A 55486-nucleotide genomic window follows, 5' to 3' on the forward strand; every position below is an offset into this window, starting at 1 on the left:
GGCGCGGCGGCGCTGCCGGCCCCCTCCGGAGCGGGCGCCCCCATGCAGGACCGCGCGAGCAGCCGCTCCGCCTCGGCCGTCTCGCCGAACGAGGCGAGGTCGAGGGCGGCGTCGATCCGCGCGAACGGATCGGCGGGGTCGCGTCCGTCGAGGGTCCGGGCGAGCTGGTCGAGCGGATCGAGCGCGAGGGTCCCGCGGAGCAGCGGCGCCGCCTCCTCCGCATGCCCGAGGGCGCGGAGGCAGACGACGGTGAGCGCGCGGGCGCGGAGGTCGTCGGTGTCCAGGCGCAGCGCGGTCCGCACGTCGTCGAGGGCCGCGGAGTGGTCGCCGTCGGCCGCGAGGAGGCAGGCGCTCTCGACGAGCGCGGCGTGCGCCCACTTGCCGTCCCAGGCGCCTTGCCGAACGCGGCGGCGGCCTCGCGCCGGCGTCCCAGGCGCACGAGGACCAGCCCGCGCAGGTGCAGCGCCTCGGTATCAGCGGGGTTGCCGTTGTGCGCGGTCAGGCGGCGGAGCGACGCGTCGCAGTGCTCGAGCGCTTCCGCGTACTCGCCGCGGCCGTACGCGTGCCCGGCGAGGGCGAGGTGGACGCGCGCGTCTCCCGCATTTCGCCGCAGCGCCTCGTGCCAGTAGGGCAGCGGCGAGCGGGTCGGGTGGCGGTACTGCGCGAGGTGCACGCCGGTGAAGTACAGCTCGTCGACGGAGGCGGTCTCCCGCGGTGACGGCGGCTCGGCGGCCGTCTCCGGCTCCTCCTGCTGCACCCTCGCGGGCACCTCGTAGGCGAGCAGGGTCGCTCCGCCGGCGCGGACGACGACCGCCAGCCCCGCCGGTTCGGTCCGGGAGGTGGGGAGGTCCGCGACCAGCGGAGCGCCCGGGCCGAGGTCGACGGTCCACTCGCGCAGGACCGCGCCGTCGTCCAGGAGTCGGACGGTCGCGGCCGAGTGCCGTCGCGTCGTCGCGACTCCGATCCGGATGCGGTCGCCCTCGACGTCGAGGTGCACCGCCGTCTCGCGGGTCGCCTGGTGCGCGACGCCGATGCCGCTGATCGGGTACCAGTACTGCGTGAAGGTCTTCGTCTCGCCCGGCATCAGCCACGAGAAGTCGGGCTGGTTGTCGGTGAAGACGCCGGCCATCAACTCCACGTAGGGGCCGTCGGAGTCGGTCAGCTGCGCGTCCCAGGCGTGCCCGAACGGCGCGTCCCCCCAGGTCCACTGCTTCTTGCCGGGCGCGAAGCGGCGGTCGGCCCAGTGCACGAAGCCCGCGCCGGCGCGGTGGTCGTAGCCGCCGAAGAAGGAGTCCTCGGTGCGGACGACCATGTAGGAGGTGGGGACCGGGATGGTGCGGTAGAAGTCGAGGCGGTCCGCGCCCGGTTCCTGCGCGGCCCGGGCGGGGTAGTCGACTCCGTAGTACGGGCGGTCGGCCGCGGGGAACGCGGTGATCGCGCGCCGCGCGTGGTCGGCGACGTGCTGCACGTCGCGGGGGAAGAAGGACTGGTAGTCGTCGTGGACCCGCGCGGCGACGTTCGCCCACCAGAGGAACGTGCGGCGCTCGCGGGTGCGGTTGTGCAGCCGCACGTCGAGCTCGACGAGGCTGGAGCCCGGCCGCAGGCGCACTCCGTGCACGCCCTTCATCCGGCTGAGCGGATCGTGGTCGCCGCACCAGACGACGACGGAGCCGTCCTCGTCGCGCGCGATCTCGTGGTCGGTGGGCAGGAACGTGCCGGGGCGGTGGTGCTGCGGCCAGTTGAACTCGACGCCGCCGCTGACCCAGGGGCCGGCGAGGCCCACGAGGGCCGGCTTGATGACGGAGTTGCGGTAGAAGAAGTCGTAGCCGGTGGTCTTGTCGTGCCCCGAGTGGATGCGTCCGCCGAGATCCGGGAGGACCACGACCTGCACGAACTCGTTCTCGAGCACGACGGCCCGCCACTCGCGGTCGATCGGCTCGGCCGCGATGCGGTCGATGAACGGGAGCGGGTACACCCTGCCGCTGGAGCCCTGGTAGACGCGGCGGTCGAGGAACATCGGCAGGCTGCTGGGCTCCTCCGGTGCGTAGGTGGGCAGGATCAGCGCGGTCTCCCACGCGGCGGCACCGCCCTCGGCGAGCACGGCGGCGGCCTCGGCCGGCGCGGCGAGGAGGGGGGAGGAGGCGGCGGTGGATCCCATGCCCCGAGGCTAGGCAGCAGCGGCGCACGGGGGAATGGCGCGGTGACCTGGACGATCCTCCGGTGGCGGACTCTCCTCCCCGGGGCGCCGTCCGGCGAGTTCTCCACAGTGCGCCGCGCCTGCCCGCCGCCCGCATCCGGAGGCTCCCTACTCTCCTCGCACGGGGCTGAAGCGGACCGTCGCCGGCGCGGATGCGCACGTGCGGCTGAGGAGAGGACTACGGATGAGTCGAACGGAACGATCGGGGCCGGCTGATCGTCGGAGGGGTGGCCTCCGGGCGGCGGTCACGGCGGCGACGGGCTGCGCGCTCGTCGGCGGACTGCTCGGCGGGGGAGCCCTGGCGCTGCCTGCGGCGGCGGCCGGCGAGGCTCCGCGGACGACCCTCGACAACACCCTGCTGCACGGCGGAGCGACCAACGGCGGCGTCACGACCGTGTCGGCCTGGCTGCGCGCGGGCGAGGTGCTGCAGGTCGACCTGCATCCGCTGAAGGGCGGCTCCGGGTCGGGCGAGGGGGAGAGCGGAGGAGGAACCGCGGCGGTCACCGGGCCCGACGGCACGGTGCTGGACGCGCAGGTGTTCCCGCGGGGCGCACCGCCGAGCACGACCGCGGGCGGATCCTTCGTCGCGGACGCGACCGGCGTCTTCCGGGTGAGCGTGACCGACGACGACGTGGCCGCGCCGGTCAACCTCGTCTGGAGCATCGGCGTCTCCTCCGCCGCGGGGGAGGCGATCGCGGGCCGGGTCTGGTCGACGTCCTACGGGATCCAGTCGGGAGCGCGCGAGAGCTACCCCCGTGCCGAGGATCGGCGCTCCACCTTCACGCTGCACGCCGTCACCGAGACGGGCGCGCGCTACGACATGACGCTGCGCGACTACGACGGAGTCGCGTCCACGCTCCAGGCGACGAACAAGGGCAACGTGCGGGTCGGCTCCTCCGATCCCTCCTACCTCTCGGTGCCGATGCCGCAGTCCATCGAGGCGGGAGGCGTCGGAGCGCAGTACCTCCAGCCGTCGGGCCGCACGGGAGTCGAGGGACTGCAGACGTACAAGCTGTTCCTCGATCCTCCTGCCGCCGACCTGCCCGCCTCGATCGCACCCGCCTACGCCGCGCCCACCATCGCCGACCTCGCCTACCGGCGCTCCGGCTCCGGATCGAACGCCGGCTCGCTGACCGGGGTGCTCGGCACCCAGCCGGGCACGGTCGGGGTCGACATCGACGCCGACGGCGACGGCCGCTGGGACGGCGAGCGCGACGTCCACCTGAGCGAGATCGTCGCCGCACCCGGGCCCTTCGCCGTCGCGTGGGACGGCCTGGACGGCCGCGGCGACGCCGTCGACACGGCCGGCACCGACGTCCGGTTCCGCGCGGCGATCGGCCGCACCAACGAGTTCCACTTCACCCGGGTCGACGCCGAGTCCTCGGTCGGCGGCGTCTCGATCGTGCGGTCCACCGGCGGCGGCGGCGACCCCGCCGCGATCCACTGGGACGACTCGCTGCTCGAGGACTCGAACTCCGAGCGCTACTCCGTCACCTCGCGCGTCTCGTCCGGCGCCGAGGGAGTCGACTCGGGCGGAGGGGTGCACCGCTGGCGCAGCGACGACACCGATCAGGACCGCGCGCCCAACGCGAACGACTCCGTGCACGGTCCTACGGCGACCTGCGCGCCATCGACGACTGGGCCTACGGAGCGGACGGGGCGTCGGCCGAGGCCGCCCTCGGTGCCCTGACTCCGCACGTCACGATCGGCAAGACCTCGTCGGTCGCCTCGGACGTGCCGCTGACGCCCGGCGCTCGGGTGCCGTACCGCGTGACTTTGACCTCCGACGGCACCGGCGACGCCGTGGACGCCTCGGCCGTGGACTTCCTCGACGAGGGCGTGCTCGACGACGCCGACCTCGACGAGGCCTCGATCCGCACCTCGCACGGCTCGGCAGCGGTCGATCCCGCGACCGGACGGATCGCGTGGGCGGCGGGAACTCTGCCGGTGGGCACGGTCGCGGAGCTCCTCTTCGACGTCGTCCTGCACGTCGGCGGCGACGGGGATCGCTCGCTGGTGAACACGGCCTGCCTCGCGTCGGCCCCCTTCCGGCCGTCGGAGTCGACCGTCGGCACCGACGCGAACCCGTGCGCCACCGTGCCGCAGACCGTCGGCGAAGCCCGGCTGTGGCTCCGCAAGACGGCTTCGCAGCCGTCGGCCGAGCACGGCGGCGCGGCGGGCTTCGACGTCGTCGTGGGCAACTCCGGCACCGTCGACGCCTCCGGAGTGACGGTCACGGACGTGCCGGCCCTCGACCACCTCCTCGACGCGACGATCGAGGACGGCGCCGGAGGCGTGCAGCCCGCGACGGAGCCGGTCACCGGGCTGAGCATCCCCGCCGGCGGGCAGATCGCCCTGCACGTCAGCGGCCGGGTGGCCGACGGCTACGACGCGCTCACCGTGCGCAATCGCGCGACGATCACCGAGCAGCCGACCGGCTTCGAGCCTCCGGTCGTCGAGAACGCCTGCGTCGACGAGCCCACCGCCTCCTGCGCCGAGATCCCGGTGCCGCCCGTCGAGGGTCGGCTCGAGATCGTCAAGACCGCCCTGACCGGGACCGTCGCGCACGGCGGTCGGGCCGGCTTCGAGATCGCGGTCCGCAACACGGGGGCTCGACCGGCCGACGGGTTCACCCTCGTCGATCTGCCGACGCTCGCGCACCTCTCGGGCGTGACGATCTCGCGCGACGGCGGTGCGGAGTCGGAGGACCTGTCGGTCGAGGGCCTGAGCCTCGCCGCCGGAGCGTCGACCGTGTTCCACGTCAGCGGCACCGTGGCGGACGGCGTCGACGCGTGGACGATCCCGAACCGCGCGTCGATCGGCGATCTGCCGGACGGCTTCGCGCCGACCGTCGTGGGCAACCCCTGCACCGACGACGCCGCGGCGTCCTGCGCCGAGGTGGTCGTGCCGCCGATCGGAGTGGTCCCGACGGTGCTCGCCTCGGCCGCGACCCTCGCATCGACCGGGTTCGCAGGCGGAGCGGGTGTGCTCGGCGCGGGGATGCTGCTGGCGGCCGGCGGCGGCCTCCTGCTCGTGCGACGCCTCCGCTCGGCGTCCGGCCGGGTCTGACTCCGCCGCGGGTCCCCGCTGCCGCACGGCTCCGGGGACCCGCCGCTCCCTCCCAGAGACCCCCGGATCCCGGGGGCCCGACTCAGAAGGCGCTGTCCATGACGCTCCCGTCCGAACTCCCGCTCCACGTCACGGAGCGCTTCGCCCTGCCCGGCGGACTGACCGGTGTCAGCACCTGGTCGGCTCCGGATCCGGAGCGGCTCGAGCAGCTGCTGCGCACCCGCGCGGGTCACCCGCACCTCGACCGCGAGCCGCCCCGGCGCCTGCACCTCGTGCCCGCGTCCCTGGTCCTGATCGAGGAGTCGCGCGGCGGCGTGCTGCACCGCCTCGACCCGAGGCAGGAGGCGCGCACCGACGTCCGCTGGGCGCGCGCATTGCGCCGCTCCCGCCGACCGCTCTGGCTCCGGCGTCTCGTCGGACCGCCCGACCTGCCGGACCCGGGATCCCCCCGGTCCCTCGGCCGGCGGACGGAACGGGGAGAGGGGAGCGGATCGTGACGGTCCGCATCCTCGCCGCGGTCGCGGAGCGCGACGGGCGGACGTGGCTGGTGCGCATCCCCTCGCTCGGCACCGCGGTGCGGGCGCGCACCGTCAGCGAGGTGGACGCCGTGGCGCGCGAGGCGGCCGCCCTGCTCCTCGACGTCCCGGAGTCGGAGATCGAGCTGGTGACGACCGTGCGCGTGACTCCGGGAGCCGGCCGGGGCGGGCCGGGCTCCCGGAGCGGGGCGGAGCGCTCGTGACGGGGCGCTCAGGAGTGCGCGGCCGTCCTCGGGATCAGCCCTTCACGGCTCCGGAGGTCATGCCGGCCACGATCTGGCGGTTGAAGAAGATGTACATCACCAGCGGCGGGATCGTGATGAGCAGCACGTCCATGAAGAGCAGGTTCCACGAGGACACCGACTGCGACGAGAAGTTGTACAGCGTCAGCTGCACGGTGGCGTTCTCGTCTCCCGGCAGGAAGTACAGGGCGTAGGTGAAGTCGTTGAACACGGTCACCGCCTGCACCACGATCACCGTCACGATCACGGGCTTCAGCAGCGGCAGCACCACCGTGAAGAACAGGCGGAACGGTCCGGCTCCGTCGATCGTCGCGGCCTCGTCGAGCTCGCGCGGGATCGTCGAGACGAAGGCGCGGAACAGGAGGATGCAGAACGAGAGGCCGAAGGCGACGTGCACGGCGATCAGGCCGGGCAGGGTCTTGAAGAGCTCGAGACCCTGCAGCACCCAGATCGTCGGCACGACCGCCGGAGGGATGATCAGGCCGGCGAGCACGAACCCGTTGACGAGCGGGTTCCACCTCGACCGGCGGCGCTGGAGGACGTAGCCCACCATCGCGGCCAGGACCACCATGATCGCGACCGACACGATCGTCAGGACCGCGCTGTTGACGAACGCCCGCAGCAGCACGAAGTTCCGCGCCGAGACGACCTCCTGCAGGTTCTCGACGAAGTTCCACTGCGTCGGAAGCGTGAAGCCGAGCAGCGACGCCTCCTGCTGCGTCTTGGACGCCGTCAGCACGATGAAGAGGAAGGGCACGATGAAGACGATCACGGCCAGGACGATCGCGGTGATGCCGCCGCCCCAGCGCCAGAGGCGCGAGCCGCGGCCGACGCCGCGCTGCCGCACCTTCGCGGACGGAGGATCGAGAGGGGTCGTCGAGAGCGGAGTGGGGGTGATCGGAGTGGCGGTCACAGCTCCTTGTCCTTCCGGTTGAGCCAGGCCGAGAGCGGGAAGATCAGCGCCGCCACGACGAGGAAGAGGATCACGTTGCCGGCGGTCGAGAGACCGTAGAAGCCCGCCTGGTACTGCTTGTAGATGACCGAGGCGACCACGTCGCTCGTGAAGCCCGGCCCGCCCTTCGTCATCGCCCAGATGAGGTCGAACGAGCGCAGCCCGCCGATGAGCGAGAGGAGGATCACGGTGACCGTGGCGGGACGCAGCAGCGGCAGGGTGATGTGGCGGAAGTTGTGCCAGGCGCCGGCGCCGTCGACGCGGGCCGCCTCGAAGTAGTCCTGCGGGATCGCGACGATGCCCGCGATGTAGATGAGCGTCGCGAGTCCGACGCCCTTCCAGACGTCGACCAGCGCGACCGAGAACAGGGCCCACTGCGGGTCGGTCAGCCAGCCGGGGCCGGCGACTCCGATCGCTGCCAGGCCCTGGTTCACGACGCCGTCGAAGGGATCCAGGAGCACCTTGAAGGTGATGCCGATGCCGATGGTCGACACCAGCACCGGGAAGAACACGACGCTGCGGAGGAATCCGCGGCCGATGATCTGCGAGCTCAGCAGCAGGCCCAGCAGCATCCCGAGGACGATCTTGAGCCCCGAGGTGATGGCCGCGTAGACGAACGTGTTGACGAACCCGGTCGTGAGCGCCGGGTCCTGGAAGAACGCGACGAAGTTGTCGAAGCCGATGAAGGTCGAGTCGAACAGCGTCCAGCGCGTGAGCGAGAAGTAGAGGGAGGCCGCGGTCGGCACGAGGAACAGCACCACGTAGAACACGCCGGCGGGCAGGTAGAACCAGGTCGGGTACGGGCTCTTCATCGCCCGGCGCCGCGCGGGCCTCTCGGGGGCGGGGGCGCTCGCCGGAGTGGGGCGCTCCTGCGTCAGTGCGGTCATCGGATCTCCGTCGATCGGGCGGGAAGGGGAGGGAGGGGCGGCGCGAGACGCGCCGCCCCGGGGGTGCGGGGCGGATGCCCCGCGGGTCACCAGCCCTCGAGGCCGAGCTGCTGGGCCTGCTTGGTCACGTCGTCGTCGTACTGCTGGGCGCCCTCGGCGGCCGAGGTGATCCCGGAGCCGACGGCCACCGTGATCTGCTCGAGCGCAGGTCCCTTGATGGGGGAGAGGAACTCGAGCGCGGGCGCCGTGTCACCGCTGTCGAAGTAGGGCTGCATGTCCGAGATCATCGCGGGGACGTCCTCGGGCAGCTCGCAGCAGTCGATGACGTACGGGCCCTGCACGACGGTCTGCTCGCTCTGGATGTCGCAGCTCTCGGGCGAGACGAGGAACGCGAGGAAGTCCTTCGCGGCCTCGAGCTTCTCGCCCTCGACGGTCTTCGAGACGTAGACCGCTCCGGGCTGCCAGACGGTCAGCGGGTTCGAGTCGGCCGACTCGCCGGGGAGCGGGAACGTGCCGACCGTCTGCGCCGCGTCGGGGTAGTTGGCCACGAGGGGCTGCGACGCGAAGGTCAGCATCGGGTACTGCGCCCCCTCGCCGGTGGCGACCATCCGCACGCCGTCGTCGTAGGTCGCCGAGGCGAAGTCCTCGTTGAACAGCCCGGCCTCGCCGGCCTCCTGGAGGTGCTCGAAGCCGGCCAGCGCCGGCTGGTCGACGTACTTCGCGTCGCCCGCGGTGTACTCGTCGGCCCAGTCCGGTTTCTCGGCGAGGACGTTGGCGAAGTCGCCGAGCACCATGAGCTGCGAGGTCCAGGTGTCGCCGTAGGTCTGCACGATCGGGGCGACGTCGCCGGCGGCCTTGATCGCCTCGCTGTTCGCGAGGAACTCGTCCCACGTCTTCGGGACCGAGAGGCCGAGCTCGGCGAACACGTCCTTGTTGTAGAGCACCGCGCCGCCGAAGGACTGGCCCAGCGGAGCGCCGTAGAAGCCGGCCTCGGTCGAGACGACGCGCTGGAAGTCCTCGGTCAGCGAGTCCTTCCACTCGACGTCCGACAGGTCGGCGAGGTTCTGGTCCGGGTTCAGCGCCTGGAACAGCGATCCGGAGTTGTAGCCGAACAGGTCGGCCATCTCACCCGTGGCCAGGCGGGTCTTGACGACGTTGTCGCCCTCGCTGCCGGCGGGGCGGGTCTCGACCTCGATCGTGACGTCGGGGTTCACCTCCTTGTAGGCGGTGACCAGGGCGTCCATCTGGGCGCCGGCGAGCTCCGTGTTGTCGATGAGGATCGACAGCGTCGATCCGTCGGCGGACTCGCCGCCGCCGGTGCTGCAGCCGGTGAGCGCGAGAGCGAGCGCCGCTCCTCCTGCGCCGAGGGCGAGCACTGCTCGCCGGTTCTGTCGGGTCGACATCCTTTACCTCCATGTAAAGACAACTTCGTTGTTGCGGGGTGCCCGGGGGCGGTCGGCCACCGGGGCCCGAGGGCCGTCCGGCGGGCCGCGCAGGGAGAACATACGTCGGTGCCGTGAAACGTGTCAATCGATCTACACGAATTCGTGGACCGATCTACAGAATCGTGCTCCAGGCGTTACAGTGGCGTTCGCGGCGTCGCTCCAGGGGCCGTCCGGCGAGGACCGCCGAGCATCACGACGAGGGGACCGCGATGAGCGAGACCGAGCGCCGACCCCGTGGACCTGCCACGATCCAGGACGTCGCCCTGCGCGCCGGAGTGTCTCGCGCCGCGGTCTCGAAGGTCATCCGCAACGCGTACGGCGTTTCTCCGTCGATGCGCGAGCGCGTCGCCGCGGCGATCGACGAGCTCGGCTACCGGCCCAGCGTCGCCGCCCGGGCCATGCGCGGCGCCAGCTACACGATCGGCGTCGAGGTCCCCCAGCTCGACAACTCCTTCTTCAACCGCATCGTCACGGGTGCCGCGGCCGCGCTCGACGGCAGCCGCTACCAGCTGATCGTCGCCCCCGCCCAGAGCGACTCCCGCGAGCTTCCGGGCGATCGAGGCGCTCGTCGACCGCCAGGTCGACGGCCTGATCGCCGTCTCGCCGATGGTCGAGCCGTCGTGGCTCGAGAAGCTCGCCCTGCACACCCCCATCGTCATGCTCGGCCGGCACGACGACTCCGTCGGCTACGACACCGTCACCAACGACGACGTCGCCGGCACCGATCAGCTCATGGACCACCTGCTCGGACTCGGCCACCGGCGCATCGCGCACCTGACCGTGAACGAGGACATCGTCCGGCGCGTCCTCGGCGCCCCGCACGCCGTCCGCCTCGCCCGGTACGAGGAGCGGATGAACGCCGCCGGACTCGACTCCGAGGTCCTCCACCTGGGGCCCGGCCAGGACGACGCCTACGCCCGCTCGCTCGAGCTGTTCCGCTCTCCCGATCGTCCGACCGCGCTGTTCGCGGGCAACGACGCTCTCGCGCTCGACGCACTCTGGGCCCGCGCCGACGCGGGCCTGTCGGCCGAGCAGCTCTCGATCGTCGGCTACGACGACATCGAGGTCGCCGCCCACCCGGGCATCTCGCTGACCACGATCGACCAGTCCGGCGAGGACCTCGGCGAGAGGGCCGTCCGGCTGCTCCTCGAGCGTCTGGCCGGTCGGACGGAGCCGACGCACTTCGAGGTCGAGCCGGTGCTGCGCGCCCGCTCCTCCTCGGCCCCCCTCGCCGGCGCCGCCCCGGCTCCCACCGCTCCCGCCCACCACCCCTCAGAAGGACGACGATGACCGACTGGACCGCCCGCTTCGCAGCCCCCGACGACGCCCTCGACGGCGCGCCCCTCCTCCGTCGCGAGACACTGCTCGAGACCGGCCACGGCGCCGTCGTCTCGGCGGTCCTCCGGCTGTCGGCGCTCGGGATCGTCGAGGCCTGGATCGACGGCGTCCCCGTCTCGGACGAGCTCTTCACGCCCGGCTGGACCAGCTACGAGTGGCGCCTGCGCTACTCCGAGCACGACGTCACCGGCCTGATCGGCACCGACTCCGTGACCCTCGGCCTCGCCCTGGGCGACGGCTGGTACCGGGGCCGCCTGACCTGGGGCGAGGGAGCCGCGCCCTACGGCGACGAGATCGCGGGATTCGCCGAGCTGCGCGTCCGCTTCGCCGACGGGTTCGAGCAGGTCGTCGCCACGGGGGAGGGCTGGAGGGCCGGCGCAGGAGCGACCACCGCCGACAGCATCTACGACGGCCAGGACATCGACGCCCGCCGCGAGCCGCACGGCTGGAACCGCCCGGGCTTCGACGACTCCGGCTGGTCGGGCGTGCACGAGCTCGACGTCGACCTCGGCCTCCTCGAGCCGTACCTCGCCCCGCCGGTCCGGCGCCTGCGCGAGGTCGCGCCGCAGCGGATCTGGACCAGCCCGTCCGGCCGCACCCTCGTCGACTTCGGCGAGAACCTCGTCGGCTGGCTGCGCGCCCGGCTGCAGGGCCCGGAGGGGACCGTCGTCACGGTGCGCCACGCGGAGGTCCTCGAGGACGACGAGCTGGGCGTGCGTCCGCTGCGCGAGGCGAAGGCGACCGACCGCTTCACGCTCTCGGGCGGCGAGGACGTGTTCGAGCCGACGCTGACCTTCCACGGCTTCCGCTACGCCGAGATCGACGGCTGGCCCGACGCCCTCGAGCCCGGCGCCCTCGCCGCGGTCGTCGTGAGCAGCGACCTGCGCCGCATCGGCACCTTCCGCAGCTCCGACGAGCTCGTGAACCAGCTGCACGACAACGTCTACCGCGGCATGGTCGGCAACTTCCTCGACGTGCCCACCGACTGCCCGCAGCGCGACGAGCGCCTGGCTGGACCGGCGACATCGCCGCGTTCGCGCCGACCGCCGTGTACCTCGCCGACGCGCAGGACTTCCTCCGCGACTGGCTGCGCGACCTCGCCCTCGAGCAGACCCATCACGACGCGCCGTGCCGTTCGTCGTCCCCGACGTGCTCAAGCGCCGCGCCGCCGGCACCGACTTCCCGCCGATGGACTCCACCGCGCTCTGGAGCGACGCCGCCGCCTGGGTGCCGTGGGCCGTCTGGGAGCCTACGGCGACCCGACGGTGCTCGAGGAGTCGTTCCCGTCGATGGCCTCGCACGCCCGCCGCGTCCGCTCGAAGCTCTCCGGCACCGACGTCTGGGACACCGGCTTCCAGTTCGGCGACTGGCTCGACCCCGACGCCGCGCCCGACGACCCCGCCGACGCGAAGGCCGACACCGGAGTCGTCGCCACGGCCTGCGCGTACCGCACCGCCCGGATCGTCGCCGACAGCGCCGCGGTGCTGGGACTGGAGGAGGAGCTGGCCGAGTTCGCCGAGCTGGCCGAGCGCCTGCGCGCGGGTTTCCGCTCGCAGTACGTCGCCGACCGCCGGATCCTCAGCGACTGCACGACCGTCTACTCCCTCGCGATCGTCTTCGGCCTGCTCGACGACGACGAGCTCGGCTGGGCCGGCGACCGCCTCGCCGAGCTCGTGGCCGAGAGCGGCTACACGATCTCGACCGGCTTCGCGGGCACCCCGTTCATCACCGACGCCCTGTCGTCGACCGGTCACGTCGACGCCGCCTACCGACTCCTCCTGCAGCGCGAGTGCCCGTCGTGGCTCTACCCCGTGACCATGGGCGCGACCACGATCTGGGAACGCTGGGACTCGATGCTCCCCGACGGCACCATCAACCCCGGCGAGATGACGAGCTTCAACCACTACGCCCTGGGCGCCGTCGCCGACTGGCTGCACCGCGTCGTCGGCGGCCTCGCCCCGCTCGAGCCCGGCTACTCCCGCATCCTCGTCGCCCCCCAGCCGGGCGACGCGCTGCAGTGGGCGGAGTCGACCCTCGAGACCCCGCACGGCCTCGCCCGCGTGCGCTGGGACCGCACCGCGGAGGGCGTCCAGCTCGCCGTCACGATCCCGGAGGGGGCGACCGCGATCGTCCGCTCGGCCGGCACCGAGGACCGCGAGCTGACGGCGGGGGAGCACGCGCTGACGCTGTAGCCCGAGGGGCACCTGTCCGCGCCGAACCCTGCAGACGAGGTCTAAAACCTTGAGAACCGAATCGTTGAAGCGGTTTTAGACGCGCCGGGCGCTGTCCCCGCGCCTCGTTCGCCCCTCATTGCTGTGAACTGTGCATCTCGTGCAAGAATGCACTTCATGACCGAGAGTGCAACGAGCACGCGCGCCCACCAGGTCGCCGAGCGCCGCGCCCAGCTCGCCCGCCGCGCGCGCGAGCTCGCGGTCGAGCGCGGGCTGAACGGCTTCACCGTCGACGAGCTCTGCGACGACGTCGGGCTCTCGCGGCGCACCTTCTTCAATCACTTCCCCTCGAAGGAGCAGGCCGTCCTCGGCCGCCCCGAGGACGGCCTCGAGGGCGACGCCGCCCAGCGCTTCCTCGCCGGCGGCGGCGAGCCCGGGCGCCTGTCCGACGACCTGCTCGACGCGCTGGCCGATCTCGCGATCGAGCACTTCGAGGCCATCGGACTCACACCCGGGCGCGCGCACGAGCTGTTCGCGCTGCTCGAGCGCGAGCCCAAGCTGCTCGCCGCACTCCTGCAGGTCGGCAGCGAGCGCGACCGCCTGCTCGAGCGCCTGTCGGTCGAGCGCGAGGGCCTCGAGCCGGGCGATCCGCGACTCCGCCTGGCCGTGCAGCTCGTCGGCACCGTCGCACGCCTGGCCGTGGAGGAGGCGCTCACGTCCGAGCCCCCGGCCCCGTTCCCCGAGATCCTCCGCGCCCGCCTCGCCGAGGCCCGCGCCCTGTTCGCTCCCGCCGCACCCACCACCCCCGAAGAGGACCGATGACCACCGCCCCCGCCAAGCCGCTCCTGCTCACGCAGCGCAGGATCTGGATCATCTTCTCGGCGCTCATCGCCGGCATGCTGCTCTCGAGCCTCGACCAGACCATCGTCTCGACCGCGATGCCCACCATCGTGGGGCAGCTCGGCGGCGTCGAGCACCAGGCCTGGATCACCACGGCCTACCTCCTCGCCACCACGATCGTCATGCCCATCTACGGCAAGTTCGGCGACGTGCTCGGCCGGCGGAACCTGTTCCTGATCGCGATCGCGCTCTTCACGATCGCCTCCGTCGGCTGCGCGTTCGCGGGCGACTTCTGGAGCTTCGTGGTCTTCCGCGCCCTGCAGGGCCTCGGCGGCGGCGGGCTGATGATCCTGTCGCAGGCGATCATCGCCGACATCGTGCCGGCCAACGAGCGCGGCAAGTACCTCGGCCCGATCGGCGCCGTGTTCGGCCTCTCGGCCATCGCCGGACCCCTGCTCGGCGGCCTGTTCGTCGACCACCTCACCTGGCAGTGGGCGTTCTACATCAACATCCCGGTCGGCATCGCCGCCTTCGCGATCGCCTGGTTCGCGCTGACCCTGCCCAGCAGGAAGGCGCAGAAGCGGATCGACATCCCCGGAGTCGTGCTGCTCTCGGCCGCGACCACGTTCCTCATCTTCTTCAGCGACTTCGGCGCGACGCGCAGCACGGCTGGGGCGCCCCCGAGACCTGGCTCTTCGGCGCCGGCCTCGTGCTCTCGGTCGCCGGCTTCGTCTGGGTCGAGTCCCGCGCCGAGGACCCGATCATCCCGCTGAGCCTCTTCCGCAACCCGATCTTCCTCAACGCCACCGCCATCGGCCTGACCCTGGGCCTGGGCATGTTCGCGGCGATCGGATTCATCCCCACGTTCCTGCAGATGGCGTCCGGCACCTCCGCGGCCGCGTCGGGCCTGCTGATGCTGCCGATGATGGCGGGCCTGATGGGCACGTCGATCCTGTCCGGCATCGCGATCACGAAGACCGGCAGGTACAAGGTGTTCCCGATCGTCGGCACGATCCTCACCGCGATCGCGATGACCGCCATGACCACGCTCGCCGCCGAGACCCCGATCTGGCTGATCTGCGTCTACCTCTTCGTCTTCGGCGCCGGGCTCGGCCTGATCATGCAGGTCGTGGTCCTGGTCGTTCAGAACGCCGTCCCGGCCGAGCAGATCGGCACCGCGACCAGCACGAACAACTACTTCCGCGAGGTCGGCGCCGCACTGGGTGTCGCGATCTTCGGCACGATCTTCACGAACTCGCTCACCGAGAAGCTCACCGCGGTCTTCGCGGGAGCCGGCGACTCCGCAGCGGGCGCCTCGGCCGCCACCCTCGACCCGCAGACGCTGAGCACCCTTCCCGACGAGGTCCGCGACGGAGTCGTGACCGCCTACGCCGACTCGCTCGCCCCGGTCTTCTGGTACCTCATCCCGTTCATCCTGCTGGCCCTCGTGCTCGCGATCTTCCTCAAGCAGATCCCGCTGTCGGACCAGGCAGGCATGGTCGCGCGCGGCGAGGCCGTGGGCGGCGAGGAGGCGGAGCGCCTGTTCCGCGAGGAGAGCGGAGCGGGTGCGGCCGGATCGGGCTCGACTCCGACCGGCTCCGTGCCGACGCGGTAGCTCCCTCCGACGGCGGTCGCGCTCGGGGCGGTCCAGTCCGGGAAGTCCTGCGCGGAACGCCCCGCGGTGCAGTGCGACCGGGGGGTGATCCTGTCGGGAGGCGATGATCAGCCGCAGGTGAGAGGGGCTTCTCTTGCGATGAGCTCGGCGTTCCGCACGCCGCCCGTGGACGAGGCCGGCCGGTCTCCGAGGCGGAGAACCGCGGTGTCACCCTGCCAGTGCAGCGAGTACCCGCCAGCGCTGAAGGGCAGGTAGCCGTCATCACTGGAGTAGGACGCCCTCCAGTCGACCGAGAATCGTCCCGGCTCCACTACCCCTATGTCTCCGCCGGCGGAGGTCAGGAACGCGTGCTCTCTCACCGCGACCCGGCACCCGTTCTCGCTCGAGCCCGGGAGCACGCTGTAGGCCGAACCGTTGAAGAGCAGCGAGGAGACGAGGGCGACAAGCAGGACGAGGGTCAGTGCCACGCTGCTGAGCAGGATCGTCAAGGAGCTCAGCACTCCGCGGGGTCGCGCCGGCGGCGGCGCATCGGCGGCGAGCGCGGCGCTCGCGACGAGGGCGCCTGTCCCGCAGGCCAGGAGGATCCACTCGAGCTGGAAGAACGTCGGTATCCAGCTCCCGAGCACGACGGTGCCCCAGCCGAGCGCTTCACCCCACCGCATCCCCAGGCCGAAGCTGCCCGCGAACGGTCCGAAGAGGGCGAGGACGATCACCGCGAGGAGCAGAGCGAGAGACGACCGACCGAGCGACCGCGCCCTCCGGGCGCGCGCCGGATCGGTCAGGGCAGGTGCACTGCCCACGCCTTCGTCGCCCGCCTCGTCCGTTGCGTGCGAAGGGGCTGTCGAGCGCTCAGTGCGCGTCATCGTTGCCCGTCTCGTGCACGATCCGGCCGTGGCACCCGGCCTGGGTCCAGTCGTAGGGTCCGGAGGAGGTGAGGTTCGTGCCATAGAGAGCCGCCATGCGTCGCTGTCCTCCGCCAGGGGTTCGCCACCCCGGTCCTCGGGCGAGCGTTCCCACCACACCTTGAACGTGTAGTCGTGTCCCTGCTCCCGCATGCACGCGGCGATGCGCAGCTGCATGTCGACCCAGGAGACGGCGTTCGCGAGCTCGCCCTCGATGAGGGTCGCGGGATAGGCGACGTCGTCGGGCGAGTCGGAGTCGTCGTAGAGGCGGACGCCCCACTGGTCGTACCGGTGCCCGTCGGGCGCCGCGGTGGGAGTCGTCTGCTCGAACGGCGTTCCCGGTTCGCGCGCGGCGGGAAGGGGTGACGAGGTCACGTCTTCTGTGCCGGCAGGCGGGTTCGCCGCCCGTGCGGCGGCGTAGTCGTCGTCGTAGTCCTGAACGGCCGACGTCGCGGTGGTGACGAGCACAGCGGCGGTGCCTGCTGCGAGGAGCAGTCCTGCCGCTGCCAGGGCGATCGTGGCGCGAAGGCGTGTGCTGCCTCGTGGGCGGGGATCCGTCATGCGGTCACGTCGCTTCCGGTCGGGCGCCGGGCGATCGACCAGCAGAGGACGGCGGCGAGCAGGACGAGTCCCTGCGTGTTCCCCAGCAGCAGGAGAACGAGATCGAGGGAGGGCAGGGAGGACACGAGGACGGACGCCGTGGCGCTGATGTACCAGAGTGCGTCGATGGAGACCGTGGGGAGGATCGAGACGGCGGCTGTTCCCAGCACCGCGCCGACGCTCTGTGTCTTCCGGCGCAGGAGCAGCAGGAGAGCGAGCGCGGCAGCGGCGGTCGCTGCGTAGACCGGTCCCACAGTCGCGAGCGGCAGGGAGATCCCGGTGGCCAGGCGGATGCTCGCCCACCCGCCGAAGACGACGGAGGCCAGAACGAGCACGAAGACGATCGCCCAGAGCGCAGCCGAGAGGGACCCGACGCGCGCAGCGAACAGGACGTCCGCACTGCCCTCGTGCAGTCGTGCGCGCCGCCACAGCAGATCCGAGCCGGCACCCCGGAGGGTGCGCGACCTGATCTGACGAGCCGTGCGGGCGGGATCCTGTCCGGCTTCCTGCGCCCAGCGGGTGTGCTCGAAGAGGTCCGAGGCGACCTCGTCCGCCCGCTCGACGGCGAAGTGCGGATCCAGTCCGCGCGTGTAGAAGCGGCACCAGCGCAGCGCGGCACTGCTGGAGCGGCGCACCGCCGCCGAGGACCGGGCGCTCATGCGGTCCCGCCCAGGACGAAGGCAGTGCGGCCCGTGGCGCTCGAGCGGGCGGCGGCGGCCGCGTGGGCGACGGCGCGTCCCTCGCCCGTCACTTCGTAGCAGCGGCGCGGAGGTCGGCCCTGCGCGTTCGCCTCCGCCTTGTCCTCCCACGACGACGAGACGAGACCGCGCTCCTGCATCCTCCCCAGCGCCTTGTAGAGCGTGCCGTGCGCGGTGAGCGGTCGCCCGTCGCCCGTGGCCAGTGAGGCTGCGAGAGCGAAGCCGTGCGTCGGCTCGCCGGCGTCGATGAGCGCATCCAGGAGGTCGAGCTCGAGGGGGAGGACCGCTCCCTGCTTCCGTCTGGGCATGCTCGAAGAATAGGAAGATAGGGGCGCCCGGTCAAGAGAGCATCGTGTGGATCCCTTCGAGCCTGAGCCCGGATCCGCTCAGGCGGCGATCCCGTCCTCGTCGGGCGGTGTCGCCGCGTCCTCGAGGATCTCGCGCACGCTCACCGGAGCGACGGGCCCGGCGAGCTCCGCCTCCCGAGCGAGCCGCGCGCGCTCGACGCCCGCGAGCAGCACGGCGAACGCCTCCTCGAGCGACTCGGTGTCGCGCAGCAGCACGCGCTCGCCGCTCGGATCGAGCCGGACGGTCCGGTGGACCGGGCGACCCGGGTCGCGTCGAGCGTGATGACGCCGACCACGGTGCCCGTGCGGCGGGCGCGCGCGATCCAGCGGTTGGAGTGGGTGCGGAGCAGGATCATGGCCGGTGCCGTCCTCGGGTGACAGTGGTGCGCGGCAGGGGGAGTGGGTGGATCCTCTCCGAGCATCCTGCACGTCGCCCCGCCGTGTCCTGTACTTGACATCAGAGCGTCACCCCACGACCCGCCCGCGCGCTCCCGCCGCGACCCGCAGCGCCCGCACGAACTCGGGCACCACCGGGTTGCCGGTGTCCGCCACCAGCACCCCGATCTCGCGCATCGCCCGAGGGTCGTCGATCGGGATCTCGCGCACCCCGTCGTCGATGGACGACGGACTCGCGGGCAGGATCGTCATCCCCAGCCCCGCCGCGGCGAGCCCTCGCGCGGCCCGGTAGTCGCCCACCTCGAAGACCGGCTCCGGGTCGCGGCCGTCGTGGCGCAGGAGCCGCCGCGCCGACTCGTGCAGTCCGTAGCCGGCCGACAGCATGATCAGGTCGAGCCCGCGCAGGTCCTCCACCGTCACCGAGCGGCGCGAGGCGAGCGGATGGCGGTGGTGCACCACCGCCAGCAGCGGCTCGGTGTAGAGCGTGGTCGTGGTGGTGCCGGGGAGGGTCGGCGGATCGGCGACGATCGCGAGCTCGGCCTCGCCGTCGGCCACCGCGCGAAGGCACAGCGCCCGCGACCCGTGGCGGAGGCCGAAGCCCACTCGCGGCCAGCGCCGGCGGAAGCGGCGGATCACGTCCGGCACGTAGCTCTCGCCGAGCAGCGTCTGGAAGGCGATCGAGATCCGCCCGTCCTCGAGCTCGCCGGCCTGGCGCACCTCGGCGAGCCCCGTGCGGATGACCGCCATGCCGTCCTGCGCCGCCTCGGCGAGCCGGCGTCCCGCCTCCGTCAGCACCACTCCCCGGCCCTCGCGCCGGACCAGCGGTGTGCGCACGAGCTCGGTGAGCCGCGCCAGCGAGCGGCTCGCCGTCGGCTGCGGCACCCCCAGCTCCTCGGCGGCGGCGGTGACGCTGCCGGTCTGGGCGACGGCCACGAGCACGGGCAGCAGCTTCAGGATCGCGGGCCAGTCGGCGTCATCGCTCATGTCTGAATCGTATACATCATGCCCGAATAGCCATTGGTCATCCGTTCCCAGCCGATCTAGCCTCGCAGTCATGAGCACCGTCGAGCGTCCGCGAGCAGTGGTGCGCACCGACCGCCGCATGACCCTCGCGCTCCTGGCCGCCGGAGTCGCCACCTTCGCCGAGCTCTACGCCGTGCAGAGCGTGCTCCCGCAGCTCGCCCGCGAGTTCGCGCTCACCCCCGCCGAAGCCGCGCTCACCGTCTCGGCCGCCACGCTCGGCCTCGCGCTGATGGTGCTGCCGTGGGCGTCGATCGCCGAGCGGATCGGCCGGCTCGAGTCGATGCGGATCGCCGTGCTCTCGTCGGTGGTCCTCGCGCTGCTCGCCTGCGTCGCGCCGTCGTTCGAGGTGCTGCTCGTGCTCCGCTTCCTCGGCGGAGCGGTCCTCGGGGCGGTGCCGGCCCTCGCCGTCGCCGCGATCCACGACCGGGTCGGCGGAGCCGTCGCCACGGCCGCCGCCGCGGCCTACGTCTCGGGGACCACGATCGGGGGAGCCGCGGGCCGCCTGATCGCCGGGCCCCTCGCTCCGCTGCTCGGCTGGCGCCCCGCGTTGCTCGTCGTGACGCTGGTCTGCGCCGCCGCCGCGCTCGCGTTCGCGCTCCTCGCCCCCCGTGGTCCCTCGGCCCGTGCCGTCGCTCCGGAGCGGGGGAGCGGCTGGTCCAAGACCGCGCGCGTCCTGCGCGATCCGGTGCTGCTGGCGCTCGCCGTGCAGACCGTGCTCGTCGTCGGCGTGTTCGTCGCGGTCTACAACTACCTCGCGTTCCGCCTCGAGGCGCCGCCGTTCGCGCTCCCGCCCGCGCTGGTCTCGCTGCTCTTCGCGACGTACCTCGCGGGCACGGTCTCCTCGCGCCTCGCCGGCCGCTGGGCTCCGCGCCTCGGACCGCGCACGCTCATGCGCGTCGGCATCGCCGCGATGGTCGTCGGCCTCGCCGTGATGCTCTCGGACGTCGTCGCCGTCGTGATCGCCGGCCTCGTCGTGCTCACCGCCGGCTTCTTCGCCGTGCACGCGACCGGAGCGGCGTGGACCGGCGCGCGGGCGGCTCCGGCCCTCCGCGGCCACGCCGGCGCGGTCTACACGATCGCCTTCTACGTCGGCTCCGGAGTGGGCGGCTGGCTCCTCGGCCTCGTCGTCGAGGCGGGCGGGTGGCCGCTCTTCACCGCGGTCACGATCGCGCTGCTCCTCGTCGGCGCGGCCGTCGCGAGCCTCCCGTCGCGCGAGGCGGTCTCCCGCTGACGCTCGCTCCTCCGCCGCCCGTGGGGAAGGATGGGCGCGAACGCACGAGCCCGGGGGACATGTGACCGACGCACGCCAGACGCACGACACCGACGCGGGGACCGACCCGCGCTACCACGCCGCCTTCCAGCGCGGCTACGACGGTCCTGCTCCCGAGCGGGGCGCGAAGGCGGAGGAGCGGTTCCGCCGTCCGAGGCGCCGCGACGCCGCAACGACCCGGCTGCGCACGACGGCGCTCCCGACGTCGGAGCCGGTGCTCGACCCGGTCCGCGCGCTCGGCTTCGAGCCGCAGGCGGAGCGCACGGCCACCCTCCCGACCGAGGTCGACGAGGCGGCCGCGGAGGAGTCGGGCACCGAGCCCGAGGTGTCGGTCCGGTCCGCCCTCGACGTGCGGGTGCCCCTCGGCCTCGCGGTCATGGGCGCGGTGCTGCTGGCCGTGGGAGTGGTGCTCCTCTGGTCGAGCTCCTCCGCCTACTACTTCGACAACGGAACCACCACGGAGCAGTTCCTCCGGGGCCTCGGCAACGTCCTGCCGGGACCGATGATCACCGTCGGCCTCGTCTCGGTCGGCGGGGCTCTGGCAGTGAAGGCCGCACGCTCGTGACGAGCCGCTGGTCGGGCGCCCTCCTCGCGTACACGATCGTCCTCTGGCTCGCCGTCCTCGGCTCTCTCGTCGTCATGGTGTCGCTCCCCGACAGCTGGAGCTACGACCCGGAGAACGTTCCTCCGCTCGCGATCCTGCAGACCGCGCTCTGGACTCTGAGCCCGTCCCTCGTCACCGCCGCTCTGACCCTCACCGTGACCACGATCGCCCTCGCGATCGCCCGCACGCGGCCCTCGGTCCCGCCGCCCGCCGACCCCGTCGACCCTTGGTCCGAGGACGCCGTCCTGCTCACCCGCTGACACCGCGCGACCGAGGGAACCCCGACCCGTCGAGGGAGCCCGCAGCAGCGGGACGTCTCGACGGTCCGGGGTTCCCTCGGTGGCAGCGCGCCCCTACTTCCCCAGCGCCGAGAACCGGAACAGGTACGTCGCGTCGAGCGTGTCCTCCAGACCCGTCACTCCCGACGCCGCCACGACCGTCTCGCGGCCCTGCAGCAGCGGGACGATCGGCGCGTCGGCGGCCGTCACGCGCTGCAGCTCCTGGATCGCGGCCGTGCGCGCCCCGAGGTCCGTGGCCGTCGCCTCCGTGTCGATCAGTGCGTCGACCTCGGCGCTCGCGTAGCCGTTCGCGACCGAGGAGCCGGTCGACGAGTACGCCGCGCGGAGGAAGTTGTCGGGGTCCGGGTAGTCCGGGAAGAAGCCGAGCTGGTACGCGGGGTAGCCCGACTCGGGCACCAGCTCGGTGACGTAGCTGGTCCACTCCGTCGACTGCAGGTCGACCGTGAACAGCCCCGACTCCTCGAGCTGCGACTTCACCAGCGCGTACTCCTGGGCCGAGTCGGGCCCGTAGTGGTCGCTCGTGTACTGGATCGGCAGTGCGACGGGCACCGGCACCCCGGCGGCGGCGAGCAGAGCGGCGGCCGCGTCCGGGTCGGGAGCCGCTCCGTAGGCGTCGGCGAACGCCTCCGTCGCGCCGGTCTGCCCGTCGAGCACGACCGAGTAGGCGGGAGCGTACGTGCCGCGGTGGACCTGCTCCGCTAGCTCCTCGCGGTCGACGAGCGACGCGACGGCCTGCCGGATCGCGAGCTTCTGCTCCGGGGTGCCGCCCGGCTGCGTGTTCACGTTGAAGGTGAGGAAGCGCACCGAGCCGCCCGGGCCGTCGACGACTTGAAGAGCGGAGTCGTCGCGCAGGTCCTCGACATCGGTCGCAGTGAGCGAGCGGTAGGCCACGTCGACCCCGCCGTTCTCGACGTCCAGGCGCAGGTTCGTCGACGAGGTGTACGACTTCAGCACGACCTGCGCGGTCACGGGAGCGTCACCCGAGTAGGCGTCGTTCGCCGCGAGCAGCAGCAGTCCGCCGTCCTCGTAGCTCTCGACCGCGTAGGGGCCCGAGCCGATCACGTCGGCGTCCTCCAGCAACTCGTCGGCCGGGTACACCTCCTCGTCCACGATCGGACCGGCCATGCTCGAGAGCACGTACGGCCAGGTCTGGTCGTCCGGCACCGCGAGCGTGAAGACCACGTCCTCGCCGTCCTGCGCCACCGACTCCATGTTCGCGAGCAGTGGCGACGGGCCGTTGTCGGCCGCGATGTCGACCACGCGCTGGAACGAGAAGACGACGTCCGACGCGGTCAGCTCGTCGCCGTTCGAGAACGTCAGCCCGGGAGCGATCGAGCAGCGGTACGTCGTCGGGTCGTCGAACCCGCACTCCTCCGCAGCCTCGGGCACGGGCGTGGTGTCGCCGTCCTCGTAGCTCAGCAGGTGCTGGTAGATCTGGTTCTGCGGAGTGAAACTGCCGCGGTCCCAGGCGCCGGCCGGGTCGAGCGAGACGATCGAGTCGGTCGTGCCGATCACGAGACGGTCGGAGGAGCCGCCGCCGTCGCTCGCGCCGGTGCAGGCGGCGAGGAGGGCGGTCGCGCCGAGCAGGGCGAGTGCGCCGAGTGCGCGGGAGGAGTGCATGCTGCTGCTTTCGTCGGAGGGAAGGGGAGGGGCGGACTCAGCCGAGCCGGAAGCGGGCCAGCGGCTCGCCCCCGTCGACCAGTTCGGCGAGCAGGTCGCCGAGGACCGGCCCGAACTTGAAGCCGTGGCCCGAGAAGCCGGTGGCGAGCGCCACCCGCCCGACCCGGTCGATCACGAAGTCCTCGGTGGGGGTGGTGTCGTAGAGGCAGCTGATCGCCTCGGCGCTCGCCGCGTCGACGCCGGGCAGCCACTCCTCGAGGTAGGCGACGAGGCGCGCGTGCCGCTCGGGCTCGGGGCGGAAGTCGCGGTGGTTGGGGTCGACGACGCGTCCGGTGCCGTGCTCGCCGACCTTCACGCCGACTCCGGGGGTCGCGAGTCCGTAGATCACGGGCCGGTCGCCGCGGTGGTGCACGAAGCTCGGCCACGCGTCCAGCGGTAGCTCCGTCGTGACGTGCACGGGCTGCTCCTGGGTCACGCGCAGCGGAGGAAGGTGCCGGCCCGCCGCCTCGACCAGTCCGCCCACGAGTGCCGGGGTCCACGATCCGCCGGCCACGACGACGGCGTCGGCGGTGAGCGGGCCCTCGTCGGTGACGACCCGCACGCCTCCGTCGCGCTCCTCGATGCTCTGCACGCCCGCGCGCTCGCGGACGATCGCTCCGTGCGCCTCGGCCGATGCCAGCAGCGCCTCGATCGCGGCGGCCGCGTCGAGCCGCCCGCCCTCGGGGTGCAGCAGCACGTCGGTCTCGAAGCGGAGCCCCGGCCAGCGGAGCGAGGCCTCGGCGGCGTCGAGGCGCTCCACGGCGATGTCGTCGCGCGCGAAGGCGTCCTCGATCCCGCGCAGGGCGTCGGCGTCGCCGTGGTCGATCGCTCCCGTCGCGGTGAAGAGGCTCCGCCCGCTCTCTCGCTCGAGGCGGGCCCATTCGCGGGCGGCTCGGCCGGTGAGGGCGCGGTAGTCGTCCTGCGGGTAGCCGCGGCGGAAGATGCGCGTCTCGCCGTGGGAGGAGCCGCGGTCGTGGCCGCGCTCGAAGCGCTCGAACACGATCACGCGGTCGCCGCGCTCGGCGAGGGAGCGCGCGGCCGCGGCTCCGACCAGCCCGGCGCCCACGACGACGACGTCGCGGCCGCTCATCGCGCCGCCTCCGCATCGACCTCGCGCCGCGGCGGCATCGCGGCGAGCACGGCGGCCTCGTCGGCGAAGGGCTGCGGAGCGAAGCGGCCGGGCGCGTACCGGCTCGCGTCGCCGAGGCTGCTGCGGCCCTCGAGCACGAGCTCGGCGACGAGACGGCCGAGGCCGGGCCCGTGCGTCACTCCGCTCTCGTTGTCGCCCGCGGCGACGAACAGCCCGGGCAGCTCGGGGATCGGGCCGGCGAGGAAGCGCCGATCGGCGGTGTAGGAGACGACGCCCTGGGTCCATTCGGTGTCTCGCACCGCGTCGGCGGAGGAGGGGAGCAGGCGGGCGAGGATCGGCGCGAGGTGCGCGTCCATCCGCTCGATCAGGTCGGTGCGCTGCGGGCGGCGGTCGGCCGCGGCCTCGCCGAGCGCCTCGTAGCCGACGCCGTTGCCGTAAGTGAGGCCGCCGAGGTGCTCGCGCACCCACAGGCCGTCGAGCTCGGGCAGCATCAGCGTGGGCAGCGGAGGGAGTCCGAAGGGCCGCGTCGTCAGCCGGCTCGCGACGACCCGGGCCAGCGGCAGCCGTCGGCCGAGCGGGGCGAGCAGCGCGTTCGTCCACGACCCCGCGGCGAGCACGACCGCGTCGGCGACGAGGACCCGACCGTCGGCCGTGCGCACCCCGCTCGCGCGCCCGTCCGCCGCGACGACCTCGGCGACGGCGGTGTGCTCGATCACCTCGACCCCCGCGGCGCGGGCGGCGGCGACGAGCGCGAGTCCCGCATCCGGAGCGCTGATCTGGATGCCGCCGGGGTGCACGAAGCCGCCCGAGACGGCCGCCGGGTCGAGCCCGGGCACGAGCTCGGCTGCCTCGTCGGGCGAGAGCGACCGGGCTCCCTCGGGGCGCAGCGGATGCGCGGCGAGGGGTCCGAGGTGGTCGCGGACCCCCTCCTCCGTCACGGCGAGCCAGGCGCTGCCGGTCTCGCGCAGGTGGATCGGCCCGGCGAGCCCGCGGTAGAAGTCGATGCCGTACTGCTCGAGGTCGCGCTCGGACTCGTTCCAGTACCAGGCGTAGCCCGCGGCCCAGAGGCCGACGAAGCCGGCCCCCGCGGCGGTGGTGCCGTGCGCCGCGGCTCCGGAGTCGACCAGCACGACCCGCGCTCCCGCTCGCGCGAGGTGCAGCGCGGTGGCGGTCCCGAACAGACCGGCCCCGACGACGACGCAATCCCTACTCATGCTAGGTAGTGAAGCAGCCCGCCCGGCCGGGGTCGAATCGATGTGACTCCCGGTGTCAGCCCTGCCGCGCCTTCAGCCGCGGGTTCTGCTTGTTGATCACGAACACCCGGCCGCGGCGCCGCACGATCTGCGAGCCGGGCTGGTCCTTGAGGTTCTTGAGCGAATTGCGGACCTTCATGCGTTCCTCCGTGCTATCGATGTTAATGAGAACAGTTCTCGATAGTAGGGTATGCCCGTCCGGTGCCGACCGGGCCAGGAGGAGGACCCATGCCAGCCGAGCGCTCCGTCGTCTCGATCGTCAGCGACGGCGACCCGGAGCGGCGCCGCCGCATCGCCGCGCTGCTCGCCCTGCGTCTCGAGGGCCACGTCGTCGAGAACGACCGTCAGCTCGAGCCCGTGGAGGCGGCCGCGTTCGTGCACTTCTGCGGACCGGGCACCACCTCCGATCACGCACCGCTCGATCAGCTCGCCGCCCTCCTCGAGGACGGCTGCGCGCCGCTCTGCCTCGGGCACGTGGTGACGGTGGTCGAGCCGGCCGCCCTCTGGTCCGCGGTGCGGACCGCGGACGACTTCTCGGGTCCCGAGCCCGGCGTGACCGCCGTCGAGCGGCTCGTCGAGCAGCTCGAGTGGAGCACGCTCGTCGTCGTCGCGGGTCCGGCGGAGGGGCAGCGGGCGGCCCACGAGGCCGGTCTCGCCCTGATCGCCCTCCTCGCCCCCTCCGCGTCGGCCGTCTCGCTCGCCGCGCTCACCGCCGGCCGCGTCGTGCCGCCTCCGGTGCCGGTCGAGGCGCTCCGGCGCGTGCGGCGCGCGCCCGGCTGGATCGGCGAGCTCGGCGGGCACCGGGCACTGCGCCTCTCGTCGGAGGTGCCGCTCGGCACCGTCGTCTTCCGCGATCCGCGGCCGTTCCACCCGGGCCGCCTCGGCGCACTCGTCGAGCAGTTCCCGCAGCGGGTCGGCGACGTCGTGCGCTCGCGCGGCTTCGTCACCCTCGCCACCCGCGCCGAGCGCGCCCTGTCGTGGTCGAGCGTGGGGGAGGTCCTCGGCCTCTCGCCCACCCCCGCCGACCTCGACCTCTCGGAGGTCGTCACCGGGCAGGAGCTGGTGCTCTACGGCCTCTCGCTCGAGGCGCGGCGGGTCACGTCGGCGCTCGCGGAGTGCCTGCTGACCCCGTCGGAGCTGCTGGCGGGGCCGCGGGCGTGGGCCCGCTACTCCGACCCGTTCCCGACGGGGGACTGATCGCTGCGTCTGGGTAGAGTCGAGCGCGCATCCGCTGTTCGAGGAAGGGGCCGCTCATGACCGACCTCGTGGTCGCCGACCTCGCCGCTGTCGTGTACTCGTCGGGCAAGGTCTTCGACGGCCTGTCCACCGGACGTCTCGACACCGAGAACTTCCTGCGGTCGGGCGATCTGACGGGCGTCACCTCGCGCTCGGACCTCGCGCTGCTGGAGGATCTCCGCGACGCGTCGCAGTTCATCATCGACACCCGCGACCGATCGATCGATGCCGCGTACGTCCGCGACGTGAACGCGCAGCTCACCCGCAGCGCCGCGCTGCATCCCGGGCGGTTCCGCCGCGACGACGACAGGATCGGTGTCAGCACGCCGTTCGGCCGGCACGAGCCCGCGGCCCCCGACCTCGTCGGAGTGCAGCGGATCGTCGATCGGGCCCTGGCGGAGGCCGACACGTCCGAGCAGGCGCTGGACCTGTTCGTGCACCTGGCGAAGGCTCAGCCGTTCATGGACGGGAACAAGAGGACCGCGATCCTCGTGGCCAACGCTCTGGTGATCCGCGAGCAACCGCCCCGCACGCTCACGGTTCCCGTGGACGAGCAGGACCCGACGGCGGCGCGGCGCTTCACCGAGCTGCTCGCGCGGGCCTACGTCTTCGACGAGCACGACGGCATCAAGCACCTGCTTCGCGAGCAGGGCTTCGCGCCCGTCGCCCTACACGGGTCGAACCGCTCCTCGTCCTGACGGGCCGCTAGGCCGGCCGCACCAGGAAGTCGACCAGACGCCGCACCGACGCCGGCACGCTCTGCCGTCGGCCGACCGTCGGCAGGATGATCGCCCCGAGGATCGCGTAGCCGATCTCGTCGACCGGGGTGTCCTCGGGCAGCTGACCGGCGCGCACCGCGCTCGCGAACCGCTCCGCCAGCGTCTGGTCGACCCCGAACGCGTCGATGAGCCGCTCGCCGACCGCGGCGTCCTCGGACCCTGCCGCGACGAGCGAGCGGATGAGGGTCGTGCCCTGCTCGGTCGCGGCGAGCTCCAGGATCGGCGTGAGCCAGTCCTCCAGATCGCGCCGCAGGTCGCCGGTGTCGGCGATCTCGATCTCGATCGCGACGAGGCGGCCGTCGATCATGCAATCGGCGATCAGCGCCCCGCGCGAGGGCCACCAGCGGTAGACGGTCTGCTTCGAGACGCCCGCCTCCTTGGCGATGCCCTCCATCGTGAGGTGGTCCCAGCCCTGCTGGGCGAAGAGCCGCGCCGTCGCCTCGAGGACCGATTCGCGCGCCGCGACGCTGCGGACCGGGCCGCTCCGATGCTCCGTCATGCTCTCAGGCTACTCCCACTGCCTAGACGAGACGTCCCGTATGATCTAGCGCGTCCCCCCTTCCCCCGTGCGTCAGGAGACCCCCGTGGCCACCCTGCTCTTCCGTCTCGGCTCGTTCGCCGCTCGTCGCGCGTGGGCGGTGATCGTCGCCTGGGTCGTGATCCTCGGAGTCTCGGTGGGCGCGTTCCTCGCGGCCGGCGGCACGCTGACCAACAGCTTCGACATCCCGGGCACGGCCTCGGGCGCGGTCACCGATCAGCTCGCCGAGAAGCTGCCCGACACGGCGGGCGGCACCGGCACGGTCGTCTACCGCACCGACGACGGCTCGGCCCTGACCGCCGAGCAGGAGTCCGCGATCTCGGCGCTCGCCGCCTCCGCCGCCGACCTCGACGGGGTGGCCGCGGTCGTCGATCCGTTCCAGGCGCGGCAGTCGCAGCTCGACGGAGCCGCGCAGCTGGCCGACGGCCGCGCGCAGCTCGAGGCGGGGGAGGAGCAGCTGGAGGCCGGGCAGGCGCAGCTCGACGCGGGACGCGCGCAGCTCGACGCCGCGCAGCAGCAGCTCACCGCCGCCCGCGAGCAGGCCGCGGCGGCCGGTGCGCCGGCGCAGCAGCTCGCGGCGATCGACGCGCAGCAGGCTGCGGCGATCGACCCGCAGAAGGCGCTCCTCGACGAGCAGCAGGCCGCCCTCGACGCCTCCCGCCAGGAGCTCGAGGCCGGGGCCGAGCCCCTCGACCTCGGCGAGGAGCTGCTCGGCTACGCCGACGGCATCGGCGTGGTCTCCGACGACGGCTCCACCGCGATCGTGAACATCTCGTTCACCGACCCGCGCCTCGAGCTGTCCGAGGAGGTCAAGCAGGGCGTCGTCGACCACTTCGACGAGTCCCCGGTGACCGGCGCCGACGTCTCCTTCGCGACCGATCTGGCCCAGGGCGTCCCGAAGATCTTCGGAGTCGGCGAGGTCGTCGGCCTCGTCTTCGCGGCCGTCGTCCTCATCGTGATGCTCGGCTCCCTCGTCGCCGCGGCCCTCCCGATCGTGACCGCGCTGGTCGGAGTCGGAGTGGGCGTCACCGCCTCGCTCGCCTTCTCGGGCGTCATCGACATGGCCTCGGTCACCCCCGTCCTCGGTGTGATGCTCGGCCTCGCGGTCGGCATCGACTACTCCCTCTTCATCGTGAACCGGCACCGGAGGCAGCTGCTCGCGGGAGTCGAGGTCCGCGAGTCGATCGGACTGGCCAACGGCACCTCCGGCACCGCGGTCGTCTTCGCCGGCTCCACCGTGGTCGTCGCGCTGCTCGCGCTGAACATCACCGGCATCCCGTTCCTCGCGCTCATGGGCACCGTCGGCGCGATCTGCGTCGCGGTGGCCGTGCTCATCGCGATCACCCTCGCGCCCGCGATCCTCGGCCTCCTCGGCACGCGACTCCTGCGCCGGAAGGCCCGCGCCGCGATCGGCCGGCAGAAGGTGCTCCCGCCCGCCCGGCCCATGTCGACCGTCCGCGCCGTCGTCACGGTCGTCGGCACGATCGTCGCCCTGCTGATCATCGCGATCCCGTCGCTCTCGATGCGCCTCGGCCTGCCCGACGGCTCCAGCGAACCCGAGGGCTCGACCAGCGCGCGCTCCTTCGAGATCGTGGGCGACGAGTTCGGCGCCGGCGCCAACGGCCCGCTGCTGGTCAGCGCCTCCGTGCCGAGCGGAGTCGCCGACGACGACCTCCTGCGCACGCAGGTCGACATCGCCCGCACGATCTCGGAGCAGGACGACGTGGTCGCCGTCGCGCCCGTCGCCACGTCCGACGACGGCACGCTCCTGGCCTTCCAGGTGCTGCCCGCCGAGGGCCCCAACAGCGCCTCCACCGAGCAGCTCGTGCAGGACCTCCGCGACCTCCCTCCGGTGGGCGACGGCATCGTGCTCGGTGTCGCCGGCCAGGCCGCGACCAACATCGACATCTCGGAGGGACTGAACGCGGTCCTGCCGACCTACCTCGCGGTCGTCGTCGGGCTCTCGCTGCTCATCATGATCATGGTGTTCCGCTCGCTGCTCGTCCCGGTCATCGCCACGGGAGGCTTCATCCTGTCGCTGTTCGCGACCTACGGCCTGATCACCGCGGTGTTCCAGTTCGGCTGGGGCGCCGACCTCATCGGCCTGCACGCCACCGGCCCGATCCTGAGCTTCCTGCCCGTGATCCTCGTCGGCATCCTCTTCGGGCTCGCGATGGACTACCAGCTCTTCCTCGCGTCCGGGATGCGGGAGGCGTACGTGCACGGCGCGAACGCCCGCCTCGCCGTCGCGCAGGGCTTCCAGGCCGGCAAGTCCGTCGTGATCGCCGCCGCGCTGATCATGGTGGCGGTGTTCGGCGGCTTCATCTTCTCGGAGTCGACCATCATCCGCTCGATGGGATTCGGCCTCGCGTTCGGCGTGCTCCTCGACGCCTTCGTCGTCCGGATGCTGCTGATGCCCGCCCTGATGCACCTGCTGGGCCGCTCCGCCTGGTGGCTGCCCCGCTGGCTCGACCGGCTGCTGCCCGACGTCGACATCGAGGGCGCGTCGCTCGAGCGGACGCACCCGCACCCGCACGCCTGAACGAGGGAACCCCGGCCCGTCCAGGGATCCCGCAGCTGCGGGCTCTCTCGACGGTCCGGGGTTCCCTGGAATCGGTGACTCCTCCTAGGAGGTGTACCCGGCCTGGATGGACTCGAGGACCTGGTCCGTGCTCGAGCCGTCGACCCAGTCGACGATCCCCTTGAAGAAGCTGTCCGAGCCGACCGCCTTGGGCATCAGGTCGGACGCGTCGAAGCGGAACGTGGTGTCCTCGCTCTGCAGGATCGCGATCGAGTCCTTCAGCAGCTCGCTGCTCGCGTTCTCGGGGTCGAGCCCCTTGTTGGCCGAGATGACTCCGCCGAGCGAGACGCGGCTGTTCGCCCAGTCGGCGCTCGCGAGGTACTCCTGCACCTTCGCGGTGTCCTCGTCGTCCGCGAACGCGGCGACGAACTCACCACCGCCGGTCACGGCCTGGTCGTCCTCGGCGCTGATCGGCGGAGTGAGGAACGCCCACACGTCGCCGTCCTCGGCCACCGTCGCGTCGGCGCCGATGATGAAGCCCTCGAAGAACGACGCCTGGTGGGTCAGCGCGCAGGAGTCGTTCGCGATGTTCTGCGCGACGTCGCCGAACGCGGTCGAGTTGATCGACGAGACGTCCCCGTAGCCGGCGTTGACGAGCGTCGGGTCGAGGAGGATCGAGCCGACGGAGTCGAACGCCGCCTTGATCTGGGGGTCGGTGAAGGGCACGTCGCCCGAGACCCACTGGTCGTAGACATCGGGGCCGGCCTCGCGCAGCACCGCGTCCTCGATCCAGTCCGTCCCCGGCCAGCCCGACGCCGCGTCGGAGGCGAAACCGGCGCACCAGGAGGGCCCGCCGGACTTCTCGGCGATCGTCTTCCCGAGCGCCTCCATCTCGTCCCACGTCGTCGGAACCGAGACGCCCCACTCCGCGAACTTCGCCGGCGAGTACCAGACGTAGCCCTTCACGCTCGCCATCAGCGGAGCGCCGTACTGCGTCCCGTCCACCTGGCCGTACTTCTGCCAGTCCTCCGACCAGTTGTTCTGCACCTCGGTCAGAGCGCCCTCGGGCAGCTCCTTCACCTTCCCCGAGGCCACCGTGTCGGCCAGCAGTCCCGGCTGCGGGAAGATCGCGAGGTCCGGAGTGTCGCCGCCCTGCACCTTGATGCCGATCTGCTGCTCGAAGCCCTTGTCGCCGGTGTACTTGATGTCGATGCCCGACTCCTCCTCCCAAGCGGCCCACGACTCCTCCAGCAGCGTGGCCTCGTCACCGTTGATGGTGCCGTAGACGTTCACGACCCCGTCGGCCGTCCCGACCGAGCCGCCACCGGAGCCGCCACCCGCGTTCGGGTCGTTCGGGTCGCTGCTGCTCGAGCAGCCCGCGAGCGCGAGTCCGGCGGCCGCCAGAACGGCGACCGGAAGGGTGAGACGGCGGTGCAGGGACGATCGCATGGGTACTCCTCAGTGCGTGGGATCGGCGGGCCGGAGATCGGCGAGTGGAGGATCGGCCGTTCGCAGAGGCGGGCCGTCGCGGCGTTCGTCGCCAGGATAGACCGGCAGAGAGCGCTCTCACGATAACGATTCGGTACTGGCGGGGATCGCCTGGCGAGGCCGCGTGGACCGAGCCGGCGGCCCCGTGATGCTCGACGGAGGGAGAAGGTGCTGAGCACGAAGCGGCTTACCGCACGCTCTGCTGAGCCGATATTCGAAGCATGCTCGTCTTCGACTCACGAACGGTGGTCCTAACACGAGTGATATTCGCCGGCGTCTTAATCAGCTCTTCCTAATGTCGAGCTCATGCCCACCCGCACCCCGGCCGATCTGTCTCTCGAACTCGGAGTTCCGCAAAAACGAATCCGTGACGTTCTCCGAGAATTCTTCGGAACTCTCGACCTCGGCACTACTCGCTGGGAGCTCAGCGATGAGCAAGCGGATGCTGTTCGTGATCGCTTCCAAGCGGAACCCGTCGAGATCCCGCGGTTCTCTCTCTCCGTGGGCGACCAGGTGCTGCGTCGCGCCGTTCATCGAGCGTTCGGGGGTCAGCAGCAGGGCGGAATTTCAACACCACGATCTCTCGGCGAGATCTTCATCTTCACTGATCCCGCGAAAGGCGCGCGGCACGGCTACGACCGGTTCGAAGGCCTGCGCGAGGACGGCTCGTACTCCTACACCGGCGAGGGCCAGGTCGGAGATCAGGTGTTCCTTCGCGGAAATCTAGCCCTTCGGGATGCGGCCAAGAACGGTCGAATCATCCGCCTTTTCACGGTCCAGAACACCCGCGTGACGTATATCGGAGCGTTTACAACAGGCCTTCCGACGTATCGCTACGAGATCATCCCGGACAACGAGGGAACGTTGCGCCGGGGGATCATCTTCAATCTGCTCCCGGTCGATGCCGACGTCACGACGCTGCCCGCATACGGCGGTGCGAAGCCCGCCGATGCTCACGTCAGCGAGTGGGCAGCTCCCGCCTATTCCGACATCGTCGTTGCAGGAGAGGAGTCAGCGCCAATCGATGAGCGAGTTGTCTCCCGCGTCGAATTCGAGCTCCAAGCGGCCTTTGGAGAGTGGCTGACGAGGAATGGAACTCCTCCTAGTCGACTCACACTTCCCGTTGGTTCTTCGCGCATCGAGCCCGATCTCTACGTCACGACCAGTGGCTGGATCGTGGAGGCGAAGAAGTCGACGGCACGCTCCTACGTGCGAACGGCAATCGGGCAAGTCCTCGACTACGCCCACGTCGCGAACGAGAAGGGGCTCGCTGCCGTCCCAGTCATCCTGCTTCCTGGCCACCCCGAGGCGGACCTCCAGCAACTCATCACGAGCTTGAACATCATCACGGCTGTGCGACAAGATGACGAATTTGAGCTGATTGAGGCCTAGGCCCTGGCTCACTTCTCCCGCCCGAATTCCCCCCGGCTGAGCAGTGCCTGAAGCGCTGGTTCCGTGTCCGTCTGGTTGACCTGCCCAGTGACGACGAGTTCGGCCAGTCCGTGCACGGCCCCCCACAGTGCAGTCCGCAGAGCGGCCTGAAGGGGCGGGGCAGTTGCAGGATCGAGCTCATCGACGACCTGCGCGAGGATGCCGTGCACGCGGTCGAGGAGAGGGGCCATGGTGGGTGATGGCTCGCGGAGATCACAGATGTCCGGATCGTTGACGAGGCGGAACCGGGCAGGATGGCGAGCGGCATTCTCGATGTAGGCGGACGCCACGCGGACGGCTCGGGCGGGGGCATCTGCAGGATCCGCCGAGCGGAGGGCGGACTCGAGGTCCTCGAGGAGCTCCTCCATGGCGACAGCGCCGAGGTGGGCGAGGAGCGCGGCACGGTCGCCGTAGTGGTGGTACGGGGCGTTGTGGCTGACGTCGGCCCTGCGGGCGACCTCGCGGAGGCTGACTTTCGCGTGGCCCGACTCGTCGATGAGCTCGAAAGCTGCCCGCTCGAGGGCGGACGCGAGGTCACCGTGGTGGTAGCCGCGTTCCGATCTTGACACGCGCAAGATCATATCGATACCGTGACTTGCCTTTAACTGGACAATGTCCAGATGGGGAGGCCGGATCCGTAAGGAGGACCATGACCGCGCTCGTCATCGACGGCCATCCGAACGCCGACTCATTCGCTGCGGAGGTCGCCCGCAGCTATGCGGCGGGTTTCGGTCAGGCGCGCGTTCTCGCGCTGCGCGACCTCGACTTCGACGTTCACTTGCGCGCCGGGTATTCGCGCGCTCAGCCGCTTGAACCCGACCTCGCCGCGGCCTGGTCTGCGATCGAGGCAGCGGAGCACATCGTCGTCGTCACGCCGATCTGGTGGGGCGCGACCCCCGCGCTCCTCAGCGGATTCTTCGACAGAGTGCTCCTGCCGCGCCGTGCGTTCCGCTTTTCTCGTCTTGGACTCCCGATTGGGATGCTGGCGGGTCGCAGTGGGCGCCTGCTCGTCACGACGGACGCGCCCCGGGCGTTCCTCGCCCTCCAGGGTGACCCGACCGTGCGCTCGGTGCGGGACGGGACGATGAAGTACTGCGGCATCGCGCCCACCGCCGTCACGAGGATCGGGCCCGTCCGATCGTCGTCATCCGTTCGGCGCCAGCGGTGGCTCGACGACGTCGCGCGAATCGGCGCGCGTGACGCCGAGACGGTCATCCGCTCGGAGCCGAAGCGCCGGCGGCGGGCAGCGCGCCTCGCCCGCATCCCGAGCCGACCTGGAGCGGGGGCGCCGGCGGAGACGGTGACGACGGCCTAGCCCCCGGTGACCAGCAGAGCCACTGCCGGACGATCGGGCGCGGCCCAGTCGAGCTCCGACAGGTCCTCCCGGCCAAGCCAGCGGAGCGCGTCGTGATCCGTGCTCGTGAGTGGCGGGTCGCCCTGCAGCGTCGTCCACCAGCAGCTCAACCGGATGATGCGAGGACCCACCTCGGTATCGTCGACGGTCAGTAAGGTCCCCACAGCGACGGCCACTCCGAGCTCTTCCGCGATCTCGCGCTTGAGCGCCTGCTCAGGGGTCTCCCCGACTTCGATCTTCCCGCCCGGGAACTCCCACAGACCGCCGGCGGACTTCTCCGGCCTGCGACGGCAGGCGAGGATCCGATCCCCATCGGTGATGACAGCGGCCACGACCTCGAGAATCTCCATCCGACGATCATGGTCGCCGACAGGCTGGGCCCCGGTCACTTCCTCAGCGGGTCGTTCCCCCAGTTCATCAGCGAGTACCGCCACTTCGTCTCCGTCACGTCCCCGTCCGGGCGCTGCGCCGAGTGCCGGTGCACGTAGCCCACGACCTTCTTCATGTGCGCGTAGTCGTCGTCGCTGAGGTCGGCCTGCTTGGTGCCGAGGATCTCGATGATGCGGCGGCCGCTGTGGTGGCCGACCGATTCGCCGCCGCCGGACTTCTGGCCGACCTCCTTCGACTCGTCGGTCTCGAGCCAGCTCTCGATCTCCTTCGCCGTCATGTTCACGGCCTCGTGGAAGTCGTCGCGGATGCTCCGCTGCTCGTCCTGGTCCGGCATGTCGCTCCTCCTGTCGCAGGCGCTCGGCGCCCTCGTGCTCCTACCAGAGCGGCTGCACGGGGAGAGGTCAAGCCCCGACCGCTCGCTGCCGCCCGCGCGTAGCGTCGCCCTTATACGGGGGCCAGAGCCCCCGCCTGTCGACTGAGAAGAGAAGAGACACGCATGCCGTCACGGAACACGCTCGTCCGCAGCCTCCACGACCTCGGCGCCGCCGCCTGGTTCGGCGGATCCCTCATGGGCGCCGTCGGGCTGAACGGAGCCGCCGCGACCTCCTCCGACCCGTCCGAGCGCCTCCGCGTCGCGTCGGTCGGCTGGGCCCGCTGGAGCCCGGTGCAGTTCGCCGCGATCATCGCCCACGGCGTCGGAGGCATCGGCCTGATCCTCGCGAACAAGACCCGCCTCGCGAACCAGCAGGAGAGCCGCACCAACACGATCATCAAGACCGTCGTCACCGGTCTCGCCGGTGCCGCCTCGGTCACCGCGGCGATCGCGGGAGCGACTCAGGCCAAGCACATCGAGGAGGGCGCCGAAGGCGTCACCGAGGCCGCGCCGCAGAACTCGGCCGAGCTGACCACCGCCCTGCGCGTGCAGAAGGCCACCCAGTGGCTGATCCCGGTGCTGACCTCGGTCATCATCATCCTCGGCGCCCAGCAGGGCGAGCAGCAGCGCCCGGTGAAGGGCCTCTTCGAGACCACGGCGCGCATGTTCCGCAAGTAGCGCCGGTCGCCACTCGACGAAGGACGGATGCACCGGAAGCCCCGGTGGTCCGTCCTTCGTCGTGTGCCGGGCACGATCCGCACGCATCCATGAGAATCAGTGAGGGCCGTCGCGGCCCCGATGCGCCCGACCCTGCGGTCGCATCGCCCGACGAGCAGGGGAGTCGCCGTGTCTCTCGACCCCGACGATCCCTTCACGGATCGCCCACGGCGCAGCGTCGTCCTCCCGGCGGGAGCTCCGCCGGGCTCGCGAGCAGGATCGAGGCGGTCCTGCTCCTCGTCCTCCTGCTCGGCCTCGGAGCCGTCCTCTTCATGGTCCTTCTGGTGCAGCAGCTGGGCATGGACGCGTGCGGCGGGAACTCCGACGGGTGCGATTCCGCACTCCTGGCCGCCGCGACCTGGATCATCCCGGCCGTCTTCGGCCTGTTCGCGGTGCTGACGATCACCGCTGCAGCCCGTCGATCGACGACCGCCCGGCGGATGAGGGCGATCCCGCTTCTCGGCGCGGCAGCTACGGTCGTCGCGTTCCTCCTCGCCTCGGCGCTCGTCGCGATCGCGCTTGCAGGGCTGAACGCGTGATCGTCCCGGAGACCAGGGACGAGTCGCTAGCGCCTCGCGAGCTCTCCGACCAGCTCGGCGGCGAGATCCGCCACCTGGACCAGAAGCTGTTCCGGCGGGGCTGAGACGTCCAGTCGGCGGACGTGGATCTCGACCGCCGCTCCGCGCACGGAGTAGGAGGAACCGCCCCGGCCGACCGAGATCAACCAGCCCTCCCGGAGCCCCAGCACCGTGCAGTACGCGTGCATCTGGTACAGGTCCTCCACCGGAGAGGCGCCGGTCTTGTACTTGGCGTCGGCCACCATCACCGGGCGCCCCGAGCGCAAGTGCACGATGTCGGGCCGCACAGCCTGCCGGCCGCCCTCGTCGAGGGTCGTCGGATACTGCGCGAGCGTGACGCCCGACGAGAGCGGAGCGAGCGACTCCCGCAGCGCCGTGGTGACGAAGCTCTCGAAGAGGCCGGCCATGTTCACGACGAACGAGGCGAGCGGGGAATCTCCGGCGGCGCTCGACGGAGCCCGACGCTCGAGGATCAGGTCGGCGAAGACGAGCGCCGGAACGTAGTGCGCGGTGAGTCGGCTGCGGCGCCACGGGGGCACGGCTGCCCCGCGGCGTAAGCGCTCCACGCCGTCGAGGCGCCCGTCGAGGTGGAGGAGGCGCCGCCGCAGCGCGTCGCGGAGGCGGGGCAGCGTGAGCAGTGCACCGATCGCCGCCCGGAGGACGATGTTCTCGGCGATGTCGACCGTGTACTCGTCCACCGTGAGCTCGACCGGCAGCAGTCGGCCGCCACGAGCGACCTGATCCGACATCCGGATGCGTCCGCGAACCGTGACCGCGGTCTCGTCGTAGGTCCGGTACCCCTGCAGAACCCCTCGCGCCAGCGCCCGCTCGGCCAGCCGTACGAACGTCTCGGCGATGGCGGGCGCGAGATCGTCCTCGGGGGAGGCGTCGACGTCCTCCGGGCGGAACCCGGGATCGCGCGCGTAGCCCAGCAGGAAGAGCAGCGACCCCAGCGGAGTCTTGGGCTGCACGACGATCTCGTCCTCGCCCGAACGCACCGCCCCCACCTTGTTCGACGCGGCCGCCACCTCGATCCCGACGCGACCGAGGCGCGACTCCACCAGCCCGGCCGTGGTCGCCGCGGCGACGACGTCCGGAGCGAGCGGGCACGGCCGCCAGCCGCCGTTCTCCTCCAGGGAGAAGCGCGTCACGACTCGTCGATCTCGTCGACCACCAGCGGCGTCGTCAGATCGAGTGTGTCCAGCCCGAATCGTGCGCGGATCTCCTCCCGGGACAGCCGGCCGTAGTAGTGCTCGTCAAGCAGGGGCAGGATGTCGTGCTCCCAGATCCGGACGAGCCCGTCGTCGGTGCGGGCGCTCGCCCTCAGGAGGTAGGACGGGCCGATCTGGAAGTCGCGGTCGGTCTCTCCGATGCGCTCGTTGAGGGTGTCGAGCAGCGCACCCCGCCTCGTCGTGCGGCCCTCCACGCGGTGGATCAGGCCGTGCACGGGCCGCTGCGCCGGGTGCAGCTCGAAGAACGCGAAGCGGCGGCGGATGGCCGCATCGACGAGCGAGATCGACCGGTCGGCCGTGTTCATCGTGCCGATGACGAACAGGTTCTTGGGCAGCGCGAACGGCTCCTCGGGGGAGTACTGCAGCGACACCTGCTCGTCGCGGTACTCGAGGAGGAAATACAACTCGCCGAAGATCTTCGCCATGTTGCCGCGGTTGATCTCGTCGATGATCAGCACGTGGGGGACGGCCGGGTTGCGCACGGCGGAATCGGCGAGCAGTCGGAGGGGCCCCTTCGCGAGTCGGAACACTGCGGAGCCGCTCGCGTCGGTCGCGGGACGGAAGCCCTCGAAGAAGTCCTCGTACGAGTAGGAGGGGTGGAACTGCACGATCCTCACCGCGCTCGCAGGGGCGGCGAATCGGGCCAGGGCCCGCGCGACGAACGTCTTCCCCGTGCCGGGAGGGCCGAACAGGATGATCTGCCTCCGCTCCTCGAGGACCGCGGTCACGTCGTCCAGCCAGGCGCGGTCGTAGTGGAGGCCGGCGGCGAACTCGGCGGTCGGGCGCGGGAGGCGGAGGTCGGTGGGTGTGGGTGTGGGCATCGACAGCGGTTCGACCCGGATGAACGCGTCGTCCCGGGACAATGTGGCGAGGACCGCCTGCGGAAGAGCATCCTCGGGAACGCGATCCTCCTCCCACCGCACCGAGCGCTGAGCGCGGTCGCCAGGCATCCATCGGCCACTGCGGAGTTTTCCCACCCGGATCCCGCGGTCGTCCCGCACCAGGATCTGCTCGCCCGGACGCATCCCGCTCAGCACGGCCGCGGTCGAGTCCACCCTCTGCAGCAGCGCGGAGATCGGTTCCGCTCCGTCCCAGCGGGCCAGAGCCGTCGTGCGGATCGCCGCGCGGCTCGCTCCGAAGTCGGCGGTGATCGCGCCCGGGAAGCCGATGGTGTCGCCGAGCACGGCCCGACTCGGAACGCACCAGGCCGCGGGCGCGTCGTCACGGTCCGTACCGCGCCACTCCGTGCTCCACGGCGGCAGGTACCAGTCGATGTCGAGCTGCCCCTGCGGATCAAGCCGGTCTCGCAGATGCAGGAGATCGCGGTCGAGGTCGCCGGTCGGCCCCAACGGCAGTACGGGAGCGAAGGTGTCGCGGATCTTCGTCTTGTCCGCCGTCGACACGATGCGTTCGAAGACGCTCGGCCAGGTCAGCGCGAGCAAGGAGTTCTGAATCGCCGGGGAAGCGGGATCGACGGCGATGGTCTGCTCGCGGAACAACCACGGGTCTCCGAGCGCGGCATCCCGTGTCTCGGCGTCGAGTCCGTCCCAGTGCTCGATGAATGAGCAGAGCCACTGCAGATGACGAGCGATCTGCGGAGTGAAGCCGGCGCCGCCGCTGAACGTGCCGCGGACGTCGAACGCGGCAGCGACCGCCTCGGGGAGGGCCGGCGCGTCGGGAAGCAGTGCCAGGATCTCGCGCAGAAGCTCGCGCTTCGTCTCGGCGCCGACGTTGGTGAGCGGAAGGCGCTGGACGAAGCACAGCTCGGCCGCGAGCAGGACGACGTCCCGCGGTGCTTCCGCGAGCTGCTGCAACAGCCGCCCGCGGAACCCGCCGGACGCGTCGGGCAGCGAGTCCAAAGCACCGCGGAGAGCCCGGGCGGTCGGCGCTGTCCAGGTGCGCACGGTCGCGTCGAGCGCCGACGCGGCCCCGCTCAGACCCGGAGTCAGGATCACGCCCGCCGCCGCGGCGATGGCGCGGCGCTCGGCGCTGCCGGTCGGTGACGACTCCTCCGAGCGCGTCAGCTCTTCCTCGAGCCCGCGCACCAGGAGGCAGTCGGAGCACCAGCCGGGCGACGTCAGCTCGCGCGGATCGGTGTCGGGTGCTGCGAACCACGCGTTGAAGATCTCGGCCTCGGTCCAGGAGCGGCGCGGCTGGGTGACGCCGTGCCGACAGGTCGGCACGTGCAGGCGTCCCGATCGGGCCTCCAGGTAGTCGTCCTCCGAGGCGGCCAGGCTCCAGTTCACGCCGTCGAAGGTGCGCTGCGAGCCGTCGAGCGGGGTGCGGGCTGCCAGGTCGCCTTCGACGGCGAACCCCAGCTGCGCGAGGACGCGCTGCGCCTTGCCGGAGTCGAACGGCTTCGTCGTCAGCCCGGTCGCGACCGCGAGAACCTGCTTCACCGGCCACCGCCGCCCGAGTGCCTCGACCGAGTACTTCGTCACGGCGGCGGGTTCGACCGCGCCGAGCGCAGCCTCCACCGACTCCCGCGTGAGCTCGTAGGGATTCCCGTCGATGGTGAACTGCAAAGCGCCTCCCGCTGTCAGGCCGATTCTGTCGGGCTCCACCGACACTGACCGGCGGGCGCGCGGGTCACTCCGACGTCCCCATGCAGAACGCCGCCGCGAACGCGCCGGTGCTCGTCTGCTCCGCGACGACCTCGCCGTCGAGGGTGATGCGGCAGGTGATCGCGCCGGTGTCGTCGGCGCCGGTGGTCGCGGTGAGGGACTGGACCTGCACGGCGAACTCGCCCGCGGCGGGCACCTGCAGCTCCTTCGTGAAGGGGAGGGGCTGGTCGGCGGCGGCCGCGGTGCCGTCGGCGAGGTCGCTCGAGGTGGCCCAGCCGATGGAGGCGTCGGGGGCGTCGCCGGTGACCTCGAGGAGGAGCGTCCGCGTGGGGCCGGCCGGTTCCGTGCTCTCGGAGAGGGGTGCGCGGCTCGACTCGGCGTCCTCGACGGCGTTCGTGACTCCGGTGACGAAGCCGGCCGTGTAGACGACGGCGAGCACGATCGACAGGATCAGCGCCACCAGGTTCAGCGCGGTGCCGGCGATCGCGGCCGTGCGGCTCCTCTTCTTCAGGAACAGGGCGATCACTCCGAGCACCAGGCCGATGAAGGCGACGAAGCCCGAGACGTAGTTGACGATCGGGATCGCGGCGCCGATCAGCGCGACGATGCCGATGATGAGGGAGGCGAGACCGAGTCCGTTCCCGGTCTTCCGGCCGGGCGGGGGCGTCGACGGGCCGGAAGCGGGCTCGGGGAAGACGGCGGGGTTGTACAGAGTCATACGGCGAGTCAACCAGCCGCGACGTTGACCGAGCCATCTCTACATAGCTAGATTTGCGCCATGATCCCGCTCGCCCGCCTCACGCCCGCCACGGTCGACGTGCTGCGCGTCCTCCTCGATGACGGCGCCTCCGTGTGGGGGATGCTCGTCATCAAGCGCACGGGACGCCCGGCCGGCAGCGTCTACCCGATCCTCGAGCGGCTCGAGGGGGCGGGCTGGGTGGCCTCGTCGTGGGAGCCGGACACCGATCGCAGCGGTCCGCGGCGGAGGCTGTACGAGCTGACGGGCGACGGGGCGCAGGCCGCCCGCTCGGCGGTCGAGCGCTTCGACGCGGCGGCGCTTGCGAAAGCTCCGAAGACTGCGAAGCGACCCACCGCGGCCGCCGTCCGTCTCTCCGGAGCGGAGGCCCGCGCGTGATCGACCAGCTGCTGCGCCTGCTCGCCCGCCTCCTCCCGCCTCTCGCCCGCGAGCGCTACCTCGAGGAGTGGCGGGCCGATGCGGCCGGTGCCGCCGAGGCGGGTCTGCCCCGTCGCGACGTCGTGCTCGGCGCCCTCGTGCTCAGCGCGACCCTCGATCGCGCGCTGCCGGCGCACTCGGGGGAGCCGCGGTTCCTCCGCCCGCGCCGCCTCGCCCGCCGCGGGCTCGGCCTGCTGACGGCCACCGCGGTCGTGCTGATCGGCTACTACCTGACGGCCGGCGGCATCGTGCCCGAGAATGCTCCCGAGGGTGTCGTCGCCGCCACGCGGGCGGTTCGCTGGCTCGTCGTCGCTCTCGCGCTCCTCGCGGGGGTCATCGGAGTCGCGCACCTGATCGGCGCCGCCCGCTCGGCCGAGACCCGCACGGCCCGGGCGTCCCTGCTCCTGGCGGTCGTCGGGCCGCTGACGGTCGTCCTCGGCACCCTCCTCCCCGGAGCGCCCTGGTGGCTGACTCTGCTCGGCTTCGTGATCGTGCTCGCCGGACTCGCGACCGGTCTCGCCGTCATCGGAGGCACGCGGCCGGTCGCCCTCGAGCACCGCGTGGCGACCCGGCGGCAGCGCCTCCCGGTCGCTCTCGCCGGTGCCGCGCTGATGCTCGCCGTCACCGTGCTCGGCACGATCGACCTGCTCGTCTGGAACCCGCTCGCGAAGGTGCCGGGCACCGAGCTCTCGACGATCTACGCGCTGATGGCCGAGCGCGACGGGTTCTCGCTCCAGCCCACGCTCGTGCTGACCGTGATCTGGGTGGTCTTCTGGACGGTGCCGACCCTGCTGGTGGCGGCGATGGGAGTGCACCGCTCGAGTGGTGCGCTCACTCCTCGACGCCTCGCGATCGTGATCCTCTCGATGGTCGGCGCGGCGATCTTCTGCCGCTTCTTCACCGGATTCGGCATCGGGATGTCGATCGCCGACACCTTCTCCACCTCCGGCGGCGACGGCTCGGTCGTCTCGGCGGCGCTCTCGATCGTCGGCCAGCTGTCGTTCGCGGCGGCCGCGATCCTGCTGGGCTGGGCTCCGCGGGTCGTGGTGCGGCCCGCCGAGAGCGCGGTGGCGGCGTAGGTGCAGGGAGTGGCGCCTCCTCTGCTGATCGAGTAGCCCGCGGAGCGGGCGTCTCTCTGCTGATCGAGTAGCCCGCGGAGCGGGCGTATCGAGATCCACGATGTCTCGGAGTGGGCAGGTCTCGATACGCCCCTCCGGGGCTACTCGACCAGCATGTGCAGCCCGCTGATGTCCTGCACGCAGAAGCGGGGCCGACTCGCGTCGACCCCGCCCCGGCGTCCGTTCTACTGCGCGCTCGGGCGGCGGCGCCTCGTCAGAGCGAGCACGGCTCCTCCTCCTGCCACGAGGGCGAAGGCGAGGGCGGCGAGACCGGTCGTCCCCTCCGCTCCGGTGTGCGCGAGCGCCGCAGCGGGCTTCGCGGTGCCGGGCCTCGGAGTGGAGGAGTGCGCGGGCGCGACCGGAGCCGCGGTCGTGGTCGGTGCCGCGGTCGGCTCGGCCGTGGGCGCGACGGTCGGCACAGGCGTCGCGGTCGGCCCAGCGGTCGGTGCCGCAGTCGGCTCAGCCGTCGGCGTCACGGTCGGCTCCGGCGTCGGCTCCGCCGCCACCAGTTCCGGAGTCGACGCCGGCGCCACGCGGTGCAGCGTCGCCTGCTCGTAGTCGTACGACATCGCCAGCAGCGCCGCGTCCTGGCTGCGCGGCGCGGCCAGCTCGAGGCCCGCAGCCGCGCCGGTCGACGTGAAGCCCGCAGGCAGCGAGACCGTCGGGATGCCCGTGTTCGCTCCCACATCGCAGAACGTCGTGCCCGCCCACTCCGGAGTCGCCGACGTGGCGCTCGTCGGCATGGCGAGGGCGTCGAGGTCGTGGTCGACGAAGTACTGGTCCATCGCGATCTTGCCGGCCTCCTGCTCGGCGACCGCCGCGTCGTAGGCCGGGTTCGGGACGTCCTCGTTGCTCTGGAAGTACTCGACGTCGCCGGGCAGCAGCGACGTCTTACCGTCGGCGATGACGTCCGAGAAGGTGAGCGCATCGGCCGGCTCGGTGAGCGCGGCGAGGCCCTCGGGCCAGGTCGCGTCCGTCGAGGCGAAGAACGAGTCGATGCTCGGGCGCATGTCGATCCAGCCGCCGCTCTTCAGCGTCCCCGAGACGAACTCGCGGGTGAAGTCGGGCACGGGCACGATCTCGGCGCCCTGCGCGGCCAGATCGCGGACCGCCTGGTCGATCAGCGCGGTCGTCTCGGCGAGGCCGGGACGCGCCGGGTCCTCCTCGTAGTCCCAGCGCACGTAGCCGATCCGCGTGCCCTCGAGAGCGGTGTCGCTGAGGCCCTCGACGTACGAGTCGGTGTCCTGCTCGGCGGCGATCACGGTCTGAGGGTCGGTCGGATCGACGCCGGCGAGCACCTCCATCAGCAGCGCGGCATCCGTCACGGTCGTCGTCATCGGCCCCGACACGTCCTGGCGGAGTGACAGCGGCACGATGCCGGTGACGCTCGTGAGCCCCATGGTCGGGCGGTAGCCGACGAGGCTCTGGTGGGCGCTGGGCCCCACGATCGAGCCGCAGGAGTCGGTGCCGAGGCCCGCGGGGGCGTAGCCGGCCGCGACGGCCGCGCCCGTTCCTCCGCTCGACCCGCTGGCGCTGTTCGCCTGGTTGTAGGGGTTGGTGGTGCGGCCGCGCTCGGAGCTGAGCGTGTAGGTGCCGTGCCACGCGAACTCGGCCATGTTCGTCTTCGCGAGGATGATCGCTCCGGCGTCGCGCAGGCGCTCGACCGCGGTCGAGTCGAGCTTCGTCTGGTAGGTGTGCAGCGAGGCGCTGCCGGCGGTCGTGGGCATGTCGAACGTGGCGTAGTTGTCCTTCACCAGGATCGGGATGCCGTGCAGCGGTCCGCGGATCGAGCCCTCGGCGCGCTCGGCGTCGAGCTCGGCGGCCGTGGCGAGGGCGCCGGGGTTGGCGAGGATCACGGCGGCGAGGCCGGGCTGATCGCCGTACGGGTCGTCGTAGGCGGCGATGCGGTCGAGGTACTGCTGCGTCAGCGCGACCGACGTGGTCGCTCCGGACTCGAGCAGGGCGAGGGCGTCGGTGATGCTGAGGTCGACGACCGCGGGGGCGGATGCGGGAGCCGTCGCACCGACGGCGGCGGGGGCGGTGATCGCGGCGCCGAGCGCGAGGCCCGAGCAGAGGGAGACGGCGGCGGAGAGTCGGGCGACCCTCCGGAAGGAGGAGTGGGACAAGCGAGGACCTTCGGATCGAGTGGGAAGAGGCTTGGAACCTCCCCAGTCTTCGGGTCAGGTGTTGCGGGTCCGTTTCTGATTCGTTTCCATCGCCGCCCCTCTTAGGCGGGTACTTCGACGCCTCCGGAACGAACGTCAGGATGTCGCCCGGCTGGCAGCCGAGCACTGAGCAGATCGCGTCGAGCGTCGAGAAGCGGATCGCCTTCGCCCGCCCGTTCTTGAGGATCGAGACGTTCGCGGTGGTGATGCCGATCGCCGAGGCCAGCTCCGTCACCGACATCTTCCGCTTGGCGAGTTCGACGTCCAGCTGCAGCACGATCGCCATCAGACGATCTCCGCCAGCTCGCTGCGCTGCTCGACCGCGAGGTGCAGGAGCCGCCGCATGACCATGACGAGGAGGCCCAGCGTCGCGCTCGACACCGCGACCAGCCCGAAGGCGAGCGCGGGGATCGGAGCGGGGACCACCGCGAGCACCGCGACCGCGCCGCCCGCCGCGAGTACGGCTCCGAACAGGAACGCGCCGATCGCCAGGTCGACCCAGAGGTCGGAGCGGTGGTCGCCGGCGAAGAGCGCGTCGTCGCGCACCAGCGACACCAGTCGCCAGACCGCGACGAGCACGGCCTCGACGCAGAGGACGCCCGCGACGAGGACGGCGACGAGCACCCCGTCGATCGGTCCGCCGTCCAGCGCGTTCGCGGCGACGGGTCCGACGGCGACCTGCACGACGACGCAGCCGAGCAGCAGCAGGGCGAGCAGGACGCGGAGTGCGACGAGGAGTGAGCGGGGCATCGGGGTCCTCCGGAGGGTACGGCATATCGATGAACGAGCGATTCGTATCGACAATCGATACTGCCAGTCCGCAACGGAGTCGAGCAAGGCCCTCCATGCGACGTGTCAGCGCAGGAAGTCCTGCACAGCTGAGGCTGAGCGCCGCGGGTCGCGCCGATCTCGCGGAATCGCCCCTCTCAGCCTTGCTTCTGCAGGAGCATCGCCCCTCAGGCCCCGCCCGTCCCCGCCCCGAACACGTCCTCGTACAGCCCGGTCAGCTCCGGCGAGCTCGGCCCGGTCAGCCCGCATCCCAGCAGCGCGTTCTCGTCGGCCGCGAGCAGGTAGTCGGTCCCCGTCTGCCACGTGACGCCCCTGCCTTGCGTCACGGTGACGCTGTCGCCGACCTCCCCGGCGAACCGCTCGAGCACCCGCAGCTCGACCGTGCCGTCGTCGATCGAGCGCACCTCGGCCCGGAACGCGACCTGCGCCGAGCCGAGCGCCGCCGCCGGATCCGCGGGGCAGCCGTTCGCGGCTCCCGACAGCCGCGCCGAGGACGTGGCCAGGGCGAACGCGAGCGGCAGGAGGAGGGAGGCGATGGCCGCGACGGCGAGCGCGCCCACCCCCGCGATCAGCCAGGGCGACCGCCGACGCGGGGGAGCGTCGTCGCGGTCGGTGCCCGCGAGGACGGTCGCCAGCTCGCGGTCCGAGAGTGGAGGCAGGCCGGCGGCCGGATCGATCGCGCGGAGGAGCGCGCGCAGATCGCCGTCCCTCTCGGGCGATCCCCGCAGGAGCTCCTGCCCGATGCGGCGGCGGCCGCGCTCGAGCCGGTCGGACGCGTCCTCCTCGGGCATGCCGAGCACCATGCCGATCGCGTGCGCGTCCAGGCCGTCCCAGGCCCACAGGCGGAGGGGCTCCGCATCCGACTCCGCCACGCGCGAGAGGGCCAGGCGCACCCGCTCGTGCAATCGGCGCGACTCCTCGTCGGTCTGCAGCTGCGGCGGCTCGACCAGTGCGAGCCGCTGCGACAGGAGGGACTGCCGGCGCTGGCCGCGGAGCGCGTTCCGCAGCAGCGCCCGGGCGATCGCGAGCGCTTGCGCGACCGGGTCGGGCGGGGCGATCCTCCGCTCGCGCAGCACGGTGATCGTCAGCGCGAGGACGTCGTCGGCGGTCCCGGCGTCGGCGCGCCGCCACAGATAGCGGCGGACCGGGTCGGCGACCGAGGCGGCGAGCGCGGCGAACCGTTCGGCGTCGGCGAGAGGATCCTGCATGACCTCATGGTCGCCCCTCGCGCGCCGGTTCGCACATCGGCGCCTCGAGACGCCGGTGGCCATCGGCGCCGGGACGGGCGAGGCTGGAGGCATGGATCACGACGCCCGTCCGGCCCCCGCCCGTCCGGTGGCGCTCGCCGCGGTGGCGAGCTCCGCGTTCGGCCTTCTCGCGCTCGTCGCGTTCCCGGTCCCGCTGCTGTCCGCGGCCGCGGGCCTCGTGGCGGTCCTCCTCGCCCGCTCGTCGCGGGAGCGGCTGCGCGCCGAGCCGTCGCTCCGCGGTGTCCGGGCGAGCCTGCTCGGCTTCGTGCTCGGGACGGCCGCGCTGGTCGTGGGCGCGGCGCAGGTGCTGGCGCCGTACGTGCTGATGACGCTGTTCTTCCTGTAGTCGCGCGCCCTCTACGACGTCAGCGACGCCAGGGTCCCGATCAGCGCGATGACCTGGATCGCGCTCAGCAGCCAGCCCACGATCACGGCGTAGGTCGCGAACCCCCAGCCCGCACGCCCCGACCGGCGGATCCGGGACCGGCCGAGCAGCCCGCAGACGACCGCCGCGGGTCCCACCAGGAACGCGAGCACGAACCCGGCGATCGCCATCGGCTCCACGACCGGATCGGTGACCAGCCCCGCGTCCCTCCGCGCCCGCCCCTGCGCGTACGAGACCGGCACGGCGATCGCGAGCACGATCACCGGGGAGAGCACGAGCAGGATGATCGCGGCGTGCCACCCGGTGAGTCCGTAGAGCATCCCGCGAGCCTACGGACGTCGACCGTCGGAGTCGTCACCCGCGCGGGGGAGCCCGCTCGCTAGCCTGTACCCCGGCGATCCGCCCGCCCCGCCCCCTTCCCCCGCCCGAGGAGCCTCATGCCCACCTGGTCCCTGCACGGAGACGGCCGCACCGTCGAGCCCGGAGCCGTCGTCGCCCCCGGCGAGCGTCTCAGCTGGCCCGCGACGATCGCGATCGGCGTCCAGCACGTCGTCGCCATGTTCGGAGCGACGTTCCTCGTCCCCGTCCTCACCGGCTTCCCCGTCGCCACGACGCTGCTCTTCTCGGGTGTCGGCACGCTCCTCTTCCTCCTGATCACACGCAACAAGCTGCCCAGCTACCTCGGGTCGAGCTTCGCGTTCATCGCCCCGGTCACCGCCGCGACAGCCGTCGGCGGAACCGGGTCGGCGCTCGCCGGGATCGTCGCCGTCGGCCTCCTGCTCGCCGCGGTCGGCGTCCTGGTGCAGTTCGTCGGCCTCGGCTGGATCGACCGCCTGATGCCCCCGGTCGTGTCGGGTGCGATCGTGGCTCTGATCGGCTTCAACCTCGCTCCCACCGCCTGGGACAGCTTCGAGCAGGCCCCCGTCACGGCGACCGTCACCCTCGCCGCGATCATCCTCGGCGGAGTGTTCTTCCGCGGCTTCCTCGGCCGCGTCTCGATCTTCGTCGGCGTCGTCATCGGCTACGTCGTGGCGCTGCTGCGCGACGAGATCGACTACTCCGCGGTCGGCGAGGCCGCCTGGGTCGGCCTGCCGCCCTTCTCCTTCCCCGATTTCGCGTCCGGATCGACGTGGTCGGGCATCGCGATGTTCCTCCCCGTCGTGCTCGTCCTCATCGCCGAGAACGTCGGCCACGTGCGCGGCGTCGCGACCATGACCGACTCCTCCGTCAACGCCCACACCGGCCGCGCGCTGATCGCCGACGGCGTCGCGACCGCGGTCTCGGGCACGTTCGGCGGCTCGGGCACCACGACCTACGGCGAGAACATCGGAGTGATGGCCGCCACGCGCGTCTACTCGACCGCCGCGTACTGGGTCGCCGGCGTCACGGCCGTGCTGCTCAGCCTCTCGCCCAAGGTCGGAGCGGTCTTCAACTCCATCCCCGCGGGCGTCCTCGGCGGCGCGACCACCGCGCTCTACGGCCTGATCGGAGTCATCGGCATCAAGATCTGGGTCGACAACCGCGTCGACTTCTCGCGCCCGGTGAACCAGTACACGGCCGCCGTCGCCCTGGTCATCGCGATCGCGGGCTTCAACTTCGCCTCGGGCGGATTCCAGCTCGGAGGCATCGTGCTCGGCGCGGGTGCGGCGCTGGTGATCTACCACCTGGGCAACGCGATCGCGCGCTGGCGCCGCACGGGCGCGGACGACGGCGGGCCGCTGCCCGCGATCGGGCAGCTGGGCGGGGACGTGCAGAAGTAGGGGGTGTGTGAGTCGGCGCTAGGGTGCGGGAATGGTCGACGTCGCCCCCTCCGCTCTGTCCTTCCTCCGCTACGACATGAGCGAGGCGGGGTCTGCGGCCTCGCTGTTCACGGGGTCAGGCACCGGCGCGCTGTGCGGGATCTACGTGCTCGAGTTCGAGAACGGCCAGCGCTACGTGGGTCAGACGACGAACATCGTGAGCCGGTACGCGTCGCATCGTCGTCATCACGGAGACGTGGTGGCCTTCCGCTTCGCGAAGTGCCCCCGGGCTCGGCTCGACGAGGAGGAGCGCGCGGAGATCCGCCGGCAGGAGCAGACGCACGGTCTGCGGAACCTCACGCTGACAGGGTGGCCGGGTGGCACCGGCGATCGTGCCGCGACGGTCGAGGAGGGCAAGAGTGTCCTGCTGCCGTGGGAGCGGGATCGACGCGGGAAGATCGGCGAGGAGGGGGCGTCGACGCTTCCGGGACGGTTCTGGGAGCTTGCGCGGCGTGACGACTACGCAGTTCTGTCGGAGTACCTCGCCTACTACGTGAGCGAGACGATCGCCGACCCGTTCGGGACGCAGAAGGTTCTCTGGGTGCTGTCGGCGCTGCCGTCGACCAAGCGATCGAGGACGTCTCGGCGCCTCTTCACGTTCAGCTGCGGGATCCTCGAGACCGTCTTCGCGGTGGAGTACGTCGAGGACGGGGTGACGGACGTCGCCGTGAGGGTCAACGTCGATGCGCCGACCTTCGACGAAGCGGTCCGAGCGCTCGGTCCTCTTCCCGATGTCTTCTACGACCGTGAGGACGCCTCCTACAAGAGCGCGGAGGTCGCGTCCTTCGTGTTCGGCTCCTGGAATGAGTTCGCGGATGCGCTCGAATACCCACCCTTCCTCGAGGCGGCCTACAAGCTGAACACCACGATGATGCGGCGGGGCTCCTCGCCGCTTCGGCGCCACCACAACTCCTTCTTCGCGGACGATGTTCTGCGTGTCGCTGCGACGCTGGATTCTCCTGCGGGTATGGCCACCGAGCCGCCGCAGTGAGCCACCCCCGCGGATCTGTCAGTTCGCAAGGGGTGAGCAAGACTCGTGTTCGAATGTCGGTGCTCGCTGGCATCATCCGGGTATGGCAACGATCGACCCGTACACAGCACCTGCCGAGGGCTCTCCTTCGGTGCACGCGTGCTTCGAGGAGGCGTACGGCGGCGCGATCGACGCAGCCGAGGCGCTGCGGCGGTTCCGGGGGCGGATCGACGGTGAGCAGGCCGAGCTGATCGAGCTGTCGCGACGCCTGGCGATGGCGGTTCCGGAGGCGCTCGTCGACGCCGGCGTGCTCGGCAAGGGCGAGCGGCTCGAAGCGGCGGCCCGCGCGCACGTCGCCGAAGTCGCCACGTCCTTCCGGCTGTCCGAGGCGCACGCCGGGGCTCTGGTTGAGGAGAGCCGACTCCTCGTGAACGAGCTGCCGGCGACGCTCGCCGCCCTGAAGGAGGGGGCGTGCGCCAGTGAGCACGCCCGGGTCGTGGTCGCCGAGGCGGTGACCGTGCCGGCGGAGGCGCGGGGGCGCTTCGATGAGGAGGCGGCGGTCCTCGCCGCATCGTGCACGCCTCCGCAGCTGCGGCGCCGGCTCCGTGCGCTGCGCGAGCGGCTGCATCCCGAGACGCTGCGCGAGCGCCACCGCCGCTGCCGGAAGGATCGCGCTGTCTGGGTCGACGGCGAGCTCGACGGCATGGCGACGCTGCACCTGCACCTGCCCGCGCAGGACGCGTTCGGCGCGTACGACCGGATCGATCGAGCTGCCCGCTCCGTCCGGGAGGCGAGCTCCGGAGCGATACCCGCCGAGCGCGACGCGCGGAACCTCCGGCAGGTCCGCGCCGACGTGGCGACGGCGCTGCTGCTCGACGGCGAGACGGCGACCGCGACGGAAGAGGCGCACGATGCGCGAGACCCCCTCGCCGGGCCTGCCCGCACCGTCGTCCCGCGCGGCATCCGCGCCGTGGTCGCCGTCACCGTGCCGGTCCTCACCCTGCTCGTCCGCTCCGACGAGCCCGCGATCCTCGACGGCTACGGGCCCGTCGACGCCGAGACGGCGCGCGAGCTCGCTGCCGGCGCTCCGAGCCTCACCCGGATCCTCACCGATCCGCACACCGGAGCGACGCGCAGTGTCGGCCGCCGCAGCTACCGTCCGCCCGCCGAGTTGCGCCGAGCGCTGGCCCACCGCGACGAGACGTGCCGGTTCCCGGGCTGCCTCCGCCCCGCGCGCACCGCCGAACTCGACCACACGGTGCCGTGGCAGCACGGAGGAGCCACCGACGCCGTGAACCTCGCCCACCTCTGCGCGTCCCACCACCGACTCCGGCACGTCAGCACCTGGAGTCCCGAGAACCTCGGCGACGGCGGCGTCCGCTGGCGCAGCCCGGCGGGACGGGTGCGGCAAGTGGAGCCGCCGGGGCCGCTACCGCCGGGGCCACTGCTACCGAGCAGCGAGGGGGTGCCGTTCTGAGTGAGGAGGCGAGCGGCGGGAGCCGGTCCGCGGGTCCTCCTGCGCGCCTTCTTCGGAGCCCCGGTAGTGCGCCCCTCCGAGCCCGAGTTCCTCCGAGCCCGAGCCCCTCAGGGCCGCGAGCACCTCACGCCCGCGAGTGCCTCACGCCTCCGCGCCCCTCAGAGCTCCACCGTGCACAGCGCCTGCACCGCGCTCCGGAACTCCGCCTGCATGTCGCGCGAGTCGCGCTGCAGCAGCCACTGCACCTGCAGCCCGTCCATCGTCGCGATCGTCCGGATCGCGGCGCTGCGCGGGTCGACGCCGGGGAGGAGCTGGCCGCGGGTGAGCATGTCGCCGAACGCGTCGGTGAAGAGGTCGATGATGATGCGGTACCGCTCGGCGAAGTACCCGTGCGCCGGATGGTCGGCGTGCGTCGCCTCCGCCGAGAGGGCGCACTGCAGCTCGATGAGTCCGGGGATCCGCGTGTTGTACGACACGAGGTCGACGAGGGCGCGCACGGTGTCCACGCCCGGGATCGTCCCGCCGCTCGGCACGCGCGCGATCGACATGTCGTCGCGCAGGGCCAGGACGGCCGAGAGCAGCTCCCACTTGTTCGCGAAGTGGTGCAGCACCCCGGCCTGGCTGAGCCCCACCTTCTCGGCGATCTCGCGGAGGGACGCGGCGTGGTACCCGCTCGCCGAGAACACCTCGAGGCCGGCGGCGACGATCTCGGCACGCCGGGCGGCCGTCTTCGCGTACTGGCCGCGCGGTCGCCGCGGAGGAGAAGTGGGGAGTGCCATCGTGTGCCTCCTGGCGCTTCGGTGCGGATGCTGAGGGGCGGATGCCGAGGGGCGGACGCTCTGATGCGGAATGCAGTGGTGCTCGGTCCGAGAAACCTAACTCCTCGGGGTTTCTCCGTCAAAGCCCCAGGGGTGCCCTGGTGGAACCTCCCGCGGGGACATCCTGCACGGTTCCCCCGCGCTCTTCCCTGGTAAACCGAGCGGTGCTAGGTTTTCTGGGACGGTCGTCCGCCGCCCCCTTCAGCGTAGAAAGAGACTCCTCGTGACCGACAGCTCCACCGCCTCACCGACCGGCACCGCCTCGTCGACCGGCACCGCCCCGCGTCTCAGCGCCGAGGGCCCCGACGCCGACGCCCGCTTCACCGAGCTCCTCGAGCGCCTCACCCTCGAGGAGAAGGTGCAGCTGCTCACCGGCCGCGACTTCTGGACCACCTGGCCGATCGAGAAGATCGGCCTGCGCCGCATGCTCGTCTCGGACGGCCCCTCCGGCGTGCGCGGCGAGGTCTGGGACGAGCGCTCGCCCTCGCTGAACCTGCCCTCGGCGACGGCGCTGTCCTCCTCCTGGGACCGCTCGATCGCGAGGCGCTACGGAGCCGCCGCCGCGGTGGAGGCACGCCGCAAGGACGTCGACGTCGTGCTCGGCCCGACCATCAACCTGCACCGCTCACCGCTGGGCGGCCGCCACTTCGAGGGCTTCAGCGAGGACCCGGTGCTCACCGCCGACCTGGCCGCGGCCTACGTGGGCGGCGTGCAGGAGAACGGCGTCGGAGCGACTCCGAAGCACTACATCGCCAACGACTCCGAGACCGACCGCTTCACCGTCGACGTGCGCGTGGGCGACCGCGCGCTGCGCGAGCTGTACCTCCTCGCCTTCGAGCGCGCGATCGTCGAGACGCGCGCCTGGCTCGTGATGAGCTCCTACAACTCGATCAACGGCACGACCGCCACCGAGAACGACCTGCTCGAGACCCCGCTGAACAGCGAGTGGGGCTTCGACGGCGTCGTCATCAGCGACTGGACCGCGGTGCGCTCCGTCGACAGCGCCCGCGCGGCGCAGGACCTCGTGATGCCCGGCCCCGACGGACCCTGGGGAGTCGCGCTGGTCTCCGCCGTGCGCGCGGGAGAGATCGAGGAGTCAGTGATCGACCGCAAGGTCCGCCGCATCCTCCGCCTCGCCGCCCGCGTCGGCGCACTCGAGGGCTTCGAGCCCGCCGTCGCCGAGCCGGTCCTCGTCGAGGACGGCCGTGCGTTCGCCCGCGAGGCCGCCGCGGCCGGCAGCGTGCTGCTGCGCAACACGGGGGAGCTGCCCTGGGACGCCACCGCCCTCTCCTCCGTCGCCGTCATCGGCCACAACGCCCGCGACGCCCGCACGCAGGGCGGCGGATCTGCGACGGTGCTGCCCGAGAAGGTCGTCACCCCGCTCGACGGCATCCGGAACGCGCTCCCCGGCGCCCGCATCGACTACGCGCTCGGCGCGGTCGTGCAGGACGGAGTCGCGCCCCTCGCGCTCGAGACCATCACGAACCCCGCGACGGGCGAGCCCGGCCAGCGCGTGCGCTTCCTCGACGCGGAGGGGTCCGAGCTGTTCGTCGAGGACCGCCGCGCGACCGCGCTCGTCTGGTTCGGCGGCAGCGCCCCGATCGCCGCGTCCTCCCGCGTCGAGTTCTCGACCGTGCTGCGCCCGAGGCCGACGCGACCGTGCGCCTGGGCTTCGCGGTCGTGGGCACCGCGCGGATCTTCGTCGACGGGGACCTGTTCCTCGAGGAGACCCTCGCGCCCGTGGGCGCCGACCTCGGAGCCGCGCTCCTCGCGCCGCCGTCGGTCTCGGGTCCGCTCCCGGTCACCGCGGGCACGCCCGTCGACATCCGCATCGAGTACGACATCGAGCACACCGACGGCGAGCTCGAGGGCGCCCTCGGCTTCACCTACGGCATCGAGCCCGAGGACACCCCGGCCGAGCAGCTGATCGAGGAGGCGGTGGCCCTCGCCCGCGACGCCGACGTCGCGCTCGTGGTCGTCGGCACCAACTCCGCCGTCGAGTCGGAGGGCTACGACCGCAGCTCGCTGGACCTCCCGGGCGAGCAGGACGCCCTGGTGCGCGCCGTCGCCGCGGCGAACCCGCGCACCGTCGTCGTCGTCAACTCCGGATCGCCGGTGCTGCTGCCCTGGCGCGACGAGGTCGCCGCCGTGCTCGTCGGCTACTTCGGCGGCCAGGAGATGGGCGACGCGGTCGCCGACGTCCTGCTCGGCGCCGTCGAGCCGGGCGGACGCCTCCCCACGACCTGGCCCGCCGCGATCGAGGACGTCCCCGTGCTGTCGACGCTGCCCACCGACGGCGAGCTGCACTACGACGAGGGCATCCACATCGGCTACCGCGCGTGGCTCCGGAGCGAGGTCGAGCCGGCCTACGGCTTCGGCCACGGACTGGGCTACACGTCCTTCGACCTGGTCTCGGTCGCGCCGGTCGCGCCGACCCGGGCAGGCGAGGACGCCGTGCTGCTCGTCGACGTGGTCAACACGGGGGAGCGCGCGGGCAAGATCGTGCTGCAGGCGTACGCCGAGCGCCGCGACTCCGCCGTCGAGCGCCCGGTGCGCTGGCTGGTCGGGTTCGAGAGCGCGCAGATCGAGGCGGGAGCGGCCGCTCAGCTCGCGGTGACCGTGCCGACCCGCCTGCTCGCGACCTGGAACGACGGCTGGGACTACGAGGCCGGCGACTTCACCCTCCGCATCGGCACCTCGCTGGAGGACGTTCCGCTGACGACCCGGCTCGAGCTGATGGTCTGAGACCGGAGCGGGACTCCCGGGCCGTTCCTGGGAGTTCCGCTCCGCCTAGCTGGGAGCGGGGTCGGGAGCGGGTTTCTATCACGTTCGGGACATCCCGCAACCCGGTGCGCTCCCAGGCGGCTCGCGCTTAACGTCGAGGAAGACGGCCGCAAGAGCGGACCGCCG

49 protein-coding genes and 7 pseudogenes are annotated in these 55486 nt (G+C 72.0%); 28 read left to right on the plus strand and 28 right to left on the minus strand.

Annotation, left to right across the window (positions count from 1 at the left end):
- Positions 1-302 (minus strand): hypothetical protein (locus B0T42_RS22875; protein ID WP_342418221.1); only part of this gene is annotated, 302 nt, incomplete at its 3' end.
- Positions 303-1099: 797 nt separating this feature from the next.
- A pseudogene (locus tag B0T42_RS22880) lies at positions 1100-2158 on the minus strand (DUF5107 domain-containing protein); the annotation flags it as partial.
- A gap of 223 nt (positions 2159-2381) precedes the next feature.
- On the opposite strand from B0T42_RS22880, the gene B0T42_RS19135 reads away from it, so the two are divergent.
- From B0T42_RS19135 to B0T42_RS07860, 4 genes are all read left to right on the plus strand, one after another.
- Positions 2382-3887, plus strand: coding sequence for a hypothetical protein (locus B0T42_RS19135; RefSeq protein ID WP_094742707.1), 1506 nt, complete (start codon positions 2382-2384; stop codon positions 3885-3887).
- A 14-nt stretch (positions 3888-3901) separates the two neighbouring features.
- Entirely contained in the window at positions 3902-5266 is a 1365-nt protein-coding gene (locus tag B0T42_RS07850; RefSeq protein ID WP_446737365.1) for a DUF7927 domain-containing protein, read from the plus strand.
- A gap of 98 nt (positions 5267-5364) precedes the next feature.
- Positions 5365-5763, plus strand: coding sequence for a hypothetical protein (locus B0T42_RS07855; RefSeq protein WP_077222670.1), 399 nt, complete (start codon positions 5365-5367; stop codon positions 5761-5763).
- Positions 5760-6005, plus strand: coding sequence for a hypothetical protein (locus tag B0T42_RS07860; RefSeq protein ID WP_077222671.1), 246 nt, complete (start codon positions 5760-5762; stop codon positions 6003-6005). The genes B0T42_RS07855 and B0T42_RS07860 overlap by 4 nt, the downstream gene beginning before the upstream one ends.
- Positions 6006-6039: 34 nt before the next feature.
- On the opposite strand, the gene B0T42_RS07865 is transcribed toward B0T42_RS07860, so the two are convergent.
- The 3 genes from B0T42_RS07865 to B0T42_RS07875 form a co-directional block, all read right to left on the minus strand.
- Positions 6040-6837: a carbohydrate ABC transporter permease gene (locus tag B0T42_RS07865; RefSeq protein ID WP_235576995.1), complete on the minus strand. Its 798-nt coding sequence runs from the start codon at positions 6835-6837 to the stop codon at positions 6040-6042.
- Positions 6838-6953: 116 nt separating this feature from the next.
- Entirely contained in the window at positions 6954-7883 is a 930-nt protein-coding gene (locus tag B0T42_RS07870; RefSeq protein ID WP_077222673.1) for a carbohydrate ABC transporter permease, read from the minus strand.
- An 86-nt stretch (positions 7884-7969) separates the two neighbouring features.
- Positions 7970-9286, minus strand: coding sequence for an ABC transporter substrate-binding protein (locus B0T42_RS07875; protein WP_077222674.1), 1317 nt, complete (start codon positions 9284-9286; stop codon positions 7970-7972).
- Between the two features lie 251 nt (positions 9287-9537).
- On the opposite strand from B0T42_RS07875, the pseudogene B0T42_RS21185 reads away from it, so the two are divergent.
- The 6 genes and pseudogenes from B0T42_RS21185 to B0T42_RS07895 all read left to right on the plus strand — a co-directional run.
- Positions 9538-9651 (plus strand): annotated as a pseudogene (locus B0T42_RS21185) (LacI family DNA-binding transcriptional regulator); the annotation flags it as partial.
- Positions 9652-9934: 283 nt separating this feature from the next.
- The gene (locus tag B0T42_RS21190; RefSeq protein ID WP_236720179.1) at positions 9935-10618 is read left to right on the plus strand and encodes a substrate-binding domain-containing protein; all 684 of its coding nucleotides are present in this window, start codon (positions 9935-9937) and stop codon (positions 10616-10618) included.
- 104 nt (positions 10619-10722) lie between these two features.
- Positions 10723-11738, plus strand: a pseudogene (locus tag B0T42_RS22290) (family 78 glycoside hydrolase catalytic domain); the annotation flags it as partial.
- Positions 11739-11925: 187 nt separating this feature from the next.
- Positions 11926-12858, plus strand: a pseudogene (locus tag B0T42_RS22295) (alpha-L-rhamnosidase-related protein); the annotation flags it as partial.
- Positions 12859-13014: 156 nt separating this feature from the next.
- Complete coding sequence (locus tag B0T42_RS07890; protein ID WP_158078071.1) at positions 13015-13659, plus strand: TetR/AcrR family transcriptional regulator; 645 nt, start codon at positions 13015-13017, stop codon at positions 13657-13659.
- Positions 13656-15292 (plus strand): annotated as a pseudogene (locus B0T42_RS07895) (MDR family MFS transporter). Before B0T42_RS07890 ends, B0T42_RS07895 begins: the two are co-directional and overlap by 4 nt.
- Positions 15293-15399: 107 nt before the next feature.
- On the opposite strand, the gene B0T42_RS19960 reads toward B0T42_RS07895, so the two are convergent.
- The 4 genes from B0T42_RS19960 to B0T42_RS19965 form a co-directional block, all read right to left on the minus strand.
- A complete protein-coding gene (locus B0T42_RS19960; RefSeq protein WP_158078072.1) occupies positions 15400-16755 on the minus strand; it encodes a hypothetical protein in 1356 nt (451 codons plus the stop codon).
- Complete coding sequence (locus B0T42_RS07905; RefSeq protein ID WP_077222677.1) at positions 16752-17453, minus strand: hypothetical protein; 702 nt, start codon at positions 17451-17453, stop codon at positions 16752-16754. The genes B0T42_RS19960 and B0T42_RS07905 overlap by 4 nt, the downstream gene beginning before the upstream one ends.
- On the minus strand, positions 17450-17800 hold the full coding sequence (locus tag B0T42_RS07910) for a PadR family transcriptional regulator (protein ID WP_077222678.1): 351 nt from the start codon (positions 17798-17800) through the stop codon (positions 17450-17452). The genes B0T42_RS07905 and B0T42_RS07910 overlap by 4 nt, the downstream gene beginning before the upstream one ends.
- Before the next feature lie 78 nt (positions 17801-17878).
- Entirely contained in the window at positions 17879-18055 is a 177-nt protein-coding gene (locus B0T42_RS19965; protein ID WP_158078073.1) for a hypothetical protein, read from the minus strand.
- 33 nt (positions 18056-18088) lie between these two features.
- Between B0T42_RS19965 and B0T42_RS21965 the strand changes: the two genes are divergently transcribed.
- Entirely contained in the window at positions 18089-18217 is a 129-nt protein-coding gene (locus tag B0T42_RS21965) for a hypothetical protein (protein ID WP_269087513.1), read from the plus strand.
- An 87-nt stretch (positions 18218-18304) separates the two neighbouring features.
- Here B0T42_RS21965 and B0T42_RS07915 read toward each other — a convergent pair whose 3' ends face one another.
- Positions 18305-19219, minus strand: coding sequence for a LysR family transcriptional regulator (locus B0T42_RS07915; RefSeq protein ID WP_158078074.1), 915 nt, complete (start codon positions 19217-19219; stop codon positions 18305-18307).
- A 70-nt stretch (positions 19220-19289) separates the two neighbouring features.
- Here B0T42_RS07915 and B0T42_RS07920 point away from each other — a divergent pair, with 70 nt between their 5' ends.
- From B0T42_RS07920 to B0T42_RS07930, 3 genes are all read left to right on the plus strand, one after another.
- Complete coding sequence (locus tag B0T42_RS07920; RefSeq protein WP_158078075.1) at positions 19290-20489, plus strand: MFS transporter; 1200 nt, start codon at positions 19290-19292, stop codon at positions 20487-20489.
- Positions 20490-20550: 61 nt separating this feature from the next.
- Positions 20551-21093, plus strand: coding sequence for a hypothetical protein (locus tag B0T42_RS07925; protein WP_077222680.1), 543 nt, complete (start codon positions 20551-20553; stop codon positions 21091-21093).
- Positions 21090-21392: a hypothetical protein gene (locus tag B0T42_RS07930; protein ID WP_077222681.1), complete on the plus strand. Its 303-nt coding sequence runs from the start codon at positions 21090-21092 to the stop codon at positions 21390-21392. The genes B0T42_RS07925 and B0T42_RS07930 overlap by 4 nt, the downstream gene beginning before the upstream one ends.
- Positions 21393-21485: 93 nt before the next feature.
- On the opposite strand, the gene B0T42_RS07935 is transcribed toward B0T42_RS07930, so the two are convergent.
- The 4 genes from B0T42_RS07935 to ykgO are packed head-to-tail and all read right to left on the minus strand — an operon-like array spanning position 21486 to position 25572.
- Positions 21486-23051: an ABC transporter substrate-binding protein gene (locus B0T42_RS07935; RefSeq protein ID WP_077222682.1), complete on the minus strand. Its 1566-nt coding sequence runs from the start codon at positions 23049-23051 to the stop codon at positions 21486-21488.
- 37 nt (positions 23052-23088) lie between these two features.
- Positions 23089-24180, minus strand: a complete 1092-nt coding sequence (locus B0T42_RS07940) for an FAD-dependent oxidoreductase (protein ID WP_077222683.1) — start codon at positions 24178-24180, stop codon at positions 23089-23091.
- The gene (locus B0T42_RS07945) at positions 24177-25394 is read right to left on the minus strand and encodes an NAD(P)/FAD-dependent oxidoreductase (protein ID WP_077222684.1); all 1218 of its coding nucleotides are present in this window, start codon (positions 25392-25394) and stop codon (positions 24177-24179) included. Before B0T42_RS07945 ends, B0T42_RS07940 begins: the two co-directional genes overlap by 4 nt.
- A 55-nt stretch (positions 25395-25449) precedes the next feature.
- Positions 25450-25572: a type B 50S ribosomal protein L36 gene (ykgO, locus tag B0T42_RS07950; protein ID WP_055790224.1), complete on the minus strand. Its 123-nt coding sequence runs from the start codon at positions 25570-25572 to the stop codon at positions 25450-25452.
- 89 nt (positions 25573-25661) lie between these two features.
- Between ykgO and B0T42_RS07955 the strand changes: the two genes are divergently transcribed.
- Positions 25662-26630: a CobW family GTP-binding protein gene (locus B0T42_RS07955; RefSeq protein WP_077222685.1), complete on the plus strand. Its 969-nt coding sequence runs from the start codon at positions 25662-25664 to the stop codon at positions 26628-26630.
- Positions 26631-26686: 56 nt separating this feature from the next.
- Positions 26687-27367, plus strand: coding sequence for a Fic family protein (locus B0T42_RS07960; protein WP_077222686.1), 681 nt, complete (start codon positions 26687-26689; stop codon positions 27365-27367).
- 7 nt (positions 27368-27374) lie between these two features.
- Here B0T42_RS07960 and B0T42_RS07965 read toward each other — a convergent pair whose 3' ends face one another.
- Positions 27375-27947 carry a TetR/AcrR family transcriptional regulator gene (locus B0T42_RS07965; RefSeq protein ID WP_077222687.1) on the minus strand — a complete coding sequence of 191 codons (573 nt, stop codon included), beginning with the start codon at positions 27945-27947 and terminating at the stop codon, positions 27375-27377.
- An 85-nt stretch (positions 27948-28032) separates the two neighbouring features.
- Here B0T42_RS07965 and B0T42_RS07970 point away from each other — a divergent pair, with 85 nt between their 5' ends.
- Positions 28033-30528, plus strand: coding sequence for an MMPL family transporter (locus B0T42_RS07970; RefSeq protein WP_077222688.1), 2496 nt, complete (start codon positions 28033-28035; stop codon positions 30526-30528).
- 84 nt (positions 30529-30612) lie between these two features.
- Here B0T42_RS07970 and B0T42_RS07975 read toward each other — a convergent pair whose 3' ends face one another.
- Positions 30613-31956 carry an ABC transporter substrate-binding protein gene (locus B0T42_RS07975; RefSeq protein WP_077222689.1) on the minus strand — a complete coding sequence of 448 codons (1344 nt, stop codon included), beginning with the start codon at positions 31954-31956 and terminating at the stop codon, positions 30613-30615.
- Positions 31957-32301: 345 nt separating this feature from the next.
- On the opposite strand from B0T42_RS07975, the gene B0T42_RS07980 reads away from it, so the two are divergent.
- Positions 32302-33387, plus strand: coding sequence for an SRA domain-containing endonuclease (locus B0T42_RS07980; protein ID WP_077222690.1), 1086 nt, complete (start codon positions 32302-32304; stop codon positions 33385-33387).
- A gap of 8 nt (positions 33388-33395) precedes the next feature.
- Here B0T42_RS07980 and B0T42_RS07985 read toward each other — a convergent pair whose 3' ends face one another.
- Complete coding sequence (locus B0T42_RS07985; RefSeq protein WP_158078076.1) at positions 33396-33995, minus strand: TetR/AcrR family transcriptional regulator; 600 nt, start codon at positions 33993-33995, stop codon at positions 33396-33398.
- A gap of 80 nt (positions 33996-34075) precedes the next feature.
- Between B0T42_RS07985 and B0T42_RS07990 the strand changes: the two genes are divergently transcribed.
- A complete protein-coding gene (locus tag B0T42_RS07990) occupies positions 34076-34741 on the plus strand; it encodes an NAD(P)H-dependent oxidoreductase (protein ID WP_077222692.1) in 666 nt (221 codons plus the stop codon).
- Here the strand turns inward: B0T42_RS07990 and B0T42_RS07995 are convergent.
- Together B0T42_RS07995 and B0T42_RS08000 are read right to left on the minus strand one after the other, a co-directional pair.
- Complete coding sequence (locus B0T42_RS07995) at positions 34738-35130, minus strand: (deoxy)nucleoside triphosphate pyrophosphohydrolase (protein WP_077222712.1); 393 nt, start codon at positions 35128-35130, stop codon at positions 34738-34740. The genes B0T42_RS07990 and B0T42_RS07995 overlap by 4 nt on opposite strands.
- Before the next feature lie 35 nt (positions 35131-35165).
- A complete protein-coding gene (locus B0T42_RS08000) occupies positions 35166-35504 on the minus strand; it encodes a DUF3140 domain-containing protein (protein WP_077222693.1) in 339 nt (112 codons plus the stop codon).
- 162 nt (positions 35505-35666) lie between these two features.
- Between B0T42_RS08000 and B0T42_RS08005 the strand changes: the two genes are divergently transcribed.
- Together B0T42_RS08005 and B0T42_RS19470 are read left to right on the plus strand one after the other, a co-directional pair.
- On the plus strand, positions 35667-36221 hold the full coding sequence (locus B0T42_RS08005; protein ID WP_077222694.1) for a hypothetical protein: 555 nt from the start codon (positions 35667-35669) through the stop codon (positions 36219-36221).
- 311 nt (positions 36222-36532) lie between these two features.
- Positions 36533-36799, plus strand: coding sequence for a hypothetical protein (locus tag B0T42_RS19470; RefSeq protein WP_139344455.1), 267 nt, complete (start codon positions 36533-36535; stop codon positions 36797-36799).
- 26 nt (positions 36800-36825) lie between these two features.
- Here B0T42_RS19470 and B0T42_RS08015 read toward each other — a convergent pair whose 3' ends face one another.
- From B0T42_RS08015 to B0T42_RS08025, 3 genes are all read right to left on the minus strand, one after another.
- On the minus strand, positions 36826-37989 hold the full coding sequence (locus B0T42_RS08015; protein WP_077222696.1) for an McrC family protein: 1164 nt from the start codon (positions 37987-37989) through the stop codon (positions 36826-36828).
- Positions 37986-40595, minus strand: a complete 2610-nt coding sequence (locus B0T42_RS08020) for an AAA family ATPase (protein ID WP_077222697.1) — start codon at positions 40593-40595, stop codon at positions 37986-37988. The genes B0T42_RS08015 and B0T42_RS08020 overlap by 4 nt, the downstream gene beginning before the upstream one ends.
- A 64-nt stretch (positions 40596-40659) precedes the next feature.
- Positions 40660-41352, minus strand: coding sequence for an MmpS family transport accessory protein (locus tag B0T42_RS08025; protein WP_077222698.1), 693 nt, complete (start codon positions 41350-41352; stop codon positions 40660-40662).
- Positions 41353-41412: 60 nt separating this feature from the next.
- Between B0T42_RS08025 and B0T42_RS08030 the strand changes: the two genes are divergently transcribed.
- Both B0T42_RS08030 and B0T42_RS08035 read left to right on the plus strand, forming a co-directional pair.
- Positions 41413-41769 carry a PadR family transcriptional regulator gene (locus B0T42_RS08030; protein ID WP_077222699.1) on the plus strand — a complete coding sequence of 119 codons (357 nt, stop codon included), beginning with the start codon at positions 41413-41415 and terminating at the stop codon, positions 41767-41769.
- A complete protein-coding gene (locus tag B0T42_RS08035) occupies positions 41766-42887 on the plus strand; it encodes a hypothetical protein (RefSeq protein ID WP_077222700.1) in 1122 nt (373 codons plus the stop codon). The genes B0T42_RS08030 and B0T42_RS08035 overlap by 4 nt, the downstream gene beginning before the upstream one ends.
- A gap of 224 nt (positions 42888-43111) precedes the next feature.
- Here the strand turns inward: B0T42_RS08035 and B0T42_RS08040 are convergent, their stop codons facing one another.
- From B0T42_RS08040 to B0T42_RS08055, 4 genes and pseudogenes are all read right to left on the minus strand, one after another.
- Positions 43112-45052 carry an amidase family protein gene (locus B0T42_RS08040; protein ID WP_077222701.1) on the minus strand — a complete coding sequence of 647 codons (1941 nt, stop codon included), beginning with the start codon at positions 45050-45052 and terminating at the stop codon, positions 43112-43114.
- Between the two features lie 133 nt (positions 45053-45185).
- Positions 45186-45377 (minus strand): annotated as a pseudogene (locus tag B0T42_RS08045) (helix-turn-helix domain-containing protein); the annotation flags it as partial.
- Positions 45377-45841: a DUF2975 domain-containing protein gene (locus B0T42_RS08050; RefSeq protein WP_077222702.1), complete on the minus strand. Its 465-nt coding sequence runs from the start codon at positions 45839-45841 to the stop codon at positions 45377-45379. The pseudogene B0T42_RS08045 and the gene B0T42_RS08050, both read right to left, overlap by 1 nt.
- A gap of 206 nt (positions 45842-46047) precedes the next feature.
- On the minus strand, positions 46048-47088 hold the full coding sequence (locus tag B0T42_RS08055) for an RNA polymerase sigma factor (protein WP_077222703.1): 1041 nt from the start codon (positions 47086-47088) through the stop codon (positions 46048-46050).
- On the opposite strand from B0T42_RS08055, the gene B0T42_RS08060 reads away from it, so the two are divergent.
- Positions 47087-47473: a hypothetical protein gene (locus B0T42_RS08060; RefSeq protein WP_077222704.1), complete on the plus strand. Its 387-nt coding sequence runs from the start codon at positions 47087-47089 to the stop codon at positions 47471-47473. The genes B0T42_RS08055 and B0T42_RS08060 overlap by 2 nt on opposite strands.
- Before the next feature lie 11 nt (positions 47474-47484).
- Here B0T42_RS08060 and B0T42_RS08065 read toward each other — a convergent pair whose 3' ends face one another.
- On the minus strand, positions 47485-47832 hold the full coding sequence (locus tag B0T42_RS08065) for a DUF4190 domain-containing protein (RefSeq protein WP_077222705.1): 348 nt from the start codon (positions 47830-47832) through the stop codon (positions 47485-47487).
- A 117-nt stretch (positions 47833-47949) separates the two neighbouring features.
- On the opposite strand from B0T42_RS08065, the gene B0T42_RS08070 reads away from it, so the two are divergent.
- From B0T42_RS08070 to B0T42_RS08080, 3 genes are all read left to right on the plus strand, one after another.
- Entirely contained in the window at positions 47950-49272 is a 1323-nt protein-coding gene (locus B0T42_RS08070; protein WP_077222706.1) for a uracil-xanthine permease family protein, read from the plus strand.
- A 31-nt stretch (positions 49273-49303) separates the two neighbouring features.
- On the plus strand, positions 49304-50302 hold the full coding sequence (locus B0T42_RS08075; protein WP_077222707.1) for a GIY-YIG nuclease family protein: 999 nt from the start codon (positions 49304-49306) through the stop codon (positions 50300-50302).
- Between the two features lie 82 nt (positions 50303-50384).
- A complete protein-coding gene (locus B0T42_RS08080) occupies positions 50385-51758 on the plus strand; it encodes an HNH endonuclease signature motif containing protein (protein WP_158078077.1) in 1374 nt (457 codons plus the stop codon).
- Between the two features lie 158 nt (positions 51759-51916).
- Here the strand turns inward: B0T42_RS08080 and B0T42_RS08085 are convergent, their stop codons facing one another.
- On the minus strand, positions 51917-52537 hold the full coding sequence (locus B0T42_RS08085; protein ID WP_077222709.1) for a TetR/AcrR family transcriptional regulator: 621 nt from the start codon (positions 52535-52537) through the stop codon (positions 51917-51919).
- Between the two features lie 463 nt (positions 52538-53000).
- Here B0T42_RS08085 and B0T42_RS08090 point away from each other — a divergent pair.
- Positions 53001-55321, plus strand: a pseudogene (locus tag B0T42_RS08090) (beta-glucosidase).
- Positions 55322-55486 lie beyond the last annotated feature (165 nt).

It is taken from the genome of Rathayibacter rhapontici (genome assembly GCF_001995175.1).
Lineage (GTDB): Bacteria > Actinomycetota > Actinomycetes > Actinomycetales > Microbacteriaceae > Rathayibacter.

Coding starts and splice junctions, on each gene's coding strand:
- B0T42_RS19135 (WP_094742707.1), top strand. CDS start 2,382: ATGAGTCGAACGGAACGATCGGGGCCGGCTGATCGTCGGAGGGGTGGC.
- B0T42_RS07855 (WP_077222670.1), top strand. CDS start 5,365: ATGACGCTCCCGTCCGAACTCCCGCTCCACGTCACGGAGCGCTTCGCC.
- B0T42_RS07870 (WP_077222673.1), bottom strand. CDS start 7,883: ATGACCGCACTGACGCAGGAGCGCCCCACTCCGGCGAGCGCCCCCGCC.
- B0T42_RS07875 (WP_077222674.1), bottom strand. CDS start 9,286: ATGTCGACCCGACAGAACCGGCGAGCAGTGCTCGCCCTCGGCGCAGGA.
- B0T42_RS21190 (WP_236720179.1), top strand. CDS start 9,935: ATGGTCGAGCCGTCGTGGCTCGAGAAGCTCGCCCTGCACACCCCCATC.
- B0T42_RS07890 (WP_158078071.1), top strand. CDS start 13,015: ATGACCGAGAGTGCAACGAGCACGCGCGCCCACCAGGTCGCCGAGCGC.
- B0T42_RS19960 (WP_158078072.1), bottom strand. CDS start 16,755: ATGACGGATCCCCGCCCACGAGGCAGCACACGCCTTCGCGCCACGATC.
- B0T42_RS07905 (WP_077222677.1), bottom strand. CDS start 17,453: ATGAGCGCCCGGTCCTCGGCGGCGGTGCGCCGCTCCAGCAGTGCCGCG.
- B0T42_RS07910 (WP_077222678.1), bottom strand. CDS start 17,800: ATGCCCAGACGGAAGCAGGGAGCGGTCCTCCCCCTCGAGCTCGACCTC.
- B0T42_RS07915 (WP_158078074.1), bottom strand. CDS start 19,219: ATGAGCGATGACGCCGACTGGCCCGCGATCCTGAAGCTGCTGCCCGTG.
- B0T42_RS07920 (WP_158078075.1), top strand. CDS start 19,290: ATGAGCACCGTCGAGCGTCCGCGAGCAGTGGTGCGCACCGACCGCCGC.
- B0T42_RS07935 (WP_077222682.1), bottom strand. CDS start 23,051: ATGCACTCCTCCCGCGCACTCGGCGCACTCGCCCTGCTCGGCGCGACC.
- B0T42_RS07940 (WP_077222683.1), bottom strand. CDS start 24,180: ATGAGCGGCCGCGACGTCGTCGTCGTGGGCGCCGGGCTGGTCGGAGCC.
- B0T42_RS07945 (WP_077222684.1), bottom strand. CDS start 25,394: ATGAGTAGGGATTGCGTCGTCGTCGGGGCCGGTCTGTTCGGGACCGCC.
- ykgO (WP_055790224.1), bottom strand. CDS start 25,572: ATGAAGGTCCGCAATTCGCTCAAGAACCTCAAGGACCAGCCCGGCTCG.
- B0T42_RS07955 (WP_077222685.1), top strand. CDS start 25,662: ATGCCAGCCGAGCGCTCCGTCGTCTCGATCGTCAGCGACGGCGACCCG.
- B0T42_RS07960 (WP_077222686.1), top strand. CDS start 26,687: ATGACCGACCTCGTGGTCGCCGACCTCGCCGCTGTCGTGTACTCGTCG.
- B0T42_RS07965 (WP_077222687.1), bottom strand. CDS start 27,947: ATGACGGAGCATCGGAGCGGCCCGGTCCGCAGCGTCGCGGCGCGCGAA.
- B0T42_RS07975 (WP_077222689.1), bottom strand. CDS start 31,956: ATGCGATCGTCCCTGCACCGCCGTCTCACCCTTCCGGTCGCCGTTCTG.
- B0T42_RS07980 (WP_077222690.1), top strand. CDS start 32,302: ATGCCCACCCGCACCCCGGCCGATCTGTCTCTCGAACTCGGAGTTCCG.
- B0T42_RS07990 (WP_077222692.1), top strand. CDS start 34,076: ATGACCGCGCTCGTCATCGACGGCCATCCGAACGCCGACTCATTCGCT.
- B0T42_RS07995 (WP_077222712.1), bottom strand. CDS start 35,130: ATGGAGATTCTCGAGGTCGTGGCCGCTGTCATCACCGATGGGGATCGG.
- B0T42_RS08000 (WP_077222693.1), bottom strand. CDS start 35,504: ATGCCGGACCAGGACGAGCAGCGGAGCATCCGCGACGACTTCCACGAG.
- B0T42_RS08005 (WP_077222694.1), top strand. CDS start 35,667: ATGCCGTCACGGAACACGCTCGTCCGCAGCCTCCACGACCTCGGCGCC.
- B0T42_RS19470 (WP_139344455.1), top strand. CDS start 36,533: ATGGTCCTTCTGGTGCAGCAGCTGGGCATGGACGCGTGCGGCGGGAAC.
- B0T42_RS08025 (WP_077222698.1), bottom strand. CDS start 41,352: ATGACTCTGTACAACCCCGCCGTCTTCCCCGAGCCCGCTTCCGGCCCG.
- B0T42_RS08030 (WP_077222699.1), top strand. CDS start 41,413: ATGATCCCGCTCGCCCGCCTCACGCCCGCCACGGTCGACGTGCTGCGC.
- B0T42_RS08050 (WP_077222702.1), bottom strand. CDS start 45,841: ATGCCCCGCTCACTCCTCGTCGCACTCCGCGTCCTGCTCGCCCTGCTG.
- B0T42_RS08060 (WP_077222704.1), top strand. CDS start 47,087: ATGACCTCATGGTCGCCCCTCGCGCGCCGGTTCGCACATCGGCGCCTC.
- B0T42_RS08055 (WP_077222703.1), bottom strand. CDS start 47,088: ATGCAGGATCCTCTCGCCGACGCCGAACGGTTCGCCGCGCTCGCCGCC.
- B0T42_RS08065 (WP_077222705.1), bottom strand. CDS start 47,832: ATGCTCTACGGACTCACCGGGTGGCACGCCGCGATCATCCTGCTCGTG.
- B0T42_RS08070 (WP_077222706.1), top strand. CDS start 47,950: ATGCCCACCTGGTCCCTGCACGGAGACGGCCGCACCGTCGAGCCCGGA.
- B0T42_RS08075 (WP_077222707.1), top strand. CDS start 49,304: ATGGTCGACGTCGCCCCCTCCGCTCTGTCCTTCCTCCGCTACGACATG.
- B0T42_RS08080 (WP_158078077.1), top strand. CDS start 50,385: ATGGCAACGATCGACCCGTACACAGCACCTGCCGAGGGCTCTCCTTCG.
- B0T42_RS08085 (WP_077222709.1), bottom strand. CDS start 52,537: ATGGCACTCCCCACTTCTCCTCCGCGGCGACCGCGCGGCCAGTACGCG.